Genomic DNA, 57,671 nt, shown 5'->3' with positions numbered 1-57,671 from the left:
GCGATATATCGCGTGAGCGGGACCCATGAATTGCCCATAATTGCCACCAGGTCAAAAAAGTTATCCAGCGTCGGGTTGTGCACAATTAGGCGTGGCGGGAAAATAAACAGCTCATCAAGCGGCTTAAACGCATTGTTCACTGCATAAATCAAGGGCATTGCCATAAACGTACCGAATAAGGCCAGAAGCGCGAATAGCAAAAAGCTGACTATAAAGGAACGATTGAGCTTTTTGGGCGTTCGCAGAACCGCGATCATTTTCATGGCCAACGTCACTCACCGACCTTTCGCATCATTTTCTGTGTCAGCATATTTGTTCCAATCATAATGGCAAAAAGAACCGTCGCAATAGCCGACGCATAGCCCATCTCAAAGCGAATCGAGCCATAATCCATCAGGTGCGTAACCACCGTATGCGCAGCATAGTTGACACTTGGAAAGCCAGCAAGCGCAATGGAGATATCCGCAACCGCAAATGCTCCGGTAATCTGCAGGACGGCCCCGAATAACAGCTGCGGCCTCATGGAAGGCAGGGTGATGTACCATAATTCCTGCCAGCGGTTGTTAATGCCGTCGACGGCGCCCGCTTCAATCAACGTCTGATCAATCGTTTGCAGGCCCGCGATAAAGGCGAGAAAGCTCGTGCCCAGGCTAAGCCATAACTGGACGAGAATCACGATCGGCAAAATATATTTCTCATTCGTCAGCCATAAAATCGGTTCCAGCATAAATCCATATTTGATCAGAAATCCATTCAAATAGCCGTAGCTATCCCCGGAAAATACGATCAGCCATATAAAAAACACATTTCCGGAAATGGATGGCGCATAAAAAATCAAGGTCATGATCGCACGGATCTTCGGTGACAGCTCATTGATGATCCATGCAAATAGAAAACAAGCGATATAGCTGACCGGACCGGTAATGACCGCGAACATAAAAGTATTTTTCAAGGCAATCATGAATACATCGTCGTTAAGAAACAGCCTTGAATAGTTTTGCCAGCCAACAAAACGCGGAAATTCGAGCATATTAAAGTAAAAGAAGCTTAGACCTAAAGAGAATACGACTGGAATGACCGTAAATAAGAAGAAAATGAGCATATACGGACTCATCAAAATATAGTAATGCTTGTTTCTTTTTAACTCATTTAGCGTATGTGCCCATTTGGACATCTTCGTCGGCTGGATGAGTTTAGGAACGGCTTTATCTGTTGCTGCTTCAGCTTGCATCGGCTTTCACCCCAATCTAGTACGGTAAGTTGAATTCCTTCCGTTTGATCGCAATTTCATCGTTAATGTACAAAATATAATCGGATAACGCCTCGCGAGGATTCTCTTTTCCGTTGACAACTTTTCGGAAGGCATTATCCAGATGCCTGCCCGTGAAATAGCCGCCTGGCACCTGCGGGATTCCTCTCACCCACTGCCACTGGCTCTCCAAATTTTTATAGTCCTTAATCGGCCAAGGCAATTGCTGAAGCGCCTCCATATTAGCTGTCGGATAACGTGCGGCTTCACCCATAAGCCCTTCCATCTCGCGTCCGTATGCCACTTGGGTTTCCTTGTCCGTCCACCATTTCATAAATTCCCATGCCGAAGCCTTGTCACTCGCATTCTCAAGCATCATCACTGCGGTTGTATGGCTGGCGACTTCATGATTGATCGAGCCGTTCTGCTGCTCCATGCCGGGCACGATTGTAAAGTCCCATAGCCCTTTTATTTCCGGTGCCATGACCGTCAGTGCATTGTAGGTCGTATAATCCGCAATGCCGACTGGCATCTCACCCGTCCGAAAGCGATTAGGGAAGTCCGCCTGCAGCGGAAACTTATAGTTCGTATAAAACTTCGACCATGTCTTGAAGGCTTCCATCGATATCTCGGAATCCAAAGCGCTTTTTTTGTCCTCATCCCGATAGAACGCTCCGCCATTTTGATACAGCAGCATCGCGAATGTCGCATTCGGAACGAGGTTCGCGTTATTGGTTGCCGCCTCAATAGGCAAATAAAACTCCATATTATGCTTTTGAAGAACGGAAATCATGTTATATACTTCCTGCCAGGTTTTAGGCGGCGTCAATTCCAGCTCCTCCAAAATATCCTTGCGATAAAACAGCATCGGGAACGTCTGCTGCTCCGGAAGGGCATACACCCCGTTGCTGTACGCATACGGTGCCAGTGCGCTATCGCGGAATCGGGACGCTACCTCCTTGAAATCAGCAAAGCTCGATAAGTCCGCCGAGGCGTTCCGCATCGCATAGTTGACGGGTACATCTTCGCCAATTTGCATAGCAACGTCCGGCCCCTCTTCGGCTAAAGTGGCTGGCAGAAGGATGTTGCCCGGGACGAGCCTGAGCTTCACCGAAATATTCGTTTCCGCTGTAAAGGAATCGTCAATCAAGCTTTTCAGCACCTGCGCTTGGTCACGTCCTGTCGTAATCCAGACGGTTAGATTTTCTCCTGTATTGCCAATGCTGTCATAGTCTTCGGTATAAGAGGCGATATAGCCGCCAAGCTCGTGCTTGATTCGCTCGATTGCTGTCGCCTCCGCCTGAGGAAGCTCCCGATCCGGCGAGGAGACGACCAAATAATCAAGCGTAAGCGGTTGTTCGCGTACGGTCAAAATCCATGTTCCAAGACCGCCGACATTGATTTTGAATGCATTCAAGCGCCTTGCGACGGTTTCCGGTTTGTCCACCATTTCTTCCAATTGACGAACCATCGTATGCAGAACAGCTACTTTGTCGCTTCGCTCCCCCGTCGCTAACTCCAAATAATCGGCCACACGTTGAATCGTTGCCGCTTGCTCCTTGAATACCTTCGTCATCTCCGGTATCCGCTTCTCCAATTGATAATCGCGATAGGGATCCGGCGTATTTGAGGTAATGATCAATATTTTCCTGAACATCTCATTAAGCTGCAGCACGCTGGACTCGACCGTCCGCAGCAGCGGTGCAATTTCGCCGAGAGTAACCGCCATCCGGATCCGATGCGTGCCTTTCGTCAGATGGAATAAATACGGCTGCGCTCCTCCGAGTACATTCATCTGCCAGTTCATATCGAATTTAAACGGGATTTGCTTCATTTCCTTAAACGGGTACTGCCCGTCAATCATCAGGCTGCGCGTGCTGTAAACGCCCCGGAGCTGATCCTGCTTGCGCTTCAAGGCAATTTGATAGAGGCCATCCTCCTTCACCTCTACTTCCCACTCTATCCACTGCCCGGGCAGCTTCCAGTTCAGTCCGCCAATCGTATTGATTCTGAGCTTGGAAACATCGTACGGAACAACCGAAGGACTTGATCTGTCGATAAGCGGGCTTAAGGTTGGAGATGACTTCAGCACGGCCTCTTCCGCCTGAATCGTCATGTATTGATCTTTAACAGGTGCTAAACCTGCGGCTTCATATTCTTTTTTGATTTCCACATAAGATTTTGCGGCTTTCTCCTGATACAGCTCGATATAATCGATAGCCATAGGCTCCCGTGATGACGTCAGCGACAAGGTTTGCTGCCCTTGGTCAAAATAGAATAAGTAGGGCTCGTCATAATAACCGCCGCTATCCGTTAAAGTCTTGAGCTGCCATGACGGCTTCTCAACCTGTCTCGGGCGCAGATCGTTTCCTCTATCGTCCCTTCTTATAGCATCTTCCAGATTACCCCACAGTCGGTTAAACAACAGCATTTCCGCACCCTTGAATGGCACTTTTTCATTAATAGCCAGCTGCCTTTCGATCGCAGAGCTTTTTCCCTCTATTGGGTAATAATGAATTCTGACGTTGTAAAGTCCCGGCTCTGCTATCTCCAGATTCCAGCTAATGGTTCCAGCCTCCGGCGTAATCACCGCTTTTCCATCCAAGCCTTCAAACCGATCTGCCATTTCAAAGCCGTCTCCAACCGTTTTTGAAAAGCTTTCCCCTTCGATTCGGATAACCTCAGCCGGACGCTCGGCATTCGAATAGCTGTTCAAATAGTCGTCATAGCCGCCCTTGGCATAGGAATGCTCTCCCATCTCAAAAGCACTCTTGGCTTGAACTCTCCCCATGTCAGATTGATTCCGAGGGTTATAGCTCCAAATGGACAAAAAAAATAAAACTAGAGCTAGTATGGCGATTGCGTATTTCTTCGCTTTGCTGTTCAATTCTTCTCCCCTCCTGCTGCTAGAGATAAAATATTCCAAACAGCCCCTATTAATAGAATGGCTCAATAGGGACTGTTCGACATTCGTAAGGAATCGCTATTTTTTATACACTTCGTCAATTGCAGCTTGAACATTCGCTTTAAATTTGCTTATAACGGTAGATACCGAGTTTCCAGAAGTAAGGTCGCCTATAATATCGTAATAAGGCAATTTCGGGAATGTATTGTGATCGAGAACAAGCATGCCTTCTCCGGAAATGATTGCGTTCTCAATATCATCCTCATTCGTAAAGTTGCTCTCCAGCGTAGCTTGGTCTGGATAATCATAAATCGAATCGACATCGTTTATTTTTTCCCAAATGTACATGAGCTGATCTGGATTCTCGACTTTTTTTGGAATCGCCAGAGACTGGAAGAGAGCTTCGCCAGCATGATAGGCGGAAGCACTCGGGCCTTTAGGGAAGGGAACGAAGCCGATGTCAAAATCCTTCATATCCGTCTTGAGTCCTCCGATCTCCCAAATGGCTCCTGCATACATCAGCGTGTTGCCTTGACGGAAAAACTGGCCAGGCTCTGTCCAATCTCCGCCTTCCGTAGCTCTTGCAACCTTCTCGTTTGCCACACGGGAAATGAAATTAAAGGCTTCAACCGTTTTGGGATCTTCTAAATTTTGCTTATCTCCTAGAGTAAGACTGGCTTCATTGGAGTACAGCGCCTGATCCATCAGCGAGCCTTGTGAAAGTCCCCATCGATCCAGCTTCCCATCGTTATTCGTATCCTTGTTGGCCTCTTTGGCAACTTGAATGAACGTGTCCCAATTCCAATTATCTTCATCTACATAATCCTGAAGCGGCTTAAGGCCTAGCTGATTCAGAAGCGTACGATTATAGAAAATGCCGCCCATAAAATCAGACTGATTTTCCGTAAAACCATAGCCTCTGCCTTCATACTGCATAAACTCATTTGTAACCTTCTGGTTGAATACCTTCGTATTTTTCGTATACTCATCAATCGGCCAAATTAAATCTTGTTGGACCAATGACGGAATCATATAGGCTTTACCCAGTCTGACGATATCGCCGAGTGGCTCGCCTGCCACCAAAGATGCGACAACTTTCTGCTGATACTCACCGTAGTCAACAGCGACGTATTCTACTTTAAAATTATGCTTCTCCATTAGATCATCCAGATTTTTCTTGCGCTGAATGTTGTCTGGATTGTCCTCGGGTATCGTCATATCCCACCACGATACGATTTTGATCACCCGTCCGCCCATGTCAAAATCCATCTCTGGCGTCGACAGCTCATCTCCGGTTTCCGTCCCAGCCTCATTAGTTCCAGCTGGATCGGCTGTCTCCAAACCTTCGTTTACGCTTGCCTCTGCTTTTTCCGTATTGCCGTTACCGCCGCTGCTTCCAGTGGCATCACCGCCTGAATTTCCGCTGCATGCTGCCAATGTAAATATCAACATTAAACTTAAAAAAACGACTGCCATTTTTCTCACTTGCACATGGATCCCCCCTGAAAATGGATTACATAAAAAGTTTAGCGCTTACATTTCTGAGCAACAACCTGCCTGTATCTAGATCAATTACCCGCCAAGGTATAGATTCGGATGAAATCGCTTTCTCGCTTTGCCTCTCTCGTTTTCAAATGGTAAACAAATGGTTGAGGGATAAAGAAATGCACGTTGTGGCGAAGCCGCACGTTGAACATAATGGAAACATAATTACTTTATTCGTGCGGAAATTCACCCGCAGACTACTATCTATTATGAAAGTGAGGTTCTTACCGTGTATAAGATATTGCTTGTTGATTCAATGATTCATTCGAGGGAACGAACGCAGAACATGCTTGACTGGAGCCATTTAGGTTTTATCATACAAGCGTATGCGGACAATTCCTCGGACGCCCTGGCTTTATTGGATAGGGAGCCACTTTCCCTTGTTCTGATTAATATTAAAAACACTCAAGCTGATAGCATGCTGCTCTGCGAGCATATCCGCGAGCAGAGCCGTGTTCCCATTATCCTCTTGGAGGGCAGCGATGATTTCCAGTTGGCGAGGAAAGCTTTGGCTTATCAAGTAAGCGATTACATTTCACAGCCCGTTCTCGCAAGCGATTTAACGGCAAGTTTACTTGCTGTAAAAAAAGAGCTCGATTCCTTTTCAGATGATCCACCTCTTGCAGCTTCAGCGCCGCTTCCCTTCAAGAGAAAACCTCATGCTGCGTCCATTATCGATGTCGTGAAAAAATACGTGGAGGAAGAACTGCACCTTAACATTACGTTGAAAAAAATATCAGCCCTATTGCACTTCAACTGCGCTTACTTAGGTCAAAAATTCAAGGATCATGAAAACATGTCGTTTAATGAATACCTCCTTCAGCAGCGGATGGAAAAAGCAAAGCTGCTGCTCGAAAAAACGGATATGCGCATCTATGAAATTGCTAATGAGGTCGGTTACACCGAAATCGATTGGTTCTACAAAAAATTCAAAGCGTATACAGGAGCCAGTGCGAACGAATATAGAAAGCAAATCTCTTAAATTCATCGCTGTAATGGCAAGCATAAAAATACAGGCCAGCTTCCCTTGGTTGAGGAAGCTGGCCTGCTGCATGTGTGGTAACGTTAAAATCCAGCAGATAGATTGACAACCTCGTAATAGGCGCCTTTCGGCCGCTGCTCCGTATCAAACAATAGCGGCCAATTTTTGCGTCCTCTTACCGGGAAATAATCCAGCCACGTATAGTCGTCTGCCGCTCCCCAGAAGGTAACGCCGGTCAGCACATCCCGATATTCGCGGAAAAGCTCAAAAAACTGCCGGTAACGTAGTTCCTGCTGACGCAGCATTTCGGCTGTCGGTGCCGCCAAATCCGTACGTCGGTCGTCAAAGGCAAAGAGCGACACATCCATCTCCGTTATTTGCAGCTTCAAGCCAAGCGATGCATAACGCTCGATTGCCGTGCGAATGTCAGCCAAAGACGGCTCTGTTAAATTCCAGTGCGCCTGCAGACCGATGCCGTGTACTGGCGCTCCCTGCTCAAGCAGCGATTTGACGAGCCGATAAATTTTCTCTCGCTTGCCCGGGTTGCACTCGTTGTAATCGTTGTAGAACAACAGCGCAGCAGGGTCGGCTTCATGGGCAAAACGGAATGCTTGGGCCATATAATCGTCGCCAATGCCCTCCAGCCACCTTGAGGGCCGCAGCCATTCCTCCCCATCGTCAGTGACCGCTTCGTTGACGACATCCCAGCAGTAGATCGTATCGCGGTAACGCTGTACAACCGTCTCGATGTGAGCCTTCATCCGGGCAAGCAGCGTTTCCCGAGCTGCCGAACCGCCGTTTCCATCGTCGAATACCCAATCCGGCGTCTGATTATGCCACACCAACGTATGTCCACGCAGCTTCATGCCATTCTCGCTGGCAAACTGGGCAATTCGGTCAGCCTCCTCGAAGGTATACGTATTTTCAGCAGGGTGAACGCTCGCGAATTTCATCTCGTTCTCCGCCGTTACACTGTTATAGTGCCTCACCAGCAGCTCGCGTTGGCTTACGATTGTGTGACTATTAACCGCAGCACCGATCAGAAAATCATTTTTGAAGCTTCCCGCCAGACTATCCGTCGCATTCATATGGTTCTTCTCTGCCATTCTTCTGCCACCTTTCGCTTCTTTATATGACGACGCTACTTTCCGTTCACGCCCGTCAGTTTCAAGACCCCAAAGCCGAATGTATTCTGGTACGACTGTCCGGACCGATCATTCCAGACGGCCACACTATCGCGGTCCCCGTCGCCATCCTCGTCATTGTTGACCTGTACGTCAAAGCCGATCAGATCTCCGGCTTTTGGAGCCTTTCCGATCCACGCGATAGATGCTTCCACTACATAACCATTCGCTGTCCGCTTCGCAGCTGAGATCAGATTTTCGCTTAGTGAAACCGGACTGACACTCTGCTCATTAACGAAGTTAATCCGGTACTGTCCGTCATCGGACTCGTAGTGGCTGCTCGCTGCATTATTTTGATCGATGAAAATTTCCACCGAATCCTGCTCCCACGCATTAGCACTCTTTTTCGAAAGCAGCGAGTCCGTTACTTCGGCCAGCACGTACAAACGGCGGCCGTCCCATAACGTCCTGACCTTGGCCTTCGATCCACTTGATCCATTGACCCAGCGTTCGGTCACGATTGATTTTGCATTTGCCCATACCGCATCAATGCTGCCATCAATGACTGGCGTACCTTTTACAGCTTTAGCGTATTGAGGTCCTTCAACCAGCTGTAAAACACCGAATTTGGACGTATCGGCATCCTGCGAATTCGTCGTGTCATTCCAAGATGTCTTCGTTACTATGCTGCCGGATTTGTCAACGATTCGCACATCAATCCCAAGCTCTTTGCCAAGCACCAGACCGTTTATTGGAACCGCAGCTTCTATTCGGTAGCCGCCAGCCGTCTTGACTGCTATATAATTCACGGTTTTATCCTTATTCGCTCCACTGCGCCGGAATGTATATTTTTTGTCGTCCGCCTCGTAAGACGTTGTCTTGCCATTGTTGGCGTCCATATAAAGCTCGACCGCATCGCTGCCATTCGTCGTTTTATCCAACACATCTACCGTTACATAAAGATACCTTTTATCCCATAGCGTCTTAATCTTGGCAATCGCATCGCCTTCCTTCAGCACGGATATGAGCGGTGCTCTATTCCACGCCTCCTCCAGCTTGCCATCGATCTTCGCGCTTCCCTCTGTCGCCGTTGCTTGCATCGTTTCGACTGGCACCTTGCTCGGATCAACGAGTGCCCAATACGCGAATTTCGCCTGAAGCCGTTCATCGAACAATAGCGGCCAATTATTGCGCGTGACAGGGAAGGTACGGAGCCATGTATTAATGTCGTCCTTGCCCCAGAAGATTACTGCAGTGATCTGGTCCTTGTGCTTCTTAAACACTTCGAAAATTTCCTTGTACCGGTTCGCCTGCTTAATCTGCAGCTCAAGCGGAAACGTATCATAGGAATCCGTGTCATTCGTATAGACACTCATATCCAGCTCCGTGATCTGCTGCTCAATGCCTAGGTCCCGGAAAGCCTGAAGCATATCATCAAGAGACTGAATGGACGGGTCCGCAATGCCAATATGTGTCTGATGGCCGACACCGTCCACAGGGATGCCCTTATCCTGCAGGCGCTTGATCAAATCATGCAAATATTGCCGTTTTTCAGGAATATTCGTATTGTAGTCGTTAATGAACAGCTTGGCCTCTGGATCTGCTTCATGCGCATATTCGAACGCCTTCTCGATAAATTCCTCGCCAGCTATTTGATACCATAAGCTGTTGCGCAGGCCGTTCGGCTTCTGGTCACCGGGCTCAAGAACCTCATTTACAACATCCCAAGCGTAGATTTTGCCTTTGTATCGGCCGACTACCGTCTCAATATGCCGCTTCATCCTTGCAAACAGCAATTCCTTGCTGGCTAAGTTGCCGTTCTCATCGTAGAACACCCAATCCGGCGTTTGGGAATGCCAGATGAGCGTATGGCCGCGTAAGGCAATGTCATTGTCTAAAGCGAAATCAACGATCTTATCCGAGCGTGTAAAATCAAATTGTCCTTCCTTCGGCTCGGTAGCATCCCACTTCAGCTCATTGCCTGCGGTCAGACTGTTGAAATGCTTTTGAAGCAGCTGGGCATCTGGCCCGGCAGCATCTTCAATTTCACCCACGAGCAAGGAGGATCCGAGTAAAAAATCATCGGCAAATACATCTTTTAGAGCTGGAATATCCTTTTGAATTTCAATGGGTACCGAATCTGGCATACGCTCAATAACAACATCGTCCACATTGAATTCCAGTTTCGCATGATCTATGGATTCAAAGTAAACACCTAGGGTCTCAATCGGATGGAGCAAGCTGTACGCACCCGTTAGCTTCACCCAGCCGCTTTCTGTTACCGTTTTGGCAGCAACTGGCTCATAAAACAAATTCCCATTCGTTTTCCGCTCAATCATCATAGAGATAGAGGAATCAGGCATTCCCGCAGGCAGGCGAACCCAGGCCGAAAACGCGTAGGTTTTGCCAACCTCCATAAACGATGCCAGATCGAGCATCGGACCGTTCCATCCTTCCGTTCTCCCCGTAACCTGAAGACCGTATGCTCCCGAATGGGCGGCCGAGGAGGCTGCTGTCAGACTTTCGTTGCCGCCGCGTCCATGCCAGCCTTGTGTAGTGCCGTCTTCAAAATCCGTCGCGAGCCGTTCCGCTTCGCTTGGCGTCTCTGCGCCAGCTTCCGCATTCGTCTGCTTTGGCAGCAAACTAAGCGACAAGGCCGTCATCATCAAAATGGTAACCAATAACAATGAAATAGAGCGTTTCAATCGATTTTTCTTCATTAAAGACACCTCGCCTTTCAACTTTTATTCCATAAAGTCCCCACTCGGGGCGTGTCATGGCAGCCTTTTAACCAAATCCACCCTGATTCAGCTCCTCCATGAAAGTATAGCGCTTTCATATTTCAGCAACTACCCGTCGATCTTTGTGAATTTACCCGATAAATCATAGATGCTAAAGCGTAGCAACAGGAGAAAAAAGCAAACGAGCGGCCCCTTCGCACAGGCCGCTCGCTCATTTGCTTCATCTCATCCAGTATATGCTCAGTTATACTTCACATCACCCGGTAAAAGCTAGATTGTACTACGTTAGATAATCTTGCAATAACGGAAATAATCGAAATCGACATATCCGCCTGCTTGCTCGGTGGCGTAATTAAACAGCCCAATCCGATAGCCCATAAAATGCTCCAACCTATATTTCATAGGTAAAGAACGGCCGACTCGTATCCATTCCACTCCATTCGCAGAATAATAAAAGTGAGCGATATCCGCACTGTCCTTAAAATTAAAATCGATTTTCAAATGTATTTGGCTGCCTTCGAATGGACTTTGCTCAACCGCTTCTTCACCGCCGTCGCTCTGATTCATACATGTGACCACATAGCGGTCGCCATTGTCCGCAGCCCGAATGCCTACTGTCCCGAATAAATGCTGCAAGGCAACCAAGCCTGCATAGTCACCCGGTTTCATATGGGAAACATCCATCATTGTCATCCCGCTGCAGACCGGGCCTTCCGTCCGCTGTGTTAACGTATTGCGGGCATATGCAATACTGCTTGCCGGATTCCCCGTCATCAATCGCAAAAAACCCGGCCTAGCCGTTACGGACCAAAGTCGATTATCCGGGTTATGGTTCCACTGCCAGTTCAAGGCCAGTTTGTTTTCCGCATACTCAAACTCATCGCTAATGACTAACGGTTTAGGCTCCGAATTCGGCAAGTGCACGTCAAATGCTGGGGGAACTTCACCGTCTATGCCGATAACCGGCCAATCATCTATCCAGGAGACAGGCAGCAGGCAAGGGATTCTGCCTACGGCATCATGGTCTTGAAACAGTATTGCAAACCAGTCTTCTGCGGGTGTGTCGACAATGCCGCCTTGCGCGATGCCATTGTTGCGATAGCCCATATCATCATCTAGCAGCAGCTTGCTCTCATAAGGGCCCAGAAGCGCTCGGGAACGGTAGCATAGCTGTCGTCTGCGCCGATTTCCGGTATTCGGCCATTCGATGAAAAACAAATAATAGTACCCATTCAGCTTGTAAGCATGACAGCCCTCGCAGCGCAGCCCAATTCCATCCCGCTCCGTCTCAAACAGCAATTGATCGATCCCGCTCGGTTTGAGAGCCGTCGCATCTGCTGTGAGCTCCGTAATACGGATATCCCCGTTCCCGTGGATGACATAGACGCGTCCTTCGTCAAACAGCATGCTCGGGTCATGATGGAGTCCTGGAATGGCGGAGCGTTCCCAACATCCATTCTCGATATCCGTCGTCTGGTAAACATAGAACTGGTTCATGTCGAGGCTCGAGAAGCATACATAAAACCTGCCGTTATGATGGCGCAAGCATGCGGCCCACAAACCTTTGCCATAAATACCTTTCCCGTCAAGCAAATTATGAGCAGCATTATCCTCGAAAGTATCGAACACATAGTTTACAATTTCCCAATGCAGTAGGTTCTCAGACTTCATGATTGGGCACCCAGGCATCGTGTGCATGCTTGTGCTAACCATATAGAAGGTCGTTCCCACTCTAATGACGCTTGGATCAGGGATATCTGCCCATATGATTGGGTTGGTTATCATCGTCTTGCTCACACGATTCACTCCTCAAGCATTATCGTATTTATATGCTATGCTTTGCTTTCCTTCGCATAAGGATCGATCATCTGAATCGTCCCGTCCTCATTGTAGTGCAATTCTGTAAATTTAACACAGCGCTTGTGATTGACGCCTTCAGAGAGGGAGCTGTCGTGATAGAATAAATACCATTTGTCCTCGAACTGCACGATAGAATGATGGGTTGTCCAGCCGATTACCGGCGTAAGAATGGTCCCTTTGAACGTATAGGGACCCATCGGGTTACGGCTAACCGCGTAAACCAGCTTATGCGTAGTCCCTGTTGAGTACGACAAATAGTACCAGCCGTTATACTTATGCACCCAAGGTCCTTCGAAATATCGTCGATCCTCATCACCAGCTAAAATCGGGCTGCCGTTCTCGTCGAGAATCGAAATCTCCTGTTGATCCTCTTGGAAAGACAGCATATCCTCGCTCAGCAAAGCGACACGCGGACCCAGCGCTGTCTCCCCCTCATTCGGACCTGCTGCGTCTGCCTCGAAGACGCCGTTCTGCCATTTTTCCAATTGTCCTCCCCAAAGACCTCCAAAGTAGATATAGGACTTATCGTCGTCATCCACGAATACAGCCGGATCAATACTGAAGCTGCCCGCAATGTAGTCTGGCTCTGGGGCAAAGGTACCCGCTGGTGTCGTGCTTGTGGCTACGCCAATTCGAAATATCCCTTCATGATCCCGAGCGGGAAAAAACAAATAATACAGATTGTTCTTATAGGCAGCATCCGGCGCCCATAGCTGCTTGGAGGCCCATCGTACATCCTTTAGATGCAAAACCTCGCCATGGTCAACAACAGCCGTTTCAAAATTATCTAGGGATAGCACATGATAATCCTCCATCGCGTATTGATCCCCATTATCGTTGTCAGGGCCATCGTGGTCGAGGTCATGAGACGGGTAAATATAGATTTTGCCTTCAAATACGTGTGCAGAAGGATCTGCCGTAAACATATGGGTAACAAGTGGTTGATTAGGTACTGGTGCATGAGACATAGGAATTCTCCTCCAATTCAAGGTCATTTCAAGCTGATATACCGCTTATTCGCCAAACTGCCAATCGTAAAATTTAAACAATGGATTGCCAGGTTCCCCGCAGAACACAAAGTACAAATCGTGCACACCGTCAGCACCCGAGACTTCTGTTTGCCATTCCATCCAGCCCTGACCGGTCATGTTCGGAATCGCGAGCGTCCCAACCAGCTTTCCGTCCGGGGCATTCAAGCGGAGCTCCATTTTGCTAGCCGCACCTACATTCAAGACGGAAGCCTTAAAAGCCGCGGCTCCTTTCCCCCCAAATTCCACCTTGGATAAAGCGAGCCAATCCCCGTTATCAATGTCCGTTACAGCCATTAGCGGGCTTTGCGGATCGTTCTCGCTTGCGATGGCTTCCACAGCAACGCCCGCACTCCACCCCATCGTCACCGCGCCAACACGATCGTAGGGATTAAATGCCTTTACTTGCCGGACACCTTCATAATCAGCATGGATTTCTTGAATCAAACCATCCTTAAACGCAAGCTGGTTCAGGTGAGTGGAGCGATAGCCGTTCGGAACGCCAAGCTTTTGGGATAAGGTCTGGGCATGATAAGCGATATACCAAGCATCATGGAACTGGAAAATGGCATGATGGTTGTTTCCGCCAATACCGAAGAAGTGCACTGGATTTTTGAGAATCGTTCCACGATAAGTCCATGGCCCCATCGGCTTGTCGCTTGTCATATAGGCAATTTCGCCTGCGGGCGGACTCCCCTCCAGGCGAGCGCCATTATAGAAGTTCGAGCAACAGGTATAGTAGTAAATCCCATCCCGCTTATTGATGCCGGCATCCTCGAACATATACGGGGCAGGAATGACGGCTGCCTCGCCGACAACGCTCGTCATATCATCACCTAACTGCATGACGCGCGCAGTATTGGGCATCTCATCCTTCCCCTCGGGAACGCCCCCGCCAAAATAGATATAGCCCTTTCCGTCATCATCGACCAATACGGCAGGATCGAAAAGCCACGTCACATTCTCCACGCCAGGCGTTGATCTCGAAATTAAGGGCTGCCCAATGGGATCAACCCACGGGCCTACCGGGCTATCGCTTGACAATACGCCAATTCCGCTTGCATTGTTGGCAAAATAAAGAAAATATTTATCCTTGCCGTCGATTATTTTATGCGCTGCTGCTGGCGCCCACGACTGCGTGGCCCATTTGGCTGCGCCCTGCGGGCCTGCCACCCGGATTTCGCCATGATCCGTCCAGTTCATCAAATCATCCGAGGAAATAACCGTGATTTTGTTGATGGTTCCATACGTATTTTCTTTCATATTTCCATCTTCGCCATATTCCAAAACATCGTTCGTCATATAGAGATAGACGCGCTTCTCTACTACTAAGGCATACGGGTCTGCTCCAAACTTGTGGGAGACAAGCGGATTGCCTTGTGGCGGCACCTTCCCGAATGCACTCGCGGGCAATAGGTCATTCATTTCATATCCTCCTTGTACGTTCGCTTTCATTTATTCCTGTAGGAAAGGTATCCCGATATTCTTGCGGCGTTATTCCCGTAGCCTTCTTGAAAAAGCGCGTAAACGAATGTGCCGCTTCGTAACCGACGGCGGACGATACTTCTCGAATTTTAAGCTCCCCGTTCCTTAGCAGCTCTCTCGCTTTTTTCAAGCGGCAGCTATCTATATATTCAGATAAATTCACTCCGCGCTCCTGCTTAAAAAAACGGGATAAGTAGGATGGATTAAAATAATTAATTTCCGCCAGCCGCACTAAGGACAAATCCTCGCTTAAATGTTCTTCGATATATCGGCATATACGGTCGATTACACTGGTTGCCCGCTCTAGCTCGCCGTTATGCTTAACTTTGAATAGGCGTTCGGCAATGACATGCAAATAGGCAATCCCCTCCTTCATGGATGAATGCTCATCCAGACGCATCAGTTTTCCATAATCACCGATCTGGTGATAAAGTCCCCCGCGATTAATGGAAGAAAGCAGCACGAGCGCGATAGAATAATAACTCTCTATCGTTCGGTGAACATGGGCCGTTGCATGCAGCATGCTGGCCGTCAATTCCTCCAGCACTTCACAAAACTTATCTTTCCTCCCAGCCTCAAGATAGGCTTCCATTAACTCTATTTTTTGAGCAAGCATACCGTCTTCTTTCCTGTTTGAAGGCTCAAGCTGCTCCGTGCGATCCATTAAAATAATCGATAACCCGTCGGCAATTGTCATTTGATGCAGCTGGCGCAGCCTTTCATATTGCTGCGTTACCGCTTCCCATTCACAAGAAGCACCGCTTATGGTGAAGGCAATCGTTAAGCCGAGCGATTCCAAGCATGTCTCCTGGATGAGCTCCAGCGTTCCTTCCAAATAACGAATCAAATGATTATATAGCCTCTCCTCGACATGTTCTGAAGGCTGAAGCAGCCATAACAAATCTCCGTGCTTATCAACAATTCCAATATGCCGCGTCTGCTTTGACAAATAGGAATGCCAGATTATTCTGGTGGAATGAACAAGCTCGCTTCTATCGGAGTAAGTGGCCTCAGCTGGATAGGACAAATGACCAACTACCATTACAACCGGAATCAAAGGATTCAGATCGATGTTCAGTTTGCCGAATTCCTTGACCAGCACCTCTTGCTCAAGGCATAGAAGGTGGCTTTGTTGCAGAAGATGTCTGATATACTCTCCTTGCGCCATAAATTCAAGCGCATCAACCTGTTCGCGGGATTGCTCGACTAATGCGCTCAATTGATTGTTTTGATGAATCTCTTGAATGACTTCCTGTACAACTTCAGTAACTTTCGCATACCCTTCTGTTTTCAATAAATATCGAACATTGGACATTTGAATCGCCTTATAAGCATACTGAAACTCGCTATAGCCCGTTAGGAAGATGATTTTGCATCTTGGCCAATACATCTGAATCTCATCCGACAATTCTAAACCGCTCATGCCTGGCATGCTAATGTCAGTCAGAACGATGTCAATTCGGGTACGTTTCAACCAATTTAGCGCTTCTTTGCCAGAGTACGCTTTACAGACATCGAGCTTGTCTGGCATCCATTGCTGGAACACTTCATATAACCCATCCGTAATGATATCTTCATCATCCACGACTAACAGTCTAAGCAATCCATTTCTCCTCCTTCAGCTTGATGCGAATGACGACCTTAAGACCGTTCAGCTCGCTTCTAGACAGAAGCAATCCGCTATTTTTTCCATACGTTAAAAGAATGCGCCTATGAATGTTCATCATGCCTGTCATTTCATAGGATTCTGAAGGGCTGTCCAGGCGATTCTGTAAGTCTTCAATTTCGGTATCGCTCAGTCGATTCCCATTGTTCTCCACGATAATTTGAGCTGCAGTCTCATCCAGCTCAAAAGCAACTCGAAGCAGACCATCTTCCGTCATTTTCTCTAGACTATGCTCATATGCGTTTTCGATAATAGGCTGAATGATAAGCCTGGGCACATGGATATTCGCCATTTCCTTTGGCAATTCATCAAATTCCACACGAATCCGCCTTGAAAACCGGAGCTTCTGAATTTCGGTGTACATGCGGGAGTGCTTCGTTTCCTCAGCTAGCAGCACATTATCCTCCCCATTACGGGTAATGAACCTGAAATATTCCCCTAGCATATTTGTAAATTCTTCAATGCGCTCCGTATCTCCGGTTCTAGCCAAGGAATTGAGAATAAAAAAGCTGTTATAAAGAAAATGGGGATTGATTTGAGATTGAAGCTGCTTCAGCTCTGCCCGCTGCATCATCAGCTTTTGCTTGAAATCCTGATCAATCAGTGCCTGCAATTTATTCAGCATTTGGTTGAACCGATTATACAGGTAGCCGAATTCATCCTTTTCCTCATGCTCAATATGAATATCCAGTGCACCTCCCTCCATTCTCCTAAAGCTCTGAACGAGGAGCAGCAATGGTTTATGAACGAATTTATAAGTGGAATAAGAATAGATAGCGATGGCAATGAAGGTCATGATCGCGAATAGCCAAGCCCAGATTACAAATTTGCCCAGCGGTTTGCGTACGGTTTCCTCGGGCAAATACGAAGCGACGGTAACACCCAATTTATCCGAATGTGCTTTGTCAATATGATACTTTTTGCCATCAATAATCAGCTTGGTCGTGCTGGCTTCTTCTACTTCTCTTATATCGCCTTGAAGCCTTCCACTTAATTGCTCGTCGCTCATCAATACAAATCCCGTTGTATCCGAAATGAGAAATGACCCGCTTTCCGGATAAATATTGACTTGGTCCAAGGCATATCTCAGCTTTTCCCTATCTAATTCAATTTGTATGACGAATAGCGGCTCTTCTCCCTTCATGCCGTTATACTTTGAGGTGCTAAGATGAAGGGTGTTCCCCCACTTTACAAGTCGCTGCTCGCTCCTCCCAATACTGAAGCGAAAGTAATTGAACTTTTCAACGTCAAGATCAGAGATCGCATTGCCGAACGAAATTGTTTTGTTAACAGGACGGATATGCACATAAACATCTTTAATATAAACACTGCTATTTTTAAAAGAAGTTAAGCGACGGATCAAATAATTTAAGCTCGCTCTTTTTTCAACATTGTCCATCATTTCCCAAGTGACAACGAGCCTATTCAATTCATTATCTTCCAACAAGTCGAACTCCTGCAGCTCCATCCATTCAATTTCCCGATTAAAGGCTTCCAAATAATTCGATAATTGCGCCTCGGAAGTTCTTGACAGGCCTTCACTCGCATTTTTATAGCTCCAATTATACAAATAGACGCCTAGCAGGATGATAGGCAGAATCACAATGAGATAAATAATGACCTGTCGCATGAATATCGTATTTCGCCATGAATGGGCGGGAAATTTAAGCAAACCAATTCCTCCGATGCTGCTTTAATAAGTGATGAGCAAGTGTCTTGTCTTCTAGCATACAGAGTCGAAGGAGAGTCTTCTTACTTAAAATCACTGCCTCTTTCCGCATACCACTGATTTACCTCCGCTGTTATACGACTCCCGCCCAGCTTATTCCAATCGTCTACAAACCGATCAAACTCGTCTATGGGACTGCCAAGTATAATATTCACGAACGTTTCGATCTGTTGATTATACAAAATGGCTTGCTTCACTATCATCGTTTCCGTTGGAGGCCCTACAAAGCTTTCGTACAATAGCTGATTATTCTTCATGTATTGATCAAGGATCGCAAAAGCCCCATTCGGCCCATAGGTCCGCTCCCATCCCCATCCTGACTCCTTGTTCACATGGCCAGTACGGTAGGTTTGAATGTTTTTGTAGATGGAACTGGCTTCATCCTTTAAGACAGAATGATCGCCGGTTCTTTCTGACTCAGCAATTTGGCGATACGCCTCCAAGTTTTTCATCGCTGGAAAAGGGGTAACCGGTGAAAGCTTCCATACCGGTAATGGAGAGCTGTAATAGGTTTCATATTCAGCCGTTTCCCCCCAGTTTTTCTCCAAATGCAAATTAAAAAGCTTAACGATTGCTTCAGGATGGGGATAAGCTTTTCTAACGGCAAGAAACTGGCTCGTGCTGAACCGCAGCGGTACCATCGGCTCTTCTCCTGACACAGAAACGATCGGAAATGCCTGCCACTCTGCATTTGGTTGAGCAGCACGGCTGGTTTGAGCTAAAAAAGACCCCCATTGCTCTCCATAAAACATGCCAATATGGCTCTCAGCAATTAGCTTTTCTTCTTTCAAACCATCCTTAAGCCCAAACTCGCTATCGATTTGACCATCCCGATACATATTTTGAAGCACCTTTAACGCCTCTTTCACTTCGGGTTGAATCCCGCCATATAAGAGTTTTCCCGACTTGTCCTTGATCCATAGGTTAGGGTAAGCCTCATAGCCTGCCATAAAGCCTGCCAAGCCCATAACGGGATCGAATAAATATTGGGTCACGGCTAGTCCAAACGTATCATTAATGCCATTATTGTCAGGGTCATTTTCTGTAAACGCTTTCGAAATAGCTAAAACGTCGCCCATCGTTTTCGGCGGTTTTAAACCGACTTGCTCCAACCAATCTGTACGCAGCCAAATAAACATCGCCCCTTCAATAGAAGAGCTGGTCTCTGGTATTCCCATCAGCCTACCATCGACCGTTGCCGCTTCGAAAGGGCCCGTCCCTTCTTGGCTTAAAATTTTCTTCGTAAACGAAGAGGCATATTGCTCGTAAGCAGCAGATAGATCTTGAATCAGTCCAGCATTGCTGAGCATCCTCAGCTGCTGCGCATTGACTCTGACGACATCGGGTATATCTCCTGAAGCAAATGCACCGCTTAGTTTCTGATGATAAAGGTCCCCCTTGGCAACCCAATCATATTTAATTTTAATGCCCAGCATCTGTTCATATAGTCGATTCCACCTATTATCCTCAAACGTTTCTTCTGGCAATTGGCTGATTAAATTCTCCAAGCTATCGTCGCTTTCTCTTGCAAAGGTTAATTCAATAGCTGGATTATATTGGCTTAGCGCGGCACCCTGATAGGCAGTCTCTCCTTCAAATTCACTAGATACTTCTTTGTTGGTGCCGCTGCTATAGTCGCATGACGCAAGGAGTTGAACTGACAATAATGCAGTAAGCAAAAGCTTGACCTTGTTCATTATTGGTATTTTCAACAGGTGTGACCCCATTTCACATTTGAAAATATCGATCCATTTCCATTCTATGCTTCTAATTATCCGAATTACGGGCTGATAACACAATACACATCTCTTTATTTTGTTACCCGTCCTTTACTTAAAAAAATAAATCATCCGCCCATCTCCTTTATTGGATGATGGACGGATGCGCTTGAAACTTCTTCGTCAGATGAAATAGGGCCGAAATAAACGCTAGTAAGAAACCACATGCCGACATCGGTATGCCTACACACCCGAACAACTCCAAAAATTAGATTAAATCCGACTTCTGCAGCAGCAGCTGCACCATCTTGGCAACCTCGGCCCTTGTCACTTGCGCTTTCGGAGCAAGTATAGCTTCATTTCTACCAGTTACGATGCCCGCTTGTATGCTGTCCGCTATTCCGCTTTTCGCCCAGTCAGCCACCTTTGATGCATCGGTGTAAGGCTTTAATAGCTCGCTCGCAGATTGGCTGGAAAGCTTCGCTTTCTGACCGGTCATGACCATCGCCTTTGCTAAAATCGTCATCGCCTGCTCGCGAGTAATGTTCTCTTTGGGCCGGAATGTGCCATCCTCGAATCCTTGGATAAGTCCGTAGGCTTGGGCAGTCATGACCGCGCTGCTGTACCAATCCTTCGCCAAAATATCCGAGTATGGCGGCGTGTCGCTTTCCAGCTTTAATCCCAGCCCCCGCACCATGATCGCTGCGAATTCGGCCCGTGTGATGGCTGCACTTGGGTTAAACAAATTTTGGCCGATGCCATTAATGACCATTCTTGAGCCCATATCGTTGACGGCATCCTTTGCCCAATGATTTGCGACATCCTTGAACATTACGGGATGATAAATAATCGAGTAGGTGCTGTTCGACAAGCTGTTCAGCAACGCATAATACTTGCCGTCCACCTGAACGATTTTAGTTGGCACATGACGAACTGTTCCATCAGGCTCTATTACAATGCCTGTTGTTATTTGGTCCGGATGAATACCCTCTGGAAGAGTAATTGTCCGCTGGACATAAGCATTGAACTTCGTCAGATGAATGACAGAATCTTTATTTATTAAACTAATTTTAAAATCAATTGGCGGTATGACTAGGTTAAATCCCTCCCGAGCAGCCGCATTCTCTACCACTTTTGCCATTTCCTCGGACGCTTCTGCAATTTCAAATTGCATCGTCGTATCTTGTAGATTGATCATGGCCCCCAGCTGACCGATTATCACGTTCCTATCGATTTGCTGCACAGGCACAGTATAGGCTGCACGATCGGTTTTGATCTCGATTACAGCTTTCTTCTCTCCTAAGCCTTTTAGCATTTGGGCATTCAACTGCCCGATAACGATGTCGGAGCCGTTATAAACGGGAATCGTAATGACCGCATTGTCCCCCAACGAAGCAAGCAGCTGCTTCAGCTTCTGTTCGTCAAACACAACCGTTGTAACGGTTTTCCCATTTTTATTTGTCACATCGGCAGTTCCAGTTCCGGCACTCACAACCTTGCCGTTGATTAGGATGTCGATACTGCTGCTTCCTGTCCCTGGTGTAGCTGCTGGTGCACCGCCACCGCTGCTTCCTCCGTTGTTTCCACCATTGCTGCCACCATTACTGCCTCCGTTGTTTTCGCCCGTTACCGTAATTTGCGTTACCGCTTTTTTCTCTTTGCCTCCGGCAACAGCAGTTAATGTCAGCGTCCCTAATCCAGCCGACAAGCCTTTAATGGTTACGGCAGCTTTGTTGCTGTCGCCTACGATGCTAATAGAACCGCTAGCCTCCCATTGATAAGCGGGGTTGGTTGCATCAGTTGGATCAAGCGCCGAGTTAACAGCCAATTGCTCATTCACTTTAAGGGTTTGTGCCCTCTCTGAAATGCTGACGGACTGCAGTGGAATGATTACCTCCGTTTCAAGAGCGGTGAATTTCCAATCATCCATATTAAAAAGATTGCTCTCGCCTTCTCCTTTGAACATCAAGAAAACATTGTGAACCCCTTTAACAGAGCTTACATCGGTTTTCATCAGCTTCCAAGCTTGCTCCCCGCCTGTAGAAGCCGCATCAAGCGTACCTATAACCTCACCAATAGGACTATCTATACGAATCTCAATTTTCCCGCCTACGACTGAAGCAATATTGGCTTCGAATGACCCGGCCCCATCATTGCCGAAATCAACATTCGCAACCGCCAGCCAATCCCCGTTATGAATATTTGTGACATTCAGATTAGGGCTTGTGCTTTGGCTGCCTGGCGCTTCAAATATTTCTGTCAAAATGCCTGCTTGCCATGCAATTGTTTCTGCTTCCGTTCTTTGATAGGGATCGAGCGTTTTCAGTTGAGCGACACCTTCCATATCAGCTTGAATCTCTTTCATTCGTCCATTCTCATAAAATTCAACCTTATTAATATGAGTGGAACGATAGCCTTTTCCGTCCCCTATAGAAGCTTTGCTGACGGTCTGCGCATGGTAGGTAACATACCACTCTCCATTAAACTCGAAAATAGCATGATGGTTATTGCCGCCAACCCCGAAAAACGTATACGGATTTTTCAGAATTGGGGCGACATACGTAAACGGCCCCATAGGACTGTCGCTCACCATATAAGCGATTTCACCTGGAGGCGGTGTGCCTTCCGGATGAGTACCCGCAAAATTCGAACAATAGGAGTAATAATATTTTCCATTATACTTATGAATGCCGGAATCCTCGAACATGAAAGGCGCATCGATCGTAACCGCCGACCCTACTGTACTGATCAAATCATCACCCAGTTGAACTACTCTGGCGGTGTTGGGATGAGCCATTTGTTCTGCGGTCGAGTTAGGTTCACCAGGAATGCCCCCGCCAAAATACAAATAACCTTTGCCGTCGTCATCAACCAGTACTGCCGGGTCAAACAGCCAGACGACGCCGGGAACGCCAGGCGTATTTCCGGTTATCAACGCTTCTCCGAGCGGATCAATCCACGGTCCGAGCGGGCTGTCCGCAGTCAGCACGCCAATTCCTCCCGCACCATTAGCAAAATAAAGGAAGAACTTATCCTTTCCGTTTATTTGCTTATGAGCAGCTGCCGGCGCCCAAGAAAAAGTCGCCCAGTCCGCAATGCCGCCCGATCCCGCCACTGGAATTGCGCCATGATCCGTCCAGTTCACCATATCTGCCGAGGAAATCACATGTACTTTATTCAAATTAGCGAACGAATTATCTTTAATATTTCCGCTGCTATCATATTCGAAGGCGTCACTCGACATATAGATGTAAACTCTTCCATCAAAAACTAATGCATACGGATCAGCTCCCAGCTTGTGGCTCATCAGCGGATTGGAGTAGCCCGGGATTTTCGCAAGCGCTTTCGTATCCAACTGCTTTAATCCAATGCTCGCTACTGCATCATGAACGTTGTAAACGACATTTCCGCCTTCAACAGCAATGTAGTCTGTGCGAATGAAAACGGTACGATCAGATGGCACAAATCGATCCACCTTCAGCTTGATCGTCGCAAAAAGGTCGGAGGATGCGTTGGCGAACTTCACCTTGTCCCCAGATACATGCAGCTGAAGATGATGATCGTCATACGTATACGCCCCCTTTCCAGTCAGATTGTCAGCATTAAACGCAACATCGGTTACCGTTAAATAATCAGGGATGTTGAAGGACGCTGAAATCGACTTATACCCCTCATCCGGAAGCGCTTCCATCTTTACGGGTACGGAAAGCTCCATATTCTGAACGCCAATAACATCCGGCACATTTCCCAAATCTGCTTGCAGGACGGTTGCGGCTGAATCGGTTCCCGTCAGCTTGTCGGCTGCTCTAAAGTAATCAAAATCTACATATCCGCCTGTAGTCTTGGTAGCAAAATTAAACAATGCGAATCGATAGCCCATAAAATGATCAAGCTTATAGCTCAATTGAAGGGTATTTCCTATTGCTCGCCATTCAACGCCATTTAGACTATAGTAGAAATTGGCTTTATCGGTAAAATTCCTATAGTCAAATTCGACTTTTAAGTAGACTCTGTCCTGTGTGAGTGGAATACTTGCCAACTCTTCTGCTGTTCCTGAGCTTGCATTCACCATAACGAGGGATTTCAAATTCCCCTCCATTTTCACACCTACAATTCCATAGTCCTTCTGAAAAGCGGCGAGACCAGCAAAATCTCCATTTTTCATTTGGCTTATATCCATTGCCACTTTGCCGGAGCTTTCTGGCCCAAACGTTCGTTGGGTAAGCGTATTTCTAGCATTTTCGATGCTTGTGCTCTTCCTTCCGTTCGTAAGCCGCAAATAGCCTGGACGCTGTGTCAACGACCAATTATTTTGGTCCGGGTTATGGTTCCACTGCCATACTAAGGCAAGATTGGAGCCATTGTAGTCATATTCTCCGTCGTTTGTTTGGTCCACACCTTCGGCTGGAGTAACGTCAATGAGTGACACGTCATCCACATAAAAATTCATCAAATCCTTAACCGGATCTTGCTCAGCTGTCCAGGATGTTTCGATGAAAATAATCGGCTCATGAAGCTCGGCATCTGCCGGGATGGTGTAGGTGCCTGCAATCGTTCCCCATTCCCCTTTGTTTACCATAGCTGATCCCATCACCTTGATCGTTGTCCAATCTCCATCCTGCATTGCGATATTAAATTGCCTTCTAGCAGGAAGCGAGTCGTCACCTTCATATTTTACTTTTGCTAAAAATTTATAGGTGCCGCCAGCCTTTACTTTACTGGCAAGCCGTTGCTGAACCCCTGCCCCTGTAGCCTGTCTGCTGCTGACGTGCATGCTGTTGGAGCCGCTGTGATATACGCTGTCTGTTACCGTAACAATGGCCTGATCATGAGCTGTCCATGGGTCTTGACCTTCTTCAAAGCTGCCGTTGAGCAGAAGCTCTTGTCCTTCCTCTGCGGAAAGCTGTGCATCTAGGCCTGAAATTTGTTGCATAGCAGCCGCATTCGCTGATGAACGGCCTAATGCATTAAATTGTGAAGCTCCCACTCTCTCTGCGTTCTGGTAGAACTCATCGGAAGCTGCAAAATTGCTGTTCGCGCTTACTCCGCTTACAGGCATTTTAATGTTTTCCGGAATTGTACCGTTGACGCCGAACACTGGCCAATTATTTTCCCAAGCAACGGGTACCAGAAACGGTATTCGTCCTACTGCGCCGTGATCTCTGAACAACAGGCCATACCATTTGCCGTCTTTCGTGTCGACAATGCCACCCTGTGCAGTTCCTTCGCTTAATGCAAGTCTTCCCTCATATGTACCATCGATTGTTGAGGCGCGATGGACGATTTGAACACGAGGTGAATTTTTAGGCCATGCGATATTGAATACATAATAATATCCATTTATTTTTTGAATGTGAGAGCCCTCTGCAGGTAAACCTACGTTCTCTATTGTGCTTGCTACCAAGCTGGCGTCGGGGATAAGGATTTTGTTTAGACCGCCGACTTTAATCGCAGTCGCATCTGCGGTAAGCTCAATGATTTTAATATCCCCGCCGCCGTAAACCATGTACACACGCCCATCATCATCAAACAGCAACGACATATCATGAAAAACCCCGTCAAGCTCGGATCTGGTCCAAGGCCCTTTTTCAATATCGGCCGTTTGATAGATATAGGTTTTACCGGTACTGTATGAAGAAAATGCGACATAATAGCTGCCATTATAAAACCTTAAACTGCTGGCCCACGAGCCTTTGCTATAATCGCTCTTTCCATTTCGAAACGTCTGCTCGTCATTATCAGCCAAAATATCATACACATAATTGACGATTTCCCAGTGTACGAGATCAGTTGATTTCATAATTGGTACACCTGGATTCATATGCATAGTCGTACTGGACATGTAATAGACGTCGCCTACACGAATAACATCTGGATCTGGAACGTCAGCCCATAATAATGGATTTTGAAATGCAGCCTCTTCCTGCTGAGCGAATATGAAGGTGCTGGGCAATACGTTTAGCCATAATGTAAACGCTACCAATAATGCAAATGACTTTCTGAACATTTTTTCGTCTCCTCCTTCAAATGATCGTTTCTGTGTTTATCATAAAATAATTACCTTCACTAATCGATGTGTTTTTTTATTTTAAAAGTGAAAATTATTATTAATTTATTTCTATTTACCATTATTTGATTTAAAAAAAGAAATGAAAAATAGAGAGCAGCACAGTAGCTAATCCGCTCTCTTATCTCCTACATTTTCGAATGGCCTAAGCAAGGTTGTCCCTTTTTTATATGTAATCGCTTTCAAATTTACTCTTTTATTATCGACTAAGTATCAGACAAAAAACAACGTTCATCTTTTTACATGGCCAGCATTCCTTTTCTTCTTGAGCTTCAGGCAGCGGGCAAGGAAAACTTGTTCAGCAAGGTTCAATCGTCTTGTATACTTCTTCCGCTCTACTCCTGCCACCGAATATCCGCCTCATAATACTTCCGCCCCACCGGCCGCTTGCGCAGCTTCACACGAAGCTCGCCGTCCTTCACAATTGCTCTGCATACGCGTGGGCGCACTCCAACAGGCAGCTTAATCATTTCCTTCCTATTGCCGGGCAGCCCTTCAACGCGCAGGCGGTCTTCCTTTACCCATAAACGAAGCTCTTCCGAGCGCACATGTGCGGGAAGCGGGTATTTGACGATGATAAATTGCTCGCTCTGGGAAAAAGAGTACGGCGAAGCTTGCTCCGCAATGGCTCCGGCAGCTTCAGGCAGCGCTTTGGTCATCATTTTGCGCACAAATTGCTCCACCCAGTCCGGCTCGCGCAGCACATCAAAGCCTTTAGGCAGCTTCTGCCCTTCTACCCAGCGTTCGAGCTCATCCCATTTAGAATCCATCGTTTACCTCCCACCTCCCGGCCTATCTCCACTATATGCGCCGCCCAGTTAGGCGGATACCTCTTTAGCTGCTTCTGCGGCAAAACAAAAGTAAAGGAGATATGGCTTTTCAGTATTTGCAAATATCGCTGTTCTCAACATATACCCAGCAGGGAACCTCTGGGCGAATGCCGCATACGATATTACAACCATACGCTTAGCAGCAAGGAGGTCTTTGCTATGCCCGCTATAGTCGGATTCGTAAAAATCGTTAGCGTCGGCTCCAGCTCCATCGTCCAGTTTGGCGACGCCGTGCAAATGTCGCCCTCCAGCACTTCCAAAACCTATGCTGGCTCAGGCTCCTTCCTTACCGGCAGTCTGACGAATTCAAACAACGCCGTAAGCGCCACGAATACGCTTGATCCAGACGTACAGGACAGCTCGCAAAATGAAGTTGCGAGCGGGGTCAATGTCGTATGAATTGGACCGTTCATCAGACGATTACGATTCATCAGCTCCGCGTGGACAGCGTTTCGAACAGCTCTGTCCTGCAAATTGGCAGCGCAGGCTCCATTCGCTCCTTGTCCCAGCTGTATAATACGGGCGGCTTCACGGGACCAGCCGCCCAGCTGGGGGGCGAAAATCCGCTTTCCTTCGTTCCGCTGCCCAATCCGACCTAAGGACAGGAGGTTTCAACGATGCAGCAGCAGCCGAATCAGCTGTCGCCATGGCAGGCCTGGTCGCTTGACGTCGCAAAGCAGCTCCAATGCCAGCAGGAAAGCATCACCGCGTTGGAGCAGCAGCTTGCGGCCATCTGCGAGCAGCTCAAAAAGCTTGAAGCGAAACCTACTTATAATGTGGAAAATTTGCAGTATCATTTTGACCAGTTGAAGGTAGAAAAGCTTGAAGGCACGCTCAATATCGGCATGACTCCACAGGGATCGCCGGATATGAATGGCGATATTGAGCAGATGGCCATATCCAAGCCGCTCGTCTATCCCGCTCCGCCTAATGATGCAGCTCAGCCAACAGATCCCTATGCTCCGATTCAAAATGATATGAATCAGTATATCGACAATGAAGGCGCACAGAAGCTGATGCAAATGGAAAAACAGTTTTGCATGCCGCTTGATCCCCATCACCGCAGACTCATTCTGTCCGATATCCGCAGTCAAATGCCTGCCCGCATCCAATATTACGCTAGGTCACTGCCCCGCCAGGATGGGGTTAGCGAGGAAACCGCTGCCCAGCAAAACCGAGCCGAGGTGTTCGCCAAAACCGCTCGCGATGCCGATGCGGCAATGCTTCAATATATGCAGCAATTACAGAATGGAGGCGTAAGGAAAGCCCATGATTAAATTTGTCGTACACAATGATTGCCTAAGCGTTGGTAAAGTTGACATACTTGGCATATCCAGCGCATCGCATTTTCAAATCGGCGATAGCGACTATGTTACGCTTTATTCCATTTTTGATACACCGCCTGAATCCGTAATCGTTGGTCCTCTCGCACCTTTTCCAGAACCAGGTGGCGCCAGCAGCGCGGAAGGGGAAGGCTCGGAATGAGCTTCCCGCTCGACTACCCGATTCGTACGGCTGAGGTTGGCGGTTTGACGATTATCAGCGCCTCGGGAGCGGCCATCGTCCAGCTCGGAGATCGCGGGCAATCGACGCCGAAGCTTCGTGCGCTTGCGTTGCAGCGGGAAATTGACCACACTCGGGCGGGCGATGTTTATTTTGAATCATATGATTTATTCACCCAGTCGTTTCCAATATTTGATGATTTTGATGGCCCAGCTAAAGACATCATCCATATTAAGCGTACCAATCATTGTCCGCGCATCGTAGTGGGCTGCGTTTATATTATTGCTATGGGCTCATCATCGAGCGTACAAGCGGGAAATGCGATGGAAACGATCGCCGAATCGCGGATTAAACATATTCGCCAGTTCAAGCGTCCTATTCCAGTACCAGGCATCGGCTGCCCGCTTCCTCCGGTCAAGCCTGCGCTGTATAGATGAATGGCAGCATAGTAAACAGCTGTGCTGTACGAAATACCCGCAAGGCAATATGCCCTTGCCAAGCTTCCGTTTTTTCAACTAGGCATTAGCTGAAATGCGAATGTGACGGTACAAACGTCCAATTTTTCCACACGCCTCCGGCATACATTAACCATGTGAACAAAAGCTTCACACTAACAAAACCATTCAGGAGGTTGTTAATAGTGGGATACCCTGTAGCAGGCGCTAACGTAGGTTGCGGTCCAATCGCGGGTGCCAACAGTTGTTGGACAAATACGGGCACAATTCTCGTTCTCTTTATTTTGCTAGTTATCATCTTGCGTACCTTCTGCTTCTAAGCTTATTCACACCATTGCACGTTAGCGCATATTGATATGGCTTGCTTTAAAGCCAGCTTCATTTAAGCAGCACTAGCAATAAAGGGGTAGGAGGATACAGACACGGCAATAACCGGCAGGGGGCATGGGGCCCTGCCGGTTATTGCCCGTGCATGGATAACTATTCCTCGGAAACACGCGCCGCAATCTCTTTCGTGATCTCATCCCCGCCCTGCAGGCGCCACTGCTTGACGAATTCATCAAAGCTGTCCAAGCTTTGGTCGCCAACAATGATTTTCAAATAGGTCTCGTTCTCCAGCTGCTCCAGTGCGGCCCATTTTGTGCCCATCGCTGGTGTTGCGCCGTAGAAAACGCTGTTTACTTTAATCATGGGTGTTTTTCGAATGACACCGACGCCATATTCGTAAGCTGCTGCGGGCTTCCATGCATCCAAATTTTTCTTCGGGTTCTGATGCTCGGTTTCCGTCATTTCATACAGCTGGTAAGAGTCAGGATCAAGCGTCGATGGGTCAAGCTTGCCTTCCAGCACGCCTTGCAACTTATCATAACGGTTGTCTACCGCATCCGAATAATCAAGCAGCAGGTCGAACGGATAATAATGGCGCAGTTGCACGCCGGACTGGGATGCATATTCATCCAGCCATTGGGTTTCCTGAATGTTCGGGTCTAGCCGCCGCTCCAGGCGGGTAAATACATTGAGCAGCTTAACGACCGCCTCAGGATGCTCATAGCCTTTACGCACAACGAGATAACGATCCGTTACCGGTGCGGTATGTGTCACATACTCCCCGTTCGCATCAACCGGAGCCGCATAAGCGCGCCACTCTGCTTTCGTATTCTGGGCTACTGCCTCTGATAGCGGCCAATAAGGCATCCACCACGGCCCAAAAAACATCCCTGCTCTGCCATCCACAATCGGCTCCTCCGACTCCCGATACAGCACAAACTGTTTGTCGATCAGCCCTTGCTTGTACCAATCGGCCAGCTGGCCGAGCGCAGCTTTGCTCTCCGGTGTAATCGAGCCGTATACAACATTGCCATCTGTATCCCTCGTCCAATTTTTCGGAAACGCATGGAACGAATGAAAAATAGAATCAAAGCCGCTTGGATTCGGCTTCTGCCCGAATACGACAATTTTGTCGCCGGCTATACCGACGGTATTCGCCTTTCCGTCGCCATCAGGGTCACGCTGTACGAAGGCTCGGGCGACCTCTTCAATATCGCGAAGCGTCTTCGGCGGCTCCAGCCCTAGACGATCCAGCCAATCCTGGCGCACCCATAGCAAGGTGACCGCATCCATCTCAATTGCCACATTGGGCAGGCCGTAAAGCTTGCCATCACGCGAAGCCTCCTCCAGCGCCTTGCCGCCAGATGAAGCATAAATATCGCGTACCAGCTTGGAGCTGTATGCCGCATACGTACCCGTTAAATCCTGAATCATGTCGTTGTCGATAAGCTTCCGCAGTTGGGCGCGGTCAACGACCATTGCATCCGGCATATCGTTGCTTGCAATGGCAAAGCTGATTTTTTGCTCAAAGGCATCGTCACCCTTCGCTTCCCAAGCATGAACCACCTTTATATTCGTCAATTGATCCAAGTAGCGGGAAATGGGGTTGTTGTCATTAGTGTCGCTGCCGGATAAGCGGGATTCGGGTATTTTGAACCCTACCCGAACGCTGACCCGCTCTGGCATGCTTCCATAAGCGAGTGGCTCCGCGCTGCTGTCTGCCCGTTCATCCCCTTGCAAGCCGCTCATCTGCGCTGGGCTATTATTGCCTGTACACGCGCCGGTCAGCAGCAGCACAGCCATTATAAGCAAAGCTACTCTCGCTTTCATTGCTCCCCCTCCATTTCCCCTTGGATTGCCGCCGTCTCAACCGCCGCTTGCTCTTTGTATGCTAATAATAACCGCCCATACGCACTCGCTCGGCACGGAACTCGCTAGGCAGGCTGCCTACCAGCTCGCGGAACAGCTTGCTGAAATATTTATCATCCTCAAAGCCTACAGCGCAAGCAATTTCGTAGACGGGCATTTCTGTCGTGAGCAGCAATTCTTTCGCACGCTCCATTCTTATGCCGCGAAGCATAACGCCAAAGGGCATCCCGGCAAAACGGGCAAAGCAGCCGCTAAAATAGCTCCGGCTCATTTTCACATAATCCGCCACATCAACCTGATTAAGCTTGCCGGCCGCTTCGCGGCGAATATAGACCGTTGCACGCAGCATGCACTGAAACACCTCTTTGGAAAGCGACAGCGCAAGCATTCTGCGCTGGGCATAATCCGAGAAGCGACGCAGCCAGCTTTTAAAGTCCTGCCAGCAACGCGAACGCCCTAGCTCCGCGCGAAGCCCTTCCGCCTCACTTGGCTGCATGAGAAGTGCGGCCCAGCTTTGGCATAAGCTTTGCCCCCATTGCACCAGCTGCTCCTCGCTAGCCCGCAGCCGCTCCAAACGGCTTATGAACGTTTCCCATGCAGCGGGGTATAGCGCCCAGCGCAAAACAGCCATATCAGCATCAAGCAGCAGAAGCTGAGCCTCCTGATCAGTGGATGCCGTAAACTGCTGAAGCTCGCCAAAGCCCATTTGAATTCTGTCATGCTGGCCGGACGCCTTATAAAACATTACGGCAGCAAAGCGCTCCTCCAGCAAACGCTTCACATCAGCCAGCTCCTTCTCTTGCAGCCCTGTAACGACAGCATAATGAAATCGGCCCTTTAACAGCTGCGCCACCTCACGCTGCCATTCGGAATCTGGGGTCAGATGCGGCAGCGGGATCAGCCATAGCCCTTTCAGCTCAAGCAGCGTAAAATTTTTCAAGACAGGCAGCCGGCACAGCTCGTCTTTCCCTGCCCCTTCCTCTAGCGGATAACACACCAGCGCGGCATCCGCCTTCATCCGCTCCGCTGCGGAGCTCAGCTCCGCCCCCGAGCGAAAGCTGTTTTCCCACCGAAAGCGCTGAACGATTCTTTGCATCACTTCATCCGCTTTATCAGGCTCGAGCAGCGTCTTCACAATATAATCAATGGCTCCCAGCCGCAGCGCCTCCTGGACATAATCAAACTCATGATGGCAGGTCAGCACGACGCTGCGAATAGTGGGAAAGCGCTGCTTAATTTGCTCGATCAGCTCAAAGCCGGATAACTGTGGCATCGTTATATCGGTGAATACGAGATCAACCTCCGTATGCTCCAATAGCTCAAGCGCTGCTTTCCCATCCCCCGCCTCGCCAACGATCGAAATGCCGAACATTGACCAGTCGAACAACGAAATAAAGCCTTTGCGCACCAAGCGCTCATCATCGACTACAATCGCTTTAATCATCGAACTCCTCCTTCGCTTTACGTGGAATCACGATGGTCACTACCGTTCCTTGACCCAGCTCGCTCTCAATGCGAAACTGCATCTGCCCATTATAAAATTGCCGCAGCATTCGGTTCACATAGGACAGCCCAATGCCAAGCCCGCGCTTCGCCTTGCTGTCGTCACCAGACAGCAGCTTTGCAATCGTCTCCGGCTCAATGCCGGAGCCATTGTCCTCTACCCGCAGCAGCATCTCCGCGAGGCCAACAGGCTCAATTGTAATAACGATGCGCCCAGTACGGTCGCTCATCCCGTGGTAAATGGCATTTTCGACGAGCGGCTGCAGCAGAAAACGCGGAACCGCAACCTGCAGCACCTCATCGGCAACGTTGAGCTGAAATTCAAATTCATAATCATAACGAATGCGCTGCAGCTCCATATAATTCGTCATCGCTTCAATCTCTTCATCAACGGTTACGATCAAGCTTTGCTTGCCCAAATTATAATGCAGCACCTTGACGAGCAGCGTGACCAGCTTATCAATTTCCTTCTGCCCGTTCATCCGGGCCAGCCACTGTACCGTATTGAGCGTATTATGCAAAAAATGCGGATTAATCTGGCTCAGCAGCTTTTCAATTTCGAATTGTCCTTTTTGCTTTTCCTTGTTGGCAACCTCAGCAATCAAATCATTAATCGTCGTTTTCATATTTTGAAAATTATTAAGCACGAAGTCGAACTCCTCGACATTGGTAAAAGAAACTGGGCTTGTGCGATTTTCCGCCATGCGCACAATTTCTACATTGACCTTGCGCAGCGGCCGATAAATTTGCTTCCAAATGAACAGCGCCAGCAGCAGCGCAAAGACGAGTGTGGAGCAAGCCAGCACGAGCATTTTGCCCAGCCAGGCATACATTTCGCTGTTAAAGGCCGATTTGCTGACGACGGCTATAAGCTGCCAGCCTTGGGCGCTTGGATAACGGAACAAATGATAATCCGCCACCTCCTTATGCAGTTCGGGAAAACCGGCATCTACCGCGTCCCGCACCTGCATCGGCATGCTCTCGTCCTCCATATACGTCATGCTGCCCTGCTCATTGACGAGCACATGTGTAACCTTCATACCGTAGGTCTGCTGCTGCAAAATACTGCGAAATAAATTGTAATTCGTTTCCAAATAAATATATAGCTTATGCTCGCCGCCTACCCGAACGATGCGCTGCTCGGAGAACACCATATTGCTGCTGGAGCTGTACTGCGTTGGATGCGGCCCATAATAATCCGCGCCATTATAATGAATAAACAAGGGCAGCGCTTCGCTGTCAAAGTTCGGATTCATTGCCAAATTGGAAAACAACACCGGGTTTTCTTCGCCTGGCATAATGTAAGCGGTCAAGCCCAAATAAGGGTTCGTGAAATTAACGAGATTGATTTTCTGATCAATGGCGGTCATCATTTGGGATTTGCGTGAAATTTGCCGCTCCTGCAAAAATTCAGAAACCTCATCTACGATTTGGCCATCGAGCGCAAATTGCTTGGAGGCAAAGTCAAGATTATTGATAGCGTTTTCAAGATTTACCGCCTCTTGGCCCAGGCTGGCGCTAATTCCGCTTTGAATTTTGTTGGAGAAGATCGCATAGATGGAGGAATACGTCAGAAAGCCGACCAGAACGAGCGGCAGCAGGCAGCCCAGCATCACATAAAAAATTAAGGTGCGCCGCAAGGAACGGGCCGCAAAGCGGTTGTGAAGCACCGGCTGTTGTGCTGACATCGCGGGCTGATCCCTCTCTTTCGGACATGTCGCTGACAGTGCTATATTTTTACGTTCATTTACTATAGTTAGAAAATCTTGTTATTATCTTACGATTGGCTTGCCATTTATGCAAGGGGGGAATGGACGCTTTTCGCGATTTTCTTTGCCACCGGATTTAGTCGTGGTCCCATTCAATCATGGAGCGTTCAAGCCCGAGTTTGCCGCAGGACGTAATTAGCCCCGCCAGTTGGCGGGGCTATGAGCTATTCAACAATGAGATCCTAAAACCTTTAGATTCTATGCTGCTATTGCCTCTGCTTATTACCCTATTGCCTACTGCTTGCGATAGCCGAATACTTTCTTATTTTGCTCAACGTTCCACGCCAGCACGTCATCATAGCCAAGGCCTTTCGCCTTATCGAGCATTTCCTGGCGCAGCTTATTGAATTCAGCTTCATTTTTTGCAAAAATCATTTTCCACGAAAATTGCTTGATTACCTGTGCCACTTGGCCGCGCTTCTGCTCCAGCTCATCGCTGATGACGGAAGGCGGCGTGCCAGTGAACAGCGGACGCATGATGGCAAGCTGATTATTTTTCTCCAAATAATCCTTAGCCGTCAGAGCGCCGCCCATCGCAGCTCTCCAGTCTTGATCAAGCTTCGTTGGCGATTTCTCAAGCGTTGACTGCCATAGATTATAATCGTAAGGCTCGCCATTGTCGGGATTAATATTCGTATTTTTGAAAGTAGAATTGTTCAGCTGGCTCATGCCATCCTTCCACGTACCGCCGCCAAACTCCTCTGGTACTGCTGTATCATTTGCTGGCAGAGCCTGCTCGCCGAATGCAGTCAGAACCGGCTTTCCATCCTTCAGCTCCCAGTTAAGACCTTCTGGTCCATTGGAGGAAATCATATTGCCTTCTGGGCTGTACAACCAATCGATGAGCTCCAGAACGCGATCGGGGTGCTTCGTTTTTGAGCCAATCGCCCAAACGCGGTTGCCTCCATAGGGGTCATAGCCATAAGAGAACGTCCGCTCATCCTTGAACGGAACGAGTGCAAAGCCTTTTCCTGCTGCCATATGCTCAGCGGTATTGTACGTATCATCGAGCCATGGGAAGAAGGTGAACAGCAGCTGGCCGTCCTTCATTTTGTTCACAACATCCTCAAACTTCTGCGTCATGGAATCTGGGTCAACAAGTCCCATTTGATTGGCGTCAAAATAAAGCTTGAGTCCGCGCATATAATAGCCATCTTCATCCAGCACGCCTTGATATTCGTCCTTGTCGGCCGAAACGAGCGAGAAGCCGCCAGGATTAAAGCCGTCGCCTTCGTCAAAGCCGTGAATGCCTGCCCATGCTTTCGTCAGCACCATCATATTGCCATCCCAATCCGCCCACATCGAGAATGCATAAGTTGGTCGCCCGGATTCGCTTTTCGGCTCCAGCTCCTGCATTTGCTTGAGCACGGGCAAATAATCTTCCATCGAATTGATTTCCGGTCTGCCCAGCTTCTCATACAAGTCCCAGCGCAAATTCGGGTTGTAGGTCAAATCCTTCGCCTCGGATGGGCCCGGCTTGTCGTCGCCAACATCAAAGCCGATGCCGTAGACGCTGGAACCGCCGCCAAAGTTCGCTTTATTTTTCTCAATCGCCTTCGGAGCGTATTTCAAAATATTTTGGCCCTTGCTGTCCAGCAAACCATCCTTCGTCCAATCCACCAGCATGCCTGCTTTGATTGAATCCAAATACTTCTGGCCATCATCGCCGAAAATAACTAAATCGCCAAGATTGCCTGCCGCCATCATCGTGGCGAATTTGACGTCGCCGCCGCCTTCGAGGTTCGAAGCAATAATGTTCAAATTAATATTGAATTTATCTTTAATGACTTTGGCAAACCAGCCCGTCTGTTCGCCCGAGAAATTGGACAGCATCGAGAACACATCAAGCGTAATTTCTTCTTGCTGGCTGCTGCCTGCCGTCTCGGTTGCTCCTCCAGCTGATGGTGCCGTGCTAACCGTATTGCCTGGCCCATTGTTCGTGTTCGATGTACAAGCTGCTGTCGATACGATCAGCATCGCCGCCAGTAACAGCAAGGAAAATGTTTTACGAAATGATTTCAATGCAGTTGCCTCCCTTTTTTTTCATGCTTATGCTTGACCTCCGACTTCGGCAGGCCACCCCCTTTCAATGAGATCACTCCTGGGGTAAAATACATTCCCGACCCGCTCTTAGCCTTTAACAGCGCCAATCATAATGCCTTTGACAAAATACCGCTGGAAAAACGGATATACGAACAAAATCGGAAGCACGACAATCATCGAAACCGTCGTTCGAATGGACGTCGCAGTCTGCTTGTTCGTCAGGTCGATATTGCCTACCGCGCCTTGGGAATTGCGAATAATCGCGGCGAGCGAGGTCGACTCGTTCAAATACTTGTACAGTACAAATTGCAGCGTAAACAGCTTGCTGTTCGTCATCAGGAACACGGTATCGATAAAGGAGTTCCACTGGCTGACCGCTGAAAAAATCGCGATGGTCGCCGCAATCGGCGTAATGAGCGGCATAATGATTTTGGTGAAAATAATGATATAGCCCGCCCCATCCATTTCCGCCGACTCCTCCAGCACATCCGGTATCGATTCCACGAACGTTTTGACGAGAATGACATAAAACGGCGAAACGACCGCTGGCAAAATATAAGCCCAAAAGTTGTTCGTCATATTCAGCTTCATCATAATGATGTACCACGGAATGATGCCCGCATTAAAATACATTGTGATGATGACAAAACGGTACCAGAAGCTTCTGGCCCACATTTTGCGCTTCGTAAATAAATAACCGAGAAAGGCCGAAGCCGCGACGGTGAGCAGCGTGCCAATAATCGTTCTGCCGCCCGATACAAGTGCCGCCTGCGCCAAGCCCTTTAATTGCAGCACCTGAATATAATTGTCAAAATGAATCATTTTCGGGTACAGGGTAACCAGTCCCCTGGCGCTAAGATCGTTGCTGCTGATCGTATTAATAAACAGGTAATAAAAGGGAAACAGGCAAAGCAGCGTAAACAAGGTGAAAAATCCATAGTTGCAAATATGGAACAACCAGTCCCCAAGCCGGCGTTGCGTATGCATGCGCCTCCTCCTTTCCTCTCGTTCAAGTTAGATGATCGATTCCCCGCGGACGATTTTGGATAACTGATTAGCGAAAAACAGCAAGACAATGCTTATAATCGATTTGAGCATGCTGATCGCCGTTGCAAACGAGAAGTTGAAGCCGAGCATTCCCGTGTTGTACACGTACAGGTCAAGCACCTCGATATGATCTTTGTTAATCGCATTTTGGAAGACGAAAAATTGCTCCATGCCGTTGTTAATGAAATTAGCGATGGAAAGCAGCAGCAGTACAAAGTACGTCGGCATCAGCCCCGGAACGGTAATATGCCAGATCATCCGGAAACGGCCCGCACCATCTACCTTTGCCGCATCATATTGCTCCTGGTCAATGGAGGAAATGGCTGCGATATACATAATGGCTCCCCAGCCCAGCCCTTTCCACAAGCCCCACAGCGTCATCGCCAGCCAAGTGTGGTCGTCCTGCGCCAAATAGTTAATGCCCATTTCCTGAAAACCTAGGGCAATCATCCATTTATTGACGACGCCGCTATCTACCGAAAACATCATGAAGGCTATCGAATAAACAAGCACCCAGCTGATGAAATTGGGCAGCGTCGTGAGCACCTGTACCGTTTTCTTATACCAGGTTGTACGAATTTCAGTGAGCATAATAGCAAAAATAACGGGGAACACCGACGTTAAAATGCCGAGTGTACTCATCGCAAGCGTATTGCGCATCACCCGCATGACCTCTTGCGTCTGGGTCGGGTTGGAGAAAATCGCCTTAAACCATTGCAGGCCGACGAACGGCGTCTCCGATAACGGAAAACCTGGCCGATAATTGTAGAAGGAATATAACCAGCCGTATAGCGGAAAGTAGCTAAACAATAAAATCAGCACGAGGAACGGAGAGGCAAATAAAAATAAACGGAATTTGTCCGGTATCAAGCTGCCGCTTCGCCGAGACATCGAGCTTTGCGGACGGATAGCCGCCTTCATGTAATCCCTCCTGTAAAGATGTCGCAACCGCATGCCAGGCTTCCCGCTTCGAGTAAGCGCTTACTCGAAAATGAATCCACCAGTACCCAGCGGTTGATCTTGCCTTTAGTTTAGCGTGAATAGCACTTCAGCAGAGAGTGACAGCTGTTTCAGCTCGAGAGAAAGTCGTTTGGGATATTTGCACGAAATTCCCCCTGCAGTGAACCAAATTCTTACCTTTTCCTACCTGGCCTGCCGACAAAATAAAAAACCACATGGCGTTTTACACTCCCATGTGGCTTGAAAATTTTAAAAACAATATTTTTGCAAGGCGTGGTACACACCATCCTCATTATTTGACAACGTAATATCGTCTGCCAAAAGCTTTAACTCTTCCGGAGAATTATCCATCGCGATACCAAGCCCAGCAGATTCTAGCATCGTTATATCATTATAGTAGTTTCCAATCGCTAAAATTTCCTCTTTCTTTATCCCCCTCAGCTCGGCTAAGTTTTTCAAGGCATTACCCTTATCAGCTTGAATATTCAAAACATCTATAAAGGTATCCGCCGATCTTGTAATATTGAGCTCCTGGCTCAACAGGCTTAAATCAATTTGCAATTGATTTAATTGCTCACTTGTACCGATACAAGTGAATTTTATTAACGGATCTGCCAGACGATCAAATTGCGGGAGCGTTCTAGGATGAATATAAAAACTGGCGTATATATCGCCTATTTCTTTACTCATCTGCTCTACTTTATCTACATAAAGATCAAACGGCGTATTAATATCAAAATGAATTTGGTGTTTTCGGCAATAGCTCATAAAGCTTTCAAGCTGCGGGGCATTTATCGCATATTGATTAATAATTTGATTACTTCCAAAATCAATCGTAATCGCTCCATTGAACGTGATGCCCACACCATTTATGCCAATGATGTCCGTATAAAATTTTGTGCTTGTCGGCCCTCTGCCGGTACATAATACGACTTCTGAGCCTGACGAGGAAAGCTCCTTAATGATGTTTATACTTTTTTCAGAAATCATATGATGATCATTTAATAAGGTGCCGTCCATATCAATTGCGATTAACTTATACATGGCTGAAAAATTCCCTCCAGTTAGTCCTTATTTCCATTGTGCACATCTCTGGCTTGCCAATGCGCCCTCGAGCTTCCATTTGCGCTTGACTATTATATATAAAAATTTCATAAATTTCCACTATTATTAAATCAGCCTGCATACTTCTCCTTTACCTCCGTCTTGGAGGGGATGCTGCCTGAATCCACTTGTTTTCTTAAAGCGAAAAAGCCAATCAAAGCGATAAACACGGAACATGCAGCAAACACATACATATAATTCCCGCCGTAATTTTGCTGAACCGCACCGCCTATGGACCCTCCCAAAATGCCTGATACGCCTAAAAAAATCATAGCCAGCAGCGATTGGGATGTTGTTCTAAATGCTTTAGGCACCACTAAAACCATATAATTTACGGCTGATGCCCAAAATAGGCTGTAGGTTATCGCTTGAAACAACTGCAACGCTAAAATGATATAAGGCTCGGTCGTATACACATAACAAACCCATCGAATGATATAAAATAAAGACGCCACAATGATCAACTTTAAGGGATGGAACCTTTTCAATAGTTTAGCCGACATATAAAAACCTATGATCTCGCTCAAGCCAATGATGGCCCAAGCCCATGAAATCATAGAATCACTTGCGCCGATTTCTTTAAAGTATATGGAGAATAAAGCATCATTCATTCGGTGGGGCACCGCTAAAAACAATAAAAAAATCAAAAAGACAAATATTTTTTTATTGCCTATTAACTGTACGAGGTCTTTCCAATGAAATCGGCTGCTCTCCTGTCCGTCTACTTCATTTAAATTAAATAATATAACGATGGCGGCAAGCCAAATAGGAAAATAGATTTTAATTAATGCGTCTAATCCTCCGATACGTTCAAAATAAGCGCCAAGAAATACAGCGACCATACAAAAGCCGATAGAGCCCCACAATCGGATCGTACTGTATGTACTTTTGAATTTTTCAGCCATTTTCACAGTCAGCGTATCTACCAATGGAATGGCGGAAAGGAAAAACATAAATAAAGAAACGACAAAAACAACCGACAACAGCTTGCTGCTTATATAAAACAAACCAACTGCACTTATTCCTGTCAAGCCCCATAAAAGCAATAAAATCCGTTTTACTGCATGCCATTTATCACTAATGTAACCTACAATGGGCTGAAGAAAAATTGCAAAGAAAGGGCCTACCATAAGCAGCAGCCCAATTTGAGCGATGCTAAAGCCTCTCTCTGAAAGCAGTAACGGAAGATAAGGAAGCAAAATTGCGAAGGTCGAAAAAACTAAAAAATTTAAAGCTTTAATTTGCATCATTACTCTACCCATTGTCAACCTCTATCCTATGCTAGTTTGTCTTACTGCACAAGCGCAAACGGCTTTGCCGTCCTCTGGCGGCAAAGCTTTCGTTTCGAGAGTGGAATATAGAGAAAGGATAACGAAATGATATACTTTCCTATATTTAAAAAAAAGAAGCCAATTTTAGGCTGAAATGACTTCTTTTCATTTAATTCCTTATTTCCCATACACATTTAGATATTCCTTAATTTTTGTCACATGCTGCTCTTTATCGGCAGCATCGGACATGTAGGCTACAACATCTGTTATACGAGCTACGACGTATATGTTCACATTATAGGCTTTGCTTGCTTCCTCCAATGCGGATAATGCCGTTTCGGAGCCTTTTTCTTCTCTATCCAACGCAACTAGAAATGCCGTTAATTGGCCTCCCTCGCTTTCGATGAGCTGCTTCGTCTCTTTAATCGTTCTGCCTGATGTAAGCACATCATCGACCGCAAGAATTTTTTTGCCAGCAAGGGATGCGCCAATGATATTTCCGCCCTCGCCGTATTGCTTCTGCAGCTTGCGATTGAAGGCGAAACCAACATTAATGGCATCGTTATTATGCAAGGCCAGTGCTGTAGTTAACGCTATCGGTATACCTTTGTAGGCGGGCCCAAAAATAATATCGAATGGTATCTGTTCCTTCACAATCGTATCTGCATAGAAGCTTCCCAGCCGCGCTAACATCGCAGAATCATTGAAGGAACCAAAATTAAAAAAGTATGGGCTTAATCTTCCCGATTTCAATGTGAATTCACCAAATTTAATGATGCCATCATCGACTATAAACTTTGCAAATTCCTTACTAATATCTCGCAGCTCATTCACCTTCCATCTCTAAATTAACGTTTAGGATAAAACATTCGATTTCATTTGTAATGAATCAAACGTTTTATTTTGAATCGTTTGCTGCAGCTCAGAGCGATCAAGCAGCGTTATATTTTTTTCAACAAGCCATTCGTCATCGTAAAACTGGTCCAAATAATTGATGCCCGTATCCGGGATAATCGCAACAGCAGCTTGTGAATCACTATTATTCAGCCAAGCCAAAGCCGCTACTACCGTCAAGCCGCCAGATCCCCCTATTAAAATACCATGATGTCGAGCAAGCAAACGACACATCGATATCGCTTCCTGGTCGCTGGCAATGCACACCTGATCCAACACTGAAATATCTGTATTATCGCTTCTCCAGCTTAGTCCTACACCATTAATCAAATAAGGAGAAAATTTTTCTCGGAACACAGCCGAACCCGCTACATCGCAAGCAACAATTTTCACATCCGGCCGCTGCTCTTTCACATATTTCCCAATTCCGCACAGATGCCCGCCTGTGCTGACTGCGCCAATAATAGAATCTACCGGCAAATCCACGATTTCCAATGCGGTCGTTTGAGAATGATATTGCGGATTTTGCGGATTATCATATTGGTTTGTCCAGTAAGCATTAGGAAATTGTTGAAGCAGCTCCTGAACCCGGTTCAGCCTCGCTCGTTGAAAGCCGCCATCCGCTGCTGGTGAAGTGACCATGCTGATTTCTGCCCCATAAGCCTGGTACCACCTAAGCAAGCTTTCGCTTACTTTTGGATCAACAACAATAATGACCCGAAACCCATACACAGCCCCTAGCATAGCCAGAGATTTCCCAAGATTGCCTGAGGTAGATTCTACTAATATACTGTCATGATTTAATTTTCCTGAAGCAAGAGCCGATTTCACTAAGCCAAGAGCCGTTCGATCCTTGATGCTAAAATTGGGATTAAAATAATCCAGCTTTAAATATAGTCTTTTGCCCTTAGGAACTAAATCATCAGCTAGAGCTAGAACCGGCGTATTTCCGATGCATTCCGTAATATTGTTATATATCATTGCGTCACCCCACAATTTTAATTAAGCTATCACCCGTAGTCAGTATTTTATTGCCGCTCTGCAGCACGACGATAGGATCTTCTACATGCAAGGCTCCAAGACCAAATTCATAATAAGGGGTCTCTATGGAAAGAACCATTCCTTCTTCAATAACATCATCGCTTGCTGGGGATAAAATAGGCAGTTCGTACGGCTCTAGGCCAATTCCGTGTCCAACATGATGCCTTCTATAGCTTTCAAAGCCTGCTTCATGAACAGCATTCATCGTCAGATGGAACACATCCTTGCCCTTCATCCCCGGCTTAACCCTTTTTATCGCCTCTTGCTGCCCTTTATGCAGCGCATTATATTTCAAGTATTCGGCTTTAAGCTCCTTGTAGGCGAAAACTCTGGCAATATCCGCCCAATAACCATCACATACAATGTCGCAATCAAACCATAAAATATCTCCTGGCATTAGACGGTTGTCAGCACTAGGCTTTCTTTGGCCGCCGACGGCATGTCTGCCCACTTTAATCATCGGCAATGTAGCTACAGCACCTTGCTCTGCAATCGAGCATGAAAAAATTTTGACAATTTCCTGTTCATTAATGCCCTCATATAGCTGATCAATAACGGTTTTAATCGCTTTCTCGATACAAATAGACGAATAAGCAAGCGCCTCTATTTCAAAGCTCGTTTTAACCGCCCTAACGCTTCGGATCACCGCCGAGCTTTCAACCCATTCAACCTGAGGGAGCTTGCTTTTAATCATCGACAAGCGGCTTCCTCTCATGCCATCCTCATCAATCCCTACTCGTTCACTCGCGAGATTAAGCTTATGGATTAACGCAACAAGACCTTCTTCGGCATTTACATTTCCATTGTCATGATTTGATAAATCGTTCAAACGCTGCTCGTCTTCCGTTAATGGGGTGTCTGCTCCATATTCCCGATAAAAGGTACCATAGGTTATGACTTCCCCAATGGGGACTCTCGCATCTAAAATCTGGTCAATTTCACCAACGGAATGCACAATATGAACCTTATCGGGAGCACAGCTTGTAATGACTGCGAAGCATTGTCCAAAATAAGGGTTCAACGTTTTGACTACAGGCTCAAATCCTGTAAAATATTTTATATTTTCTTTGGTAGCCGCAACAATGGCCGACAGATTATGCTCTTTCATTTTTGATAATAATCGCTCCGTATTAAACAGCATCATTCACCTCATGTTTTATTCGAACTCTAATTGCTCAACCAGCTTAATAACGGCAGGGGCAAGCAAGCTATTATCGCTTGAGTCCACCCAATCCACTTCACTAATTTCCGAACACGGCACGATATGTCCAGCCCAGGTTGCTGTATAACAGATGAGCTCAACGTTGGCATCCTCTTTATAGGCAGGCCCTATTACCGTTGTCAAATGTTGAATGCTTTCCCTCTGAACTTCTATATTCAGCTCTTCTTTCAATTCCCTTACTAGAGCTTCCTGCGGGTCCTCTCCTGGCTCTATTTTCCCACCGGGCAAATACCACAGCTCATTATCCCTAACCCTAACGAGAAGCAGCTTGTTTTTATCCTGTTTTACAAGGCAGGCACAGCTAATCATTGTCATGCAGCAGCACCCTATCTACCATGTTGATCATGTTTTGCTTGTCATAATTTATAAAATGTCCTGCGGCAATTCTCATCGGGTCCCCGGCATGAAAAAATTCATAGACTAACTGTCTTTGCCCAAAGCCATCACCGGATGCATCCCAAGCGAGATTTAATAATTTAGTCCGGGATAACGCATCCGTCTCACCTGTAGTAAGCGCACTCCCCAAGTCGCTTAAATCCGAATTAAGAAAATCCTCATAATGCGGGGTAGACAACATGGAACCAGCGGCAAGAGATTGCAAGGTTTTAACCATCGTTTCATACATTTTCGGAAAATTATAGCGAATCGCCTGAATCGCGCTAATGCTTGGCGTTATAACTCCTTCCTCACTTATCGTTGCCTCTGCCTCACTCCATGCGATGCTCGCTTTTACAAGCTCAACATAGGAGGTTAGCTCTCCTAACTTTTCTTGAATATTAATAAATCCATCAAGCTTCAGCATCTTCGCCAGTTGAATGGAAATGCCTGTGAGGAGCTCCGCTTTAGATAAACCTCGCACAATACCTTGATGCCCCGTATGGTTTCTAGCGAAGGTTTTATCGTAGAATAAATTTGATTTAGCAACATCTCTAAACACGAACACCTTGTCCCAAGGAATAAATACTTCATTTAAAATCAAATAAGCATCAATTTCATCAAAAGCGTTAGCTAGTGGGTGATCAAAGGAATGATAGGCTGGATTCACCATCGGTTTTCGGCAAATAATTTTCACGCCTGGGTAATCGATTGGCAAAGCAAAAGAAACCGCGTAGTCCTCGTCACCCGGCTTTAACCCTGGCATATTAAAAATGAGCAATTCATCTGCAATTGGCGCCAAGGTTACGATCATTTTTGCCCCAGTAACGACGATTCCTTTTTGATCATGGCTTACGATTCTCACGGCCGCATATTCATTGATTTGGGAGCCAAGAGGCAAAGAACGATCAATTTGCGGATTAATAGCCCCATGCCCTACAAATAAGTTATTCTCTTTCACATATTGATAGTAAGCTCTCATATTTTCCGAGAAATTAGCAAACGGATTGCTTCCCAGCTGCTTAGAATGAGCATATAACGTAGCTAAAGCGGCATTGATAAAATCTGGCGTTCTGCCCAACATCCCAAAGGAAATATCCGCTACAGCCTTGTAGGATTTTCTTTTCCGCTGCAAATCCTCGATTGTTGAAGGGACTAGCAGACTAATTGCGGCATTGTGGCTGCCATCGTTAAAACAATGAATATCTGATTGTTCTTCCTGCAAATCATAATACTTTTCAATACAACCAATCGCACCTCCAAAAGCCGGGTTTGTCGCTACATCCACTTGAATCCCGTTTAAATAAACAGAATTTCTCCCTTTCATTCTTTTCAAATAGGCACTTTTAGCTGAAAATTCATAGGTTTGCACGTTGTTCAACACCTCTTACATTATTTTTTACCATAAAAATCTTGATAATTAGTTTATAAAAAATCTAAATTAAACATAAAATAAAAAATAGATAATTATAGCAAATTACATATGTAATGGTAATTTAATTTTATGAAAAAGTCTGTCGAAATTAGCTGTCGAATATAGACTTTTTTTGTCGTAATTAGCTTTGAAAATGGTTTAAAACGATAAAAAGCAGCCGCTCCCGTAATGGAAACTGCTGCTTTTTATCTATTTATCGCGAAAACTAAAGCCATTCTATATGTCATGTAAGCGTTTTATTATTTGTAAATATACGACATTTATATTGATGGTACAGAAAAACTTTCCTGTATATAACAGCAGATCTTCCCGTCAGAGCAGGATGCGGTTTCCGCAAAAAAATAGCAGGACAAAGAACGTTTGCTGCGTTCTTTATCCTGCCGGAACTGCTTATGAATGATACTTGATAGATTTAGCCCTTGAGCTGCTTATACTTCTCTGCGTATTTGCTAACGCTCTGAATGAATGTCGCATGCGACCAAGTGAGCGGTGCGACAGAGAGCGGGCTGCCGTCGAACGGATTCAGCTGCTCTGCCAGCAATCCGCTGGATAAAGCATGATCCACGACCCATTGCAGCGTCTGCTTCGGCCCTTCCAGATCATCCAGCTTCTGTGCAGAAGCAATTTGGTAATTGGCGACCCATAGCGTGCAGATAATCCACGGATTGCCCGGAATTTTATCAATATCGCCGGTTTGCTGGAAATAATAATCGTTCGTATACCGTGCATGTCCGCCGACGTCGGTCTGGATTTTCAACCCATCTCTGATCGCATTCATCGTCCGAACAACTTTATCATCATCGACCGGCAGCACGCCAAATTCCCAAATGCCGAATACGCTGCTCTCCAGCGTCATATCCTTCACCCAGCCATTGTCCTTCTGAATAAGCCCTCGCGCGAACCGTCCGCTTTCCTCATCCCACAGCTGTGTCAGCATGCCGTTCTTAAACGTCTGGGCTGTATTCCGGTAATGGTCGCTGCGCTCATAATCGCCGAACAGCTCGGTGAAGAAGGCTGCCGCCATTAAGCCGCCATATACAGAAGCGACGGTATAGGTCCAGATGCCATAACGCTCTTCCCACAGGTCATAGCTCGGTTTAGGCAGCGACAGCTCAGGCTCTATATAGCTGCTAAGAAAGGTAGCTGCCTTGCGAATCAAGTTGCTGTACAAGGACTGAGGCAGCTCAATGACTTGATTGCGCAAATAATCCTGCCATAACGCGAACAGGACGAGCGCCGTCTCGTCTTCCTGAATCGGAAGCCGCTGGCTGCCCTGTACGATATACGGATGCCAGCTGGAGCCGACCGTTCCATCCGGATTGTATTTGTGATACAAATAGCCATCTGGCGCAAGCGCTGCTGCGCAAAAATTGAAAAATGGCGCAATAACGCTCTGGTAGCCGGCAAGCGACATCGATTCGGCGATTAATGCGCCGTCACGCGGCCACATGTAGCTGTAATGGTCACGATTGTATTGCAATATATCCGTATCATTCGCCGCCAAAATCGCGCCGCGCTCATCTACCTGCGTGCGCACGATGAGCAGGCTGTGACGGAACATGCGGCTGATGCTCTCATTTAAATCGCCCAAATCGCTCTCGGCTCTTCTCAGCCAATGATTCCAATAGATGACGACGCGGCTAAGCAGCTTTTCTGGGCTATTATCAAGGACGTATTGATTAAGCTCCTTGACCTCCTCCAGGTTTTTGCCAATCGACATCCAATAATAAAACGTTTTTTCGCCGTCCCCCGGCACATTGGCACTGAGGCCAATCGTACTGTCTACGGAGCCTTGGGCAATCGTATTGCCCATTAGCACGCCATCCTCTGCATCACGCCAGGTGCCTTCCGCAGAGTGGAACCGTTTGATTCCCGTCGAATATTGCATCAAGCCGCCTTCATCGCTTGAGCCGCTGAACATAAAATAGTTCGAGCGCTTGTAATGAAACAGCGTATTATTTTCCGGGTAATACGCAGCTGTATCGCCTACCTCCGAGCCATCGATCATCAAATCCTGATGAAAAAACAGCCTTGCCTCGCGGCCATCATTGCGTAAATTTCGTACGACGACCCGCTTAATATAAATGCATTCGCGCTGATGAATACCGTCATTCATCTGCAGCTCAACACCAAGCCCAGCATGTCTGGCTATGATGTTCGTAACGAGCGAATCGTCAATATACCCAAGCTCAATGTTCCACTCGGGTTCATCCAGCCAGGAGAAGACGCCGCCAATCCAAATGCCGAAGCGGCAATAGTGGCCGCCCACATGATTGAGCTGTCCCACATAAGGATAATAAATATCGCGGATGTAACAGGTTTGATCCAAATTCACTAACAGCTTGCCATTGCCAATTATAAGGTGACGGGGCATGGTTTGTTCTCCTCTCGCTGTAACAAAAGTTGATGATATACGGCTACGTAGGCTTTGGCCGAGCGATTCCAGCTATAGTTCTCCTTGGAGACATTGTCTATAATTTGCTTCCAAGCCTCTGGATTCCGGTATACGCGCAGCGCTCTGCTAACCGTACTCCAATATTCATCGGCATCATAGCCCACAAAGCTGAAGCCATTTCCTTCACCAGTATATTCATCAAAAGACTGGACGGTATCCTTTAATCCCCCGGTTTCCCTAACGATCGGGACAGCACGGTAGCGCAGCGCAAGAAGCTGGCTAATTCCGCAAGGCTCGAAGCGTGAAGGCAGCAAATATAAATCAGCTCCTGCGTAGATGCGGCGAGCGAGCCTCTCGTTATAGCCAAGCTTTACCGCAATTTTGTCAGGATAACGCAGCGCAAACTGCTGCAGCAGCTGCTCATAATGCCACTCGCCCGAACCAAGAATGACGAGCTGGATATCCTCCTGCAGCAGCTGTTCAAGCCTTGCCGTGATGAGGTCCAGCCCTTTCTGCTCTACAAGCCGGTTGACCATGCCAATGAGCGGAATTTCCTCCGATTCCGGCAGTCTGAGCTCCTGCTGCAAATCGAGCTTGTTTTTCCGTTTTCGGCTAATTGAATTCCGGTATGGCGTATGCAGCGAGGAATCCTTCATCGGATCATAGGACTCATCATCAATCCCGTTTACAATGCCCAAAAGATCGCCTTCGCGATGCCGCAGCAGCTTCTCCAGACGCTCGCCATATTCACTGCCCTTGATTTCTTCCGCATAAGTATGGCTGACTGTTGTCAGCTTATCTGCGTACACGAGGCCACCCTTCAAACAGCTGGCTGCGCCATGAAATTCCAGCCCATCCGGGCCAAAAGCTTCATCGCCCGCTCCCGTTAAATCCTGAAGCTGCTTGATGCCCAGTACGCCCTGATATTTCAGATTATGGATAGTGAAAACGGTGCGGATATGTGCCCATTGTGCCGCATATTGCGTCTTGAGCAGAAACGGAATGAGCGCGGTCTGCCAATCATGGCAATGGATGACATCCGGAAGCACATCAATAAAGCTTAGCGCCTCCAGCACAGCAAAGCTAAAAAACACAAAGCGCTCAGGATCGTCTCCATATCCATATAACCCTCTGCGCTTAAAATAAAACTCATTGTCGATCAAATAATAGCAAACGCCTTCGATTTCTCCACGGAATAGCCCGCAATATTGATTGCGCCAGCTAAAGGAAACGTTGAAGGAAGCGATTTGTTCGAAATATTCCAAATATTCTGCTGGAATGTCCTCGTATTTTGGTAAAATAACGCTTGTGCCGATTTGACGTTTAACCAATGCTTTGGGAAGAGCGCCTGCAACGTCGCCCAAGCCGCCGGTTTTTGCGAGTGGCGCGGCCTCCGAAGTTGCAAACAAAATATTCATTTTTTTCTCCTCCTGTTTCGCTCAAAAATGGAGCTGGCAGAGGCTGCGACACGCTGCAGAAAAGTCCCAGCTTAGCACCCAGCCTCATACCTGCCTATTTCCTTTAAGTTAGATCGTCTTGCGCTTGCCTGCCAGGAAGGGCAGCTTCTCCGCTCCTCTTATATCCCGGTTGCAATCGACTCGTACATCCTTATCCAAAATGCTATGCTGAATCAGGCTATTTTCGCCAATGATGCCATTTTGCATAATGATGCTATTGCGAATGACTGCCCCTTTGCCAATATGGACACCCCGGAACAAAATGCTGTTCTCCACGGTCCCTTCAATGCGGCAGCCATTGGCGATTAATGAATTATTAACTTTGGAAGATTCCAAATACCGCGCCGGTGGCTCATCCTTAACCTTCGTAAAGATCGTGCCTGGCTGGAAAAACAGCTCCTTCCATACTTCAGGGCAAAGCAGATTCATGCTATTGGTAAAATAGCTTTCAAGCGTATTGACTACGCCCAAATAACCATCGTATAAATGTCCATAAACCCGCAGCTTGTTCAAGCGGGAGAATATCGCATGGCGTACGAGATGATCCTGCCCTTGGGCGAGCGAGGTTTCTACGATTTCCATGAGCAAATCCTTCTTCATCACATACATTTCCATCGAGGAAATATCGCTCAGCATGCGCCCATAGTTTTCCTGAATCGATGTAATTCGGCCATCGCTGCTCATCTTGACCTTGCGCGCCTTGCCGGCCAAATCATGCTGCTTCTTGCACACGATTGTAATATCCGCCCCGCGTGCCTCATGCTCATCAATAATCGGATTAAAATCAATATTGCAAACCATATGGCTGCGCGTAATGACAACATACTCCGTCGTTGAGCGGTTGAAATAATCGCGATTTTGATAAAAATGGTATAAATCGCCGCGGCTGATTTCCTGCAAATCATCCGTAGCTGGCGGCAAAATAAACAACCCGCTCTGACGATTGTTCAAATCCCAATATTTACCTGATCCAAGATGATCCATAAGTGAGCGATACTTCGTATGCGCAAACACCGCTACCTTGTTAATGCCAGAGTTCACCATGCTGGACAAAATAAAATCAATGAGCCTGTAGCGTGCTCCAAACGGCACGGTCGCAAGGCAGCGGCTTTGCGTTAAATGCTCCAACTCGTCCGACTCGTGTATTAAATTGATAACGCCCATTATCCGGTTGCTCATGATGGCTCCACCTCCAGCAATACGTGATCATTCGCAACGAACTGTCCAACAGCTACGACGGTAATCGCATCATCCTCCGGATCGCCAATCTGCACGCCGTCTTCGATTACAGCGCCTTCGCCGATAATTGCCCGATAAACGCGTGCCCCTTCGCCAATTCGCACATTCGGCATAATGACGGACTCGCTCACCTCACTGTCCTTCTCCATCTGTACGCCATAGAAGAGAACGGAACGATCTACCCGCCCTTCCACAACGCAGCCCTCCGTCACCATAGATGATTTCACCTCGGCGCCCGCCGCTACGTATTGTGCCGGCCGATTGGGATTGACAGAATAGATGCGCCAATCTTGATCCGATAGATCTAGCGAAGGCTCCTCTGCGAGCAAATCCATATTCGCCTCCCATAGGCTTTCAATCGTGCCGACATCCTTCCAGTAGCCGCGGAACGAATAAGCGCTGACGATGAGGCCATCCCGCATCATAGCCGGAATAACGTCTTTGCCAAAATCATTGCTGGACTGGCGGTTCGCTTCGTCATAAATCAAATACTTTTGCAATACCGACCATGTAAAAATGTAGACACCCATCGAGGCGATATTGCTGGTCGGCTTCGCAGGCTTTTCCTCAAATGCAGTTATACGGTCTTCATCATCGACATGCATGACACCGAAGCGGCTGGCTTCCTTCCAATCTACTTCTATACCTGCTATCGTTACATCCGCCCCGCACCGCTTATGATGCTGAAGCATCAGATCGTAGTCCATCGTATAAATATGATCGCCGGAAATGACCAAGACATAGCTTGGATTATATCGCTCAATAAACTCCATATTCTGGTAGATTGCGTTGGCCGTGCCCTTGTACCAGACGCCGCCCTTCTGTTTCACATGCGGAGGAAGAATAGCCATGCCGCCATCGCTGCGATCCAGACCCCAAGGCGTTCCAATGCCCAAATAACGATTGAGCTCAAACGGCTGATACTGCGTCAATACACCTACTGTATCGATACCTGAATGCGTGCAATTGCTTAATGTAAAATCAATAATCCGATATTTCCCGCCGAAATAAACGGCAGGCTTGGCCAAATCCTTCGTCAGCACTCCAAGACGTTTTCCTTCACCCCCTGCAAGCAGCATTGCCAACATTTCTTTACGAGCCATGGACACCAACTCCTTATTCATGAGTGTCCCCCAGAACCTAGATGAGAGAGCAAGGCGATAGCGGGGGAAAATGTGATGAGATGCAACATTTGCAGCCGTGCCCAGCAATCGTATCGCTGACGAAATAAGGTTATCCCTTATCCCCGAGTCCCGGGTTTATATGACTTGTCGTCTATGAAAGAGCGGTTGCAACCCGGCTCTGGCACTCCGATTTGATAGTTGGAGCAGCATTTTGGAGTAGTTGGCTTTAACAACAAACCCTTGCCACATCATAATTAGGATATGACAGATTGTCCGGCAATATGAATATATGCCAGAATAGAACTGGAAGAGAGCTTCCGTCCGTGAGCAGACAAACTATGGAGCTAAAGTGAATAGGAAGCAAAGAGCTGCTTAACTGTGATAAATTCGTATGCGAGAGTTCTACATTTGCGGTGGCCTTGCCATTGAGTGAAATAAAGCTGTAGTGGGGATAATCATCCTGTTATTTGGAAAGCTGCGATTGACAAGGTCTGCTCCTTCCTTTTAAATTGGACAAAAGCGACGGTTGCCTGATTATTTGTGAGGTAAATGGGGCCAATGGCCCCATCTTGCAGCTAGTTATATTATACATCTTTCATAGCCAAATGAAACCTTAAATTGCTGATTTACTGACTGATAGAAGATGAATATGTATTTATTTTATACTGTACGGGTTACGCGATGAATGTAATAATGTTTAGAGCAGTATCCCTTCGTACTCGCGCTTTTTGTACAGTTAATCCATTTACAGTTCGTTACAATTTTCGTTCTACGAGGCCGGATGGTGAGAGGGTCGCCATGACGCATAAGACGCTGATGGTGCATGGAGCATAATTCTCTGGCTTTGACGGGTTTGGTGCAGTTCTCAATGGTGCATTCATTATTCATGGTGTATCTCCTCCGGAATCAAGCCTTTTAAAATATTTCCCTATATATTGATTATTTTAACAAGGAAAGCGACAAGTTATAAAGCGCGCTGAGCGCCCAATAAGCAGCAATAATCGGACAGATAACCATCTATCCGCTAGCTATATGCCTGCTAGGCTTGCGAGTTTAATTAATTAAACACTAGACCAATGTGAAACGGTTGTCGCCGTCCTTGGGCGGCGCGGCGCGTTTCATTCCGAGAAATATAGAGAACGGATAGTATTAGGATATGCTTTCCTATATTTCAAGCGTAAACGGCTGTCTTTGTCCTCTGGCGGCAAAGCTACCGTTTTGTCATGAAATATAAAAATTTATTAGTGTGCAACTTATAAATTCTTATATTTTAAAAATACCTTACATACATGCCGCACTGCTGGCTCAAAGGAGCGAAAACGATTGACGGTTTTTGAAAGAGTGTTTCAAATGATGGACAGTCCTGCTGCTATTATCCGATCTGTAAAGCATTATGGCTTCTTCATGGATGTCAATGAAGCTTTCATTCGCCTAACAGGTCTGGAATATGAATCTTTGATAGACAAGCCGGTAGGCGAGCTGGTAGAGAACTGGTCGCTCAAGCATTTCAAGACCAGCACAAAACGAGAAGGACTGCTCCACACCTGCAAGCCGGGAGGAACGCCCGTCATGGTCGAGCATAACAACCTGAATATGCTTAACGAAGAGCGCCAGGCATTATCACTCATTATACTGACTGATTTGAGCTCCCATCATTGGATTGAACGACAATTCGAGACGAATACGGTGCTGTTTAGCGGCATTCTCGACGCCAATTATCAGGTGCAGTTTTTGAAAGACCCCTTCCCCGCCTATTTGATAGCCGACGGCCATTTGAATGGAGAATCTTTTCTGGAAATTGTGGCCGAAAGCGAGCATATGCGCCTGCTACATATTTTGGAGGAAACGCGAAAATTCAAAAAAACAAACCATATTACTGTAAAAACAACCAAAGTCAATGGCGTAGAGCTTGAAGTAAAGATTACATTCACACCCATCTTTGACGGGTTTGGACGAATTAAGGAATACGCCTTCATCGTGCTTGATTTGCAGCCTATTAACACGCATGAGTATATTGATTCCAGCATGCGGCTGAAAATTTGGATGGCAAAACGCGACATAAGCGCAGGCCAGCTTGCAGCTGCCACCGGTATTTCCATCCAGACGATTTCCAAGCTGCGCAATGGAAAAATAAAAATGCCCCAGCGGCTTACGGCTGAACTGATTGCCTCCGAGCTGAAGGTGGACTGCTTAGAGATTTGGCAAAAAATACGCAAATAAGGGATGGTCCCCTTCAGGACCATCCCTTATTTATATACTATTTGTTATTAAGCGGTTCGGCTAGCTGCGCTTTGTCCAGAAAGCTTGTCGGCTCGCCCATGTAATACAGGTGCAGCTCATGCATCGCTCGCGTACAGGCCGTATAAAACAGCTTGCGCTCGTCCTCCCGTCCATAGACTAAGCTTGAAGCATTATACAAAATGACAGCGTCAAACTCCACGCCTTTAGCCAAATAGGAAGGAATAACGACAACCCCCTGCTCGAACGTCGACGTTTCTTTAGCAATTAAGTTTATATCTGGAACGATGGCGGACAAAGCTTCAAAAGCCTGCCTGCTTTCCTCCGCTGTCTTGCCAATAACGGCAATCGAGCTATTGCCTTGTTTCTTGAGCGCCTCGATACGCTGGGCAATTTGCTTCGTCAGCTCTTCCTCGCCAGCAATAGCGGTAATCGTTGGCCATGGACCGCTGCGGTTGAACGGAATAATCCGCTCCCCGCCCGCAATAAAGCTGCTAGTAAATTCAGAAATTTGGCGGGTTGAGCGATAGCTCCTCTCCAATACGACGCGCTCGGTTTCCTGCTCCTCATACATGCCCGACAAGGCATGAAAGCTGTCGCCGACTACAGCATGGGCGAAAATCGACTGGTTCAAATCGCCAAGCGCCGTAATTTTGCTGCTCGGGAATATTTTCTTTAAATAATGGAATTGGAACGGCGAATAATCCTGCGCTTCATCGACGAACAAATGCTTAACCGACGTATTCGTCTGGAAGCCCTCAAGCAGCTCCTTCAAATATAAATAAGGCGTGGCATCCTCATAAAATAATTCCTTACGCGCCAGCTTCTCCGCCGTGCCTTCGCAGATTGCAGCCCAAAGCTGCGGATATTCGCCCTCATGCTCGTTTGTTTCATGAAACAGCTGGCGATACACCTCCGGCATATCCAGAAACTTAAGCCGTTTTACCCGGCTGCGCAGGCGCTTAAAGCGCTCCTGTACAATGATTGCCGCCAGACGGTCGCTCTCCCGCTTATGGTCATCGAAGGAATTTTGCGTAAATCCTTCCTTATCCAGCAGCTCGCTGTAAACTGTATTATACGTTTCGTTATCGAGCAGCTCCATCTCTTCTTCTACCCAGCGCTTGCCCCGCTCCTCGCGCCCGAGGCGGGTCAGCTCCTTGAGCAGCCACTCGGCGGTCATGCGCAGACGGTTCGGAATCGGATGAGAACGATTTTGGCTGTAAAAATGCTCGTGTATTGCCTCGGCTGTAATTAACGTGCGGCCGCGGAACTTCATCGCCCGAAAGCGCAATCCCTTCTCGCCAAGTGAAGCGGCATACCGATCAATCAGCCCAATAAAAGCAAGGCTTGATTTGTAGCGAATCCCTTCAATGCGTGCATCATATTCGCTGCCATGAGCGGCAGAGAGCGTATACTCCAATTGGGAGAATGGGTCCTCCAGATCAAAGGTTTGAACAAGGCGATGCTCCAAATACTGCTGATACGTCGTCTGCTGCATATTTTGCTCGCCGAGCTCCGGCAGTACGGTTGCGACGTAGCTGTTAAACATCGGATTTGGCGAAAAAAGGACGATTTGATCGGCATTCAATGTACCGCGATAGCGATAGAGCAAATAAGCTACCCGCTGCAAGGCAGCTGAAGTTTTACCGCTTCCCGCCGCTCCTTGAACGAGCAGCAGGCGAGCCCGCTCATTGCGGATAATTTGATTTTGCTCGCGCTGAATCGTCGCCACAATGCTTTTCATTTGCGAATCCGACTGCTTGCCTAGCACTGCTTGCAGTATTTCATCGCCAATCGTTACGCCCGTGTCGAACATGCCTTCAATTTCGCCCTGACGAATAATATACTGGCGCTTCAGCGTCATTTCTCCGGAAATTTGCCCACCTGGCGTCTCATATTTTGCAGGTCCCGGCGAATAATCGTAATAGAGGCCGGAAATAGGTGCACGCCAGTCATAAATTAAGTAGTTGGCTCCGCTTTCGTCGAGCAGGGAACCTACCCCCAAATAAATCGGCTCAATCGCCTCGCGGCTCTCGCCATCCTCTACAAAATCAATGCGGCCGAAATACGGCGACTGTGCCAGCTTCTTCAGCAGCCCCAGCTGCTCCATTGCCACGCGGCGCGTCCGTTCCCGTTCCGACAGCAATTCAGCCTGCTGCTTCAAGCTGGCATGCGTCTCCGCAGATTCGGCAGAATCCTCAAAGTTGACCGTTACGTCATCCCAGAAGTTTTTACGAATGTCTACAATGTCCTCGCGCAGATCTCCAGCCTGATCCTGCAAGCCGTCGATTTGCTCCTTGACCCACTTCGTTACCCGATTAACTCGCAGCTGTTCCTGTTCAAGCTCATAATTCGGCATCATAGGTCACGCTCCTTTATATATAAAAGTAGTACTTCCGCAATTGTATAAATAAGAAATAAACATTGCCCGTCTTAAAACAAGCGATTATAATGGCAAAGGCAGAAATATAATCATACATGCTGCATCGCAGCAAAGCAAGCCGCGGTTCGTAAACTCCCGCGTTATCAAAACTAGGAGGTTTTTTTCACATGTTCAACTTGTGGTTCGGCGTTCTTTTTATGCTCGCCCACTTCACGCTTTTTCTCATTTCCTACCGATTATTCGGCAAAGTCGGCATCTTTGCCTGGATTGGCATGGCGACCGTTGTCGCCAATATTCAAGTCGTCAAAACCGTTGATTTGCAATTCGGTACGCTGGCCATCGTTATTACGCTCGGCAATACGATGTATGGCACCATCTATTTGGCATCCGACCTGCTCAACGAGAAATATGGCGAAGCCGATGCCAAAAAAGCGGTCTGGTTCGGGTTCTTCACCTTAATCGCCTCAACCATTATTATGCAGATGGCGCTGCTGTTTAATCCAGCCGAGCCCGGTGTGGAGGCGCAAGCAGCGCTTCAGACCATATTCGGCATGCTGCCGCAAATTGCCCTTGGCAGCCTATGCGCCTATTTTGTCAGCCAATTTCTTGATGTGAAAATTTATTCGCTGCTCAAGCGGCTGTTTCCAGCCCGCAATCAGCTGTGGATACGCAATAACGGCAGTACGATTATTAGCCAATTCGTCGATTCGCTTATCTTTTGTACGATCGCCTTTGCAACTGAATATGAGTTCGATGTGTGGATGTCGATCTTCCTGTCCACCTATGTCATTAAGTTTCTGGTGTCCGTTTGCTCGACGCCGTTTCTATATGCAGCGCGCAGCTTCACGTTCAAGAAAGAATCGATTTAAGTCCGTAATGCAAGGTGAAACGGCTGTCGCCATCCTTTGGCGGCGCGGCGCGTTTCATTCCGAGAAATATAGAGAAAGGATTGCGCTAGGATATCCTTTCCTATATTTCAAGGTGAAACGGCTGTCGCCATCCTTTGGCGGCGCGGCGCGTTTCATTCCGAGAAATATAGAGAAAGGATTGCGCTAGGATATCCTTTCCTATATTTCAAGGTGAAACGG

At 47.3% G+C, this 57,671-nt stretch carries 41 protein-coding genes (1 of these 41 running past the window's edge); 9 read left to right on the top strand and 32 right to left on the bottom strand.

Annotated features, from left to right (window positions below):
- The 4 genes from AC6B99_RS21710 to AC6B99_RS21695 form a co-directional block, all read right to left on the bottom strand.
- Positions 1–263: the 5' portion of a carbohydrate ABC transporter permease gene (locus AC6B99_RS21710; RefSeq protein WP_056032706.1), read on the bottom strand. Its footprint begins 607 nt before the window's first position; the window shows 263 of its 870 coding nt (coding positions 1–263); its start codon is at positions 261–263; its stop codon lies beyond the left edge, outside the window.
- An 8-nt stretch (positions 264–271) separates the two neighbouring features.
- The gene (locus AC6B99_RS21705; RefSeq protein ID WP_496664226.1) at positions 272–1,231 is read right to left on the bottom strand and encodes a carbohydrate ABC transporter permease; all 960 of its coding nucleotides are present in this window, start codon (positions 1,229–1,231) and stop codon (positions 272–274) included.
- A 16-nt stretch (positions 1,232–1,247) separates the two neighbouring features.
- On the bottom strand, positions 1,248–4,136 hold the full coding sequence (locus AC6B99_RS21700; protein ID WP_496664225.1) for an extracellular solute-binding protein: 2,889 nt from the start codon (positions 4,134–4,136) through the stop codon (positions 1,248–1,250).
- 96 nt (positions 4,137–4,232) lie between these two features.
- A complete protein-coding gene (locus AC6B99_RS21695) occupies positions 4,233–5,645 on the bottom strand; it encodes an extracellular solute-binding protein (RefSeq protein WP_496664224.1) in 1,413 nt (470 codons plus the stop codon).
- 283 nt (positions 5,646–5,928) lie between these two features.
- On the opposite strand from AC6B99_RS21695, the gene AC6B99_RS21690 reads away from it, so the two are divergent.
- Positions 5,929–6,681 (top strand): response regulator transcription factor, encoded by a 753-nt coding sequence (locus AC6B99_RS21690; protein WP_056029168.1) that lies wholly within the window; start codon positions 5,929–5,931, stop codon positions 6,679–6,681.
- A gap of 83 nt (positions 6,682–6,764) precedes the next feature.
- Here AC6B99_RS21690 and AC6B99_RS21685 read toward each other — a convergent pair whose 3' ends face one another.
- The 10 genes from AC6B99_RS21685 to AC6B99_RS21640 form a co-directional block, all read right to left on the bottom strand.
- A complete protein-coding gene (locus AC6B99_RS21685) occupies positions 6,765–7,769 on the bottom strand; it encodes an endo-1,4-beta-xylanase (RefSeq protein WP_496664292.1) in 1,005 nt (334 codons plus the stop codon).
- Between the two features lie 53 nt (positions 7,770–7,822).
- Complete coding sequence (locus AC6B99_RS21680) at positions 7,823–10,525, bottom strand: endo-1,4-beta-xylanase (RefSeq protein WP_496664223.1); 2,703 nt, start codon at positions 10,523–10,525, stop codon at positions 7,823–7,825.
- A 306-nt stretch (positions 10,526–10,831) separates the two neighbouring features.
- Positions 10,832–12,343 carry a glycoside hydrolase family 43 protein gene (locus AC6B99_RS21675; protein WP_496664222.1) on the bottom strand — a complete coding sequence of 504 codons (1,512 nt, stop codon included), beginning with the start codon at positions 12,341–12,343 and terminating at the stop codon, positions 10,832–10,834.
- Between the two features lie 35 nt (positions 12,344–12,378).
- Complete coding sequence (locus AC6B99_RS21670; RefSeq protein WP_494858447.1) at positions 12,379–13,374, bottom strand: family 43 glycosylhydrolase; 996 nt, start codon at positions 13,372–13,374, stop codon at positions 12,379–12,381.
- A gap of 45 nt (positions 13,375–13,419) precedes the next feature.
- Positions 13,420–14,859 (bottom strand): glycoside hydrolase family 43 protein, encoded by a 1,440-nt coding sequence (locus AC6B99_RS21665; RefSeq protein ID WP_496664221.1) that lies wholly within the window; start codon positions 14,857–14,859, stop codon positions 13,420–13,422.
- 1 nt (position 14,860) lies between these two features.
- Positions 14,861–16,522: a response regulator gene (locus AC6B99_RS21660; protein ID WP_494878032.1), complete on the bottom strand. Its 1,662-nt coding sequence runs from the start codon at positions 16,520–16,522 to the stop codon at positions 14,861–14,863.
- Entirely contained in the window at positions 16,515–18,257 is a 1,743-nt protein-coding gene (locus AC6B99_RS21655; protein WP_496664220.1) for a sensor histidine kinase, read from the bottom strand. The genes AC6B99_RS21660 and AC6B99_RS21655 overlap by 8 nt, the downstream gene beginning before the upstream one ends.
- Positions 18,258–18,337: 80 nt before the next feature.
- Complete coding sequence (locus tag AC6B99_RS21650) at positions 18,338–20,011, bottom strand: extracellular solute-binding protein (RefSeq protein WP_496664291.1); 1,674 nt, start codon at positions 20,009–20,011, stop codon at positions 18,338–18,340.
- 289 nt (positions 20,012–20,300) lie between these two features.
- Positions 20,301–26,039 (bottom strand): family 43 glycosylhydrolase, encoded by a 5,739-nt coding sequence (locus AC6B99_RS21645; RefSeq protein WP_496664219.1) that lies wholly within the window; start codon positions 26,037–26,039, stop codon positions 20,301–20,303.
- Between the two features lie 395 nt (positions 26,040–26,434).
- Complete coding sequence (locus AC6B99_RS21640) at positions 26,435–26,869, bottom strand: Hsp20/alpha crystallin family protein (protein WP_056029191.1); 435 nt, start codon at positions 26,867–26,869, stop codon at positions 26,435–26,437.
- A gap of 219 nt (positions 26,870–27,088) precedes the next feature.
- Between AC6B99_RS21640 and AC6B99_RS21635 the strand changes: the two genes are divergently transcribed.
- The 6 genes from AC6B99_RS21635 (at position 27,089) to AC6B99_RS21610 (ending at position 29,207) form a co-directional block, all read left to right on the top strand.
- The gene (locus AC6B99_RS21635) at positions 27,089–27,328 is read left to right on the top strand and encodes a spore germination protein (protein WP_056029193.1); all 240 of its coding nucleotides are present in this window, start codon (positions 27,089–27,091) and stop codon (positions 27,326–27,328) included.
- Complete coding sequence (locus AC6B99_RS21630) at positions 27,325–27,528, top strand: spore germination protein GerPB (protein WP_046229874.1); 204 nt, start codon at positions 27,325–27,327, stop codon at positions 27,526–27,528. The genes AC6B99_RS21635 and AC6B99_RS21630 overlap by 4 nt, the downstream gene beginning before the upstream one ends.
- Positions 27,529–27,546: 18 nt before the next feature.
- Positions 27,547–28,206: a spore germination protein GerPC gene (gene gerPC, locus AC6B99_RS21625; protein WP_496664218.1), complete on the top strand. Its 660-nt coding sequence runs from the start codon at positions 27,547–27,549 to the stop codon at positions 28,204–28,206.
- A complete protein-coding gene (locus AC6B99_RS21620; RefSeq protein ID WP_056029200.1) occupies positions 28,199–28,414 on the top strand; it encodes a spore germination protein GerPD in 216 nt (71 codons plus the stop codon). Before gerPC ends, AC6B99_RS21620 begins: the two co-directional genes overlap by 8 nt.
- On the top strand, positions 28,411–28,869 hold the full coding sequence (locus tag AC6B99_RS21615; RefSeq protein ID WP_494878046.1) for a spore germination protein GerPE: 459 nt from the start codon (positions 28,411–28,413) through the stop codon (positions 28,867–28,869). The genes AC6B99_RS21620 and AC6B99_RS21615 overlap by 4 nt, the downstream gene beginning before the upstream one ends.
- Before the next feature lie 245 nt (positions 28,870–29,114).
- Positions 29,115–29,207: a dihydroorotate dehydrogenase gene (locus AC6B99_RS21610; protein ID WP_099521728.1), complete on the top strand. Its 93-nt coding sequence runs from the start codon at positions 29,115–29,117 to the stop codon at positions 29,205–29,207.
- 160 nt (positions 29,208–29,367) lie between these two features.
- Here the strand turns inward: AC6B99_RS21610 and AC6B99_RS21605 are convergent, their stop codons facing one another.
- The 17 genes from AC6B99_RS21605 to AC6B99_RS21525 all read right to left on the bottom strand — a co-directional run bounded on the left by AC6B99_RS21605 (position 29,368) and on the right by AC6B99_RS21525 (position 51,941).
- On the bottom strand, positions 29,368–31,044 hold the full coding sequence (locus tag AC6B99_RS21605) for an extracellular solute-binding protein (RefSeq protein ID WP_056029208.1): 1,677 nt from the start codon (positions 31,042–31,044) through the stop codon (positions 29,368–29,370).
- 61 nt (positions 31,045–31,105) lie between these two features.
- Complete coding sequence (locus AC6B99_RS21600; protein ID WP_496664217.1) at positions 31,106–32,527, bottom strand: response regulator transcription factor; 1,422 nt, start codon at positions 32,525–32,527, stop codon at positions 31,106–31,108.
- A complete protein-coding gene (locus AC6B99_RS21595; RefSeq protein WP_056029215.1) occupies positions 32,520–34,274 on the bottom strand; it encodes a sensor histidine kinase in 1,755 nt (584 codons plus the stop codon). The genes AC6B99_RS21600 and AC6B99_RS21595 overlap by 8 nt, the downstream gene beginning before the upstream one ends.
- A 315-nt stretch (positions 34,275–34,589) precedes the next feature.
- A complete protein-coding gene (locus tag AC6B99_RS21590; RefSeq protein ID WP_496664216.1) occupies positions 34,590–36,377 on the bottom strand; it encodes a type 2 periplasmic-binding domain-containing protein in 1,788 nt (595 codons plus the stop codon).
- 108 nt (positions 36,378–36,485) lie between these two features.
- Positions 36,486–37,385, bottom strand: coding sequence for a carbohydrate ABC transporter permease (locus tag AC6B99_RS21585; protein WP_099519744.1), 900 nt, complete (start codon positions 37,383–37,385; stop codon positions 36,486–36,488).
- Between the two features lie 27 nt (positions 37,386–37,412).
- The gene (locus AC6B99_RS21580) at positions 37,413–38,366 is read right to left on the bottom strand and encodes an ABC transporter permease (protein WP_177217903.1); all 954 of its coding nucleotides are present in this window, start codon (positions 38,364–38,366) and stop codon (positions 37,413–37,415) included.
- A gap of 288 nt (positions 38,367–38,654) precedes the next feature.
- Positions 38,655–39,449 (bottom strand): Cof-type HAD-IIB family hydrolase, encoded by a 795-nt coding sequence (locus tag AC6B99_RS21575; RefSeq protein WP_494858433.1) that lies wholly within the window; start codon positions 39,447–39,449, stop codon positions 38,655–38,657.
- Positions 39,450–39,580: 131 nt separating this feature from the next.
- Complete coding sequence (locus tag AC6B99_RS21570) at positions 39,581–40,771, bottom strand: MFS transporter (protein WP_494858431.1); 1,191 nt, start codon at positions 40,769–40,771, stop codon at positions 39,581–39,583.
- Between the two features lie 186 nt (positions 40,772–40,957).
- Positions 40,958–41,614, bottom strand: a complete 657-nt coding sequence (gene pyrE / locus AC6B99_RS21565; RefSeq protein ID WP_496664215.1) for an orotate phosphoribosyltransferase — start codon at positions 41,612–41,614, stop codon at positions 40,958–40,960.
- 21 nt (positions 41,615–41,635) lie between these two features.
- Entirely contained in the window at positions 41,636–42,655 is a 1,020-nt protein-coding gene (locus tag AC6B99_RS21560; protein WP_056029233.1) for a cysteine synthase family protein, read from the bottom strand.
- A 4-nt stretch (positions 42,656–42,659) separates the two neighbouring features.
- Complete coding sequence (locus tag AC6B99_RS21555; protein WP_056029236.1) at positions 42,660–43,856, bottom strand: M24 family metallopeptidase; 1,197 nt, start codon at positions 43,854–43,856, stop codon at positions 42,660–42,662.
- Positions 43,857–43,871: 15 nt separating this feature from the next.
- Entirely contained in the window at positions 43,872–44,252 is a 381-nt protein-coding gene (locus AC6B99_RS21550) for an NUDIX hydrolase (RefSeq protein ID WP_056029242.1), read from the bottom strand.
- Positions 44,239–45,684, bottom strand: a complete 1,446-nt coding sequence (locus AC6B99_RS21545; RefSeq protein ID WP_496664214.1) for a 4-hydroxyphenylacetate 3-hydroxylase family protein — start codon at positions 45,682–45,684, stop codon at positions 44,239–44,241. Before AC6B99_RS21545 ends, AC6B99_RS21550 begins: the two co-directional genes overlap by 14 nt.
- A 475-nt stretch (positions 45,685–46,159) precedes the next feature.
- A complete protein-coding gene (locus AC6B99_RS21540) occupies positions 46,160–48,121 on the bottom strand; it encodes a glycoside hydrolase family 15 protein (protein WP_496664213.1) in 1,962 nt (653 codons plus the stop codon).
- Entirely contained in the window at positions 48,103–49,560 is a 1,458-nt protein-coding gene (glgA, locus tag AC6B99_RS21535) for a glycogen synthase GlgA (protein ID WP_494858417.1), read from the bottom strand. The genes AC6B99_RS21540 and glgA overlap by 19 nt, the downstream gene beginning before the upstream one ends.
- Positions 49,561–49,668: 108 nt before the next feature.
- Entirely contained in the window at positions 49,669–50,778 is a 1,110-nt protein-coding gene (glgD, locus tag AC6B99_RS21530) for a glucose-1-phosphate adenylyltransferase subunit GlgD (RefSeq protein WP_056029251.1), read from the bottom strand.
- A complete protein-coding gene (locus AC6B99_RS21525; RefSeq protein WP_056032723.1) occupies positions 50,775–51,941 on the bottom strand; it encodes a glucose-1-phosphate adenylyltransferase in 1,167 nt (388 codons plus the stop codon). The genes glgD and AC6B99_RS21525 overlap by 4 nt, the downstream gene beginning before the upstream one ends.
- Positions 51,942–53,285: 1,344 nt before the next feature.
- Here AC6B99_RS21525 and AC6B99_RS21520 point away from each other — a divergent pair.
- On the top strand, positions 53,286–54,182 hold the full coding sequence (locus AC6B99_RS21520) for a PAS domain-containing protein (RefSeq protein WP_056029254.1): 897 nt from the start codon (positions 53,286–53,288) through the stop codon (positions 54,180–54,182).
- 37 nt (positions 54,183–54,219) lie between these two features.
- Here the strand turns inward: AC6B99_RS21520 and helD are convergent, their stop codons facing one another.
- Positions 54,220–56,559 carry an RNA polymerase recycling motor HelD gene (helD, locus tag AC6B99_RS21515; protein ID WP_496664290.1) on the bottom strand — a complete coding sequence of 780 codons (2,340 nt, stop codon included), beginning with the start codon at positions 56,557–56,559 and terminating at the stop codon, positions 54,220–54,222.
- Between the two features lie 191 nt (positions 56,560–56,750).
- Between helD and AC6B99_RS21510 the strand changes: the two genes are divergently transcribed.
- On the top strand, positions 56,751–57,452 hold the full coding sequence (locus AC6B99_RS21510; RefSeq protein WP_099519731.1) for a queuosine precursor transporter: 702 nt from the start codon (positions 56,751–56,753) through the stop codon (positions 57,450–57,452).
- Positions 57,453–57,671 lie beyond the last annotated feature (219 nt).

The sequence above is a fragment of the Paenibacillus liaoningensis genome (genome assembly GCF_059609455.1).
Note: the sequence above shows the minus strand (reverse complement) of the source record. Positions and strands in the feature narration are given on the sequence as shown.

Coding starts and splice junctions, on each gene's coding strand:
- AC6B99_RS21585 (WP_099519744.1), bottom strand. CDS start 37,385: ATGCATACGCAACGCCGGCTTGGGGACTGGTTGTTCCATATTTGCAAC.
- AC6B99_RS21605 (WP_056029208.1), bottom strand. CDS start 31,044: ATGAAAGCGAGAGTAGCTTTGCTTATAATGGCTGTGCTGCTGCTGACC.
- AC6B99_RS21555 (WP_056029236.1), bottom strand. CDS start 43,856: ATGCTGTTTAATACGGAGCGATTATTATCAAAAATGAAAGAGCATAAT.
- AC6B99_RS21685 (WP_496664292.1), bottom strand. CDS start 7,769: ATGAATGCGACGGATAGTCTGGCGGGAAGCTTCAAAAATGATTTTCTG.
- AC6B99_RS21650 (WP_496664291.1), bottom strand. CDS start 20,011: ATGAACAAGGTCAAGCTTTTGCTTACTGCATTATTGTCAGTTCAACTC.
- AC6B99_RS21510 (WP_099519731.1), top strand. CDS start 56,751: ATGTTCAACTTGTGGTTCGGCGTTCTTTTTATGCTCGCCCACTTCACG.
- AC6B99_RS21635 (WP_056029193.1), top strand. CDS start 27,089: ATGCCCGCTATAGTCGGATTCGTAAAAATCGTTAGCGTCGGCTCCAGC.
- AC6B99_RS21580 (WP_177217903.1), bottom strand. CDS start 38,366: ATGAAGGCGGCTATCCGTCCGCAAAGCTCGATGTCTCGGCGAAGCGGC.
- AC6B99_RS21595 (WP_056029215.1), bottom strand. CDS start 34,274: ATGTCAGCACAACAGCCGGTGCTTCACAACCGCTTTGCGGCCCGTTCC.
- AC6B99_RS21540 (WP_496664213.1), bottom strand. CDS start 48,121: ATGCCCCGTCACCTTATAATTGGCAATGGCAAGCTGTTAGTGAATTTG.
- glgD (WP_056029251.1), bottom strand. CDS start 50,778: ATGAGCAACCGGATAATGGGCGTTATCAATTTAATACACGAGTCGGAC.
- AC6B99_RS21670 (WP_494858447.1), bottom strand. CDS start 13,374: ATGTCTCATGCACCAGTACCTAATCAACCACTTGTTACCCATATGTTT.
- AC6B99_RS21550 (WP_056029242.1), bottom strand. CDS start 44,252: ATGACAATGATTAGCTGTGCCTGCCTTGTAAAACAGGATAAAAACAAG.
- AC6B99_RS21575 (WP_494858433.1), bottom strand. CDS start 39,449: ATGTATAAGTTAATCGCAATTGATATGGACGGCACCTTATTAAATGAT.
- AC6B99_RS21705 (WP_496664226.1), bottom strand. CDS start 1,231: ATGCAAGCTGAAGCAGCAACAGATAAAGCCGTTCCTAAACTCATCCAG.
- AC6B99_RS21630 (WP_046229874.1), top strand. CDS start 27,325: ATGAATTGGACCGTTCATCAGACGATTACGATTCATCAGCTCCGCGTG.
- AC6B99_RS21615 (WP_494878046.1), top strand. CDS start 28,411: ATGAGCTTCCCGCTCGACTACCCGATTCGTACGGCTGAGGTTGGCGGT.
- AC6B99_RS21570 (WP_494858431.1), bottom strand. CDS start 40,771: ATGGGTAGAGTAATGATGCAAATTAAAGCTTTAAATTTTTTAGTTTTT.
- AC6B99_RS21600 (WP_496664217.1), bottom strand. CDS start 32,527: ATGATTAAAGCGATTGTAGTCGATGATGAGCGCTTGGTGCGCAAAGGC.
- gerPC (WP_496664218.1), top strand. CDS start 27,547: ATGCAGCAGCAGCCGAATCAGCTGTCGCCATGGCAGGCCTGGTCGCTT.
- AC6B99_RS21525 (WP_056032723.1), bottom strand. CDS start 51,941: ATGGCTCGTAAAGAAATGTTGGCAATGCTGCTTGCAGGGGGTGAAGGA.
- helD (WP_496664290.1), bottom strand. CDS start 56,559: ATGCCGAATTATGAGCTTGAACAGGAACAGCTGCGAGTTAATCGGGTA.
- glgA (WP_494858417.1), bottom strand. CDS start 49,560: ATGAATATTTTGTTTGCAACTTCGGAGGCCGCGCCACTCGCAAAAACC.
- AC6B99_RS21620 (WP_056029200.1), top strand. CDS start 28,199: ATGATTAAATTTGTCGTACACAATGATTGCCTAAGCGTTGGTAAAGTT.
- AC6B99_RS21645 (WP_496664219.1), bottom strand. CDS start 26,039: ATGTTCAGAAAGTCATTTGCATTATTGGTAGCGTTTACATTATGGCTA.
- AC6B99_RS21665 (WP_496664221.1), bottom strand. CDS start 14,859: ATGAATGACCTATTGCCCGCGAGTGCATTCGGGAAGGTGCCGCCACAA.
- AC6B99_RS21680 (WP_496664223.1), bottom strand. CDS start 10,525: ATGAAGAAAAATCGATTGAAACGCTCTATTTCATTGTTATTGGTTACC.
- AC6B99_RS21560 (WP_056029233.1), bottom strand. CDS start 42,655: ATGATATATAACAATATTACGGAATGCATCGGAAATACGCCGGTTCTA.
- AC6B99_RS21640 (WP_056029191.1), bottom strand. CDS start 26,869: ATGGATTCTAAATGGGATGAGCTCGAACGCTGGGTAGAAGGGCAGAAG.